The organism is Ruegeria sp. CDSC051, from assembly GCF_059610665.1.
In genome coordinates, this window is sequence record NZ_JBXWOC010000006.1 from 109555 (window position 1) to 165326 (window position 55772).

Below are 55772 nucleotides of genomic sequence, written 5' to 3' on the forward strand. Positions count from 1 at the left end.
GGTACCCCCCGGAGACCCGCAATGGCCAACGCAACACCCACACAGAATGCCGATACGCCAAAAGGCCTTGTTCTGGCGGTTACGGCCTATGTTTTGTGGGGGTTTTTGCCTTTATACATGAAGGCGATGGCCCATATCGCGCCGGTTGAGGTTGTGGCGCATCGTATCATCTGGTCGGTGCCTTTGGCCGGGCTATTGCTGATCACACTGGGCCGGACGCGGGATCTGAAGTCAGCTTTGCGCGATCCCAAGATGCTGGGCATGGCCTGTCTGACGGCTGCGTTGATATCGGTGAACTGGGCGATCTATGTCTGGGCCATAGCCAGTGGGCATGCGCTGGACGCAGCGCTGGGCTATTACATAAATCCGCTGTTCAGTATCGCGCTGGGCGCGGTGCTGCTGCGCGAACCTTTGAACCGGACGCAGCTGATTGCTGTTGGGTTGGCCGCAGCCGGGGTGGTGGTTCTTGTTGTAGAGGCCGGAAGCCTGCCTTGGGCGGCGCTGGGGCTTATGTTCAGCTGGGGGTTCTACGCCTTCTTCAAACGCTCGCTCCCCATCGGGCCAAATCAGGGGTTCTTGCTGGAAGTGCTGATCCTGCTGATCCCCGCATTGGTTTATGTGACTTGGCTGGGGATCAACGGGACGGGGCATTTCGGGCTGGTCGCAACCGACACCATGCTGCTGGCCGGGGCAGGGGTGGTGACCGCGGTGCCGTTGCTGATCTATGCCAATGGTGCCAAACTGGTGCGCCTGTCGACGATGGGCATCCTGCAATACATCGCGCCGACCATGATTTTTGTGACTGCCATCGCGGTTTTTGGAGAGCAGATTGACCGCGGCCGCATGATTGCGTTTCCGCTGATCTGGGCCGCACTTGTGGTCTACTCGATCCCGATGATCCGGCAGATACGGGCTCAGGCCTGACGCAACAATTCGGCGGCCTTCTGCGCCCAGATCGCATAGGCTTTGGGGCTGGGATGATAGCCGTCCGGTGCGGCCAGCGCCGGGTCATCGGGTAAATCGATGGACAGATGGCGGATTTGCGGGAAGCCGGTCGCAATCTGTTGCAGCCCTTGGTCCAGGCGGGCTGCCTGACGCCCCAGCACCCAGGCAAGCGGTTGCGGCAAGGCGGGAAACCGACCCATCTGGGGAACGGCCGTTACAATGACACGCCGGGCTCCAAGCTGGTCGGTGATCAGGTGCATCAGACGGGATTGGTGTTCGACAAACCGCTTTTTAGTGACGCCACGGGTGACGTCATTGACGCCAAGCGCCGTAATGGCGGCATCAAATTGATCTGTCAGACCCTCAAGGCGTTTCAGTGTATCCAGCGTTGTATGCCCTGTCGTAGCCTCGAGCCGCCATTCGACACTGTGGCTTTTTGCTAGTTGTGCGACCAACTGCCCGGACAAAGCCTGCGCCTGGGTGCCAGCGCCAACACCTGCTGCCGAGCTGTCGCCTGCGATTAGCAACCGCAAACGCGGGCCGCGCCCTTCACGGCCTTCGCGCGGCCCGGTCGGTTCGGGCAGGAACCGCGCCTTTCGTCGAACTGAAATCCCCTGTGCCGCCAATAGTGGCAACAGCGGTAGTCTCAGAAACTGATCAGCTCCGATCCGGGCAGGCTTGGTCAACCCAAAGCGTCCTTGAAATTGATAAAGCGAGGGTCTTTTGCCACGCGTGCCATCATCTCGGTGCGCAGGGCTGCAATGGTTTTAAGTGGGCGCATGACCACTTCGAACTTTTCGATCAAGCCTTCATCATTCAGTCGGATCAAGTCCACACCAACCGCATCCAGATCACCAACCTTGCACTGAAATTCCAGCGCCCAGTCTTTGCCTTCACCCATGATCCGACGATAGCTGAAGTCCGAGAATACCTGCCCAACATGCCCCAGCAGAGCCGCCACGGGTTCGCGCCCGGCCCAGGTGCTGTAGTAGGTCGGCGGCAGAAAACGCACGTCTTCGGCCAGAAACTCGTGAATCAGACTTTCATCGCCTTTTGTGATGACATCTTTTAGTTGTTCGATTGTCGGGTGCATGGTTTCTCCTCCGAGTTGTCGCATGATTTGCTGAACTATTCAGTTCAGGCAAGCACGACGTTGCGGGAGGTTGTCGCTTGCGATAGGCAGACCCGCATGAGCGAGACCTACGATCCCCCGAAAACACCGCTGGATGTGCTGCACGAAGATGCGCATCTGATTGTGGTGAACAAGCCCTCGGGGCTTTTGTCCGTACCGGGTCGAGGAGAGCATCTGGCCGATTGTCTGTTGACCCGTGTGCAGGCGGCGTTCCCGCAAGCCCTGCTTGTGCACAGGTTGGACCGCGACACTTCGGGCGTGATGGTTTTTGCCCAAACCCCTCATGCTCAGCGCAATCTGAGCATGCAGTTCGAACAGCGTCAAACTCGTAAGACCTATATTGCCCGCGTCTGGGGCATGGTAGAGTCAAAGACCGGAACTGTTGATCTGCCGTTGATTGTAGACTGGCCCAACAGGCCGCTGCAGATGGTGTGCCATGACACTGGCAAGCCTGCGGTGACGGATTGGCGCGTGGTCAAATATGAAGGCAACACTACCCGCATACGCCTGTTCCCGAAAACCGGGCGCTCGCACCAGCTGCGGGTTCACATGCTGGCGCTAGGGCATCCGATTTTGGGTGATCCGTTCTATGCAAAAGGTGAGGCACGGGCCTTCCCGCGCCTCATGCTGCATTCCGAGGAATTGCGGCTGAAAAGCCCCGATAGCGGGACGTCGATGAAGTTTCGCGCCAAGGCCGGGTTCTAGGCTCAGGCGGGGTTGGTCCAAAGCAGTTTGAGATTGCCCAGCGAAAACCGTCTGGTGCGTTTCTTTGGGGCGCAAGGCTGGCGGTTGGCCATGATCTCGCGTTCGATTTCAAAGGCGCGCAGGGTATGGTCCTGGGACCAGTGTCCCAGTTGCAGTGTCATCATTACGTGATTGTCGAGGCTGGGCATCAGTAATCTCCTGTGAATTGTTGAACCAGCATCCCACATCACTCCTGACAGCGCGTTGTCAGGGGGGTGTGCTAAGGTGTCAGCAGAGAAACCGGAGTTTGCCATGCGCCGTTCGTCCCGCCTGTTTGAAATCATCCAGATTCTGCGTGCCGCCGACGCTCCGGTTACTGCTGAGATGCTGGCGCAAAAGCTCGAAGTCTCGGTGCGCACGGTGTATCGCGACATCGCGGCACTGCAGGCCCAACGCACACCGATCGAGGGCGAAGCCGGCGTCGGGTATCTGATGCGGCGGGGCTATGACTTGCCACCACTGAACTTCGACGCTGAAGAGGTCGAGGCGCTTTGGGTCGGTCTGTCAATGCTGGCACGGACCGGCGACAGTACCCTGCAGGAAGCCGCCAAACGCATTTGCCGGAAAATAGAAGGCCTGCGCGCAAGTCCCGACTGGTTGCAGGTCGCGCCTTGGGGGGCTCCGGTTGATGATCCGGCCAAGGGCTGTATCCCGGTTGTGAATTACCGCGAAGCCATCCGGGACGAGCGCAAGCTTCGCCTCACATATGTCAGCTCGCAAGACGTTCGCTCCGAACGGGTCGTCCGTCCGGTTGCCCTGATCTATCACATCGAGTGCACGATGCTGGTTGCGTGGTGCGAATTGCGCAACGGTTTTCGCCATTTTCGGACCGATCGCGTCTGGGCCTGCGAAATGGTTGACGATCATTTCTGCGGCCAAGGGCAGCCGCTGCGGGAGATCTGGCAGGAGCAGAACCAATGGGGTTCCCCTGCCGAGGCCCATTGAACGGCGGGTATTCGCCGATATCACCTGATTGTTGCTTGAGCCTGCGGGGGGGCAGCGCGATATACTGTGCCAAATAATGGGACCCGGCAAACGGGCCTCTGAGCAGAAGGTGATATCATGACGATTTCCAAGCTTGTTGTTTCTGCTGGGCTTTGCTCGGCCTTGTTCTTGGCGGGCTGCACCGACCCCGGAACGCTGAACTTGCCCTCGGACCCCAACCAAAATACCAAACAGGGTGCGCTTTTGGGTGGGTTGGTTGGTGCCGGTGTCGGGGCCATTGCGAACGACTCGGATCCGCTTTTGGGTGCGCTGGCTGGTGGTGCAATCGGTGCAGCAGGTGGCGGCCTTATCGGCAATCAACTGGACCGTCAGGCGGCTGAGTTGCGCCAGCAGCTGGCAAATGATGGCATCACAATCGTCAATGCGGGCGACCGCCTGATTGTTACCGTCCCCAACGACATCACCTTTGACACCGACAGCTCGACCGTGCGGCCTGCATTGCGTTCTGATTTGGTCCGGGTGGGTCAGAATTTGGTGAGATATCCCAACTCGGCCGTTCAGGTCATTGGCCATACGGACAGTGATGGCGAAGCCTCTTATAATCAGGCCCTATCTGAGCGTCGGGCTAGGTCCGTGGCGGATGTTCTGCAAGCCAATGGTGTGAACGGGGCCCGTATCAGCACCATCGGTTTGGGTGAGAACCGACCTGCGGCCTCGAATCTCACACCCGAAGGGAAGGCGCGGAATCGTCGGGTTGATATCGAAATCATCCCCAACGGCAACACCTGATGTGATCGGGCACCGTCAAGGTGCCCGTTTTTGCACATTGACTGCGCGTCAAGTGGGCTTTGGCTGGCGGTGATCAGGGGCTACCTTCTGGAAAACGCCTGAACGGAGACCTTTTATGTCCGAACCGATCCTTCTGAGCCTGTCAGGTTCGCTGCGCCAAAATGCCACCAACCGAAAACTGCTTCGCGAGGCGGCGCGGCTGTTTGAGCCGGGCACTCATATCGAGGCTGACTTGAACTTGCCATTATATGACGGTGATCTTGAAGAAGGCGAAGGGGTTCCCGAGACCGTCCAGATTTTGGCGGATCAGATTGCCCGTTCGGATGCGGTCATCATTTCGACGCCGGAATATAATAAAGCGCCGTCAGGTGTGTTGAAGAATGCGCTGGACTGGGTCAGCCGCACCAAGGACAAGCCTTGGGCAGGCAAGCCGGTTGCGGTGATGTCTGCCGCTGCGGGCCGTGCCGGCGGGGAACGTGCACAGATGATACTGCGCAGCTATATGGTTCCGTTCCAGACGCGCATCTTGCAAGGGCCGGAAATTCATCTGGCCGACAGTTCGAACGAATTCGACGCGCAGGGCAAGCTGGTTAACGAACGCTATGAAAACGCCCTTCGGACCTTGATGAAGAACTTGCGGTCAGAGGCCGGTTTCTGAAACTGCCGGTTTGCTTGCCCGTATGGGGCAGGCCGCCTAATCTTGCGCTATGTCGATGGAAATTCAGACAGATGTGATGGACGCAGCCCGTGCTGGCGCGCTGCAGGTGGCGCTTGGGAAACAGGCAACTGCGAGGGGCGGCACTGAGTTGCCGCCGTTCTTTCATCACCTGTATTTCTGGACTCCGCAGCCACCCGGCCAACTTGGGCGCGACGGACATCCCAAAGTCGGGGGCCTGATCCCCGATATGGGCCTACCCCGCAGAATGTGGGCAGGCGGACGCTTGGAGTTTTTCGCGCCTCTAATAGCAGGTCAGTTAGCCGAACGGCGATCGCTATGTGAAAGTTCGAGTTCGAAATCGGGACGCACCGGCCCCTTGGGCTTTGTCACGTTGCGCCACGAGGTTTGGCAGGGCGGTGCGCTGCGCCTGACCGAATGGCAGGATCTGGTTTACCGCCAAGACCCCTCGGCGGATACGGTCACCCCTCCCGCACCACTGGCCAGGCAAGATGAAACCGAACATCGCGAGCTGTCCTTCGACAGCACGATGCTGTTTCGCTACTCGGCCCTGACATTTAACGGACACCGCATTCACTATGACATCGACTATGCTCGTGATGTCGAAGGATATCCCGGGCTGGTCGTGCATGGCCCGCTTTTGGCGCAGCACCTGATGTTGTTTGCGGAAGATGTGATGGGCCCATTGGCGCAGTTTTCTTTCCGCGCAACCTCGGCATTGATGCATTTCGAAACTGCGAGCCTGTGCCGGAGGAGCAATACCCTGTGGGTGCGTGCGGCAGACGGGCGCCAATGTATGATTGCCGAAGCCTCAGCCTAAATGTTTCTGCATGGTAATCGAGGTCGCCCGGGTGAACCCGGGATGCGCCGTTTCCGCCGTTTTGACAAAGCCCATCCGGGCAAAGGAGGCATGGTTTTCGACCAATTCGACCCGTGTCTTCAGTTCCAGCGTAGCAAAACCTATTTCAACCGCCCGCGCGGATGCCAGATCGACCAGACGCTGTGCCAGCCCCTGACCACGTCGGGTTTCGTCCACAGCCAGTTTGCTCAGATACAGGCTGTCCTGTTTGGGTGTCAGAAAGACGACCGCATCCGGGCGATTGCCTATGATCCAAACCTCGTGGTCGCGGGCCTGTTGCCGAAGCGTTTCCTCGGTCAGGCGATGCATTGACGAGGGCGGGTCTATACGCCCCTCCATGAATGCAAAGCTGTGGCGGATCAGGCGTAACACCTGTGGCAATATAGGATCGTCTGGTTGCAGGCGAACTGGGGTGTTGTCGAGGGAGGTCACAAAGAAGCCTCGGGTTGAAAATCTGCGGGGATTTCATCGCGCCCTTCAAGCACCAGTTCGGCCATGACTTCTGCCACTTTGGGCGCCATGCCAAAGCCGATCTTGAACCCTCCATTGGCGATGAATTCTCCGGCGTGCAGCGGATGTGCACCCAACATCGGCGCTCGGCTTTTGCTGCGGGGTCGGATCCCGGCCCAGCGTTCGATCACTTCGGCACCGTGCAGGACCGGAACCGCCCGCGTGGCCCGATCCAGGACATCATCCAGCGCCGCATCGGTGCTGGTTGGGTCGTCATAGTCCCGTTCCGAGGTCGATCCGATGGCCAATGTGCCATCCGCATGCGGGATAATGTGAACGGCATCTGCAAACAGCTGGGAGACGTCCCCGGCATCGAACCGCAGCAAAGCCGCCTGTCCCTTGACGCCATTGCCGACCGTTTTGCCAAAGGCGTCGTTCAGTTCTAGCAGGCCAGAAAGCCCGGTGGCGTGAATGATATGCCCTTGATTGGCCGCATCGGTTTTGACCTCAACCCCCATCACCGCCAGCGCCGAAACCAGTGCAGAACATGCCCGCCTTGGGTGCATCCGGGCGCTAAGCGTGTCGTGGATTACAAAGCCGGTGGGGCTGGGAGGGCACCACGACCCGACCTCATCCATTGCAACAACGCGCCATTCGGCCCGCCCCTGCCAAAGCTCTGCGGCGGTGACCGTACGTGCATGGGCCAGATCCAGCGTGCGGCTATCTGCGATGGGCTGTAGCCTTCCCAACCGGGCATATCCGGCTGAGACGCCTCCGGTCGCCTCAACCTGTTTCCAGAAGGGTTCGGCCATGATCAGGCTTTCGAATTGAAAAGCTTTCTTGGCATTCCAATTCTCGGGCACATGTGGTGCCAAAGCCCCGACCAAACCGCCACTGGATCCTGCACCGGGCCCAAAAGGGTCAATGATCTGAACTTTTGCGCCGCGTTTTGCACAGGCCCAGGCGATCGAAAGGCCAAAAATGCCCGCGCCTCGCACCGTCACATCGACCATTGCCATTCCCCTTGTCCTTGTTCAGTGTCGCGCCGCTTAGCTACAGGATTCCCCGATGGCAGACCAGCGCGCCGAACTGACTTGGAAAGACGGGCAGATACCCGTCTCGGACCGTTTCGACGACCCCTATTTCTCGTTGCAGAACGGGCTGGAGGAGACGCGGCATGTGTTTTTGGCGGGCAATGACCTGCCCGCGCGGTTTGCGCCGGGGTTTCACATTACCGAGCTCGGGTTTGGCACCGGCCTGAATATGCTGACCGTCTGGGCCGAATGGGAAAAGGCTGGCCAAACGACCCCGCTGACATTCACCAGTTTCGAAGCCTATCCAATGGCGCCAGACGACATGTCGCGCGCTCTGGCCGTCTTTCCTGAGTTGTCCCCTTGGGCCGACCGGTTCCTGTCCCAATGGCAGGGCGGTACCTGCGATCTGGGCACCCTGCGGCTTGAGGTTATCGAGGGCGACGCGCGGTCCACCCTGTCCGCATGGTCGGGGCAGGCGGATGCGTGGTTTCTGGATGGGTTTTCGCCTGCCAAAAACCCCGAGCTTTGGGGCGCAGAGCTGATGCAGCAGGTATCCGACCACACGGCGCCCAATGGAACCGCCGCCACCTATACCGCCGCTGGGTTCGTCCGGCGCGGGCTCCAAGACGCGGGGTTCAACGTCACCCGCGCGCCGGGCTATGGGCGCAAGCGTCACATGACGCGGGCGGTCAAGCCATGACCCAACAGAACAACACTCGCGCCGGTATCGCGCTGATGATCGCGGCGACTGTGGTTTTTGCGCTGCAGGACGGTATCTCGCGCCATCTGGCCGGGACTTATAACACCTATATGGTCGTGATGATCCGCTATTGGTTCTTCGCAGCATTTGTCGTCGCTCTGGCGCTACGTGCGCCCGGCGGTATCGCGGCCACGGCCCGCACCAGCCAGCTTGGGCTGCAGATCCTGCGCGGGGTGCTCTTGGCGGGGGAAATCTGCGTCGCAGTCTATGCCTTCACCATCCTGGGGCTGATCGAAAGCCAAGCCGTATTTATCTGTTACCCCCTGCTGGTGGCGGCGCTCAGCGGACCCGTTCTGGGTGAGAAGGTCGGCTGGCGTCGGTGGTCGGCTATCGGCGTGGGATGTATTGGTGTTCTGATCATTTTGCAGCCCGGGGTGGGAGTGTTCAATCCGTGGGCGGTGATCCCGTTGATCTCGGCCCTGATGTTTGCCGTCTATGGCCTGCTGACCCGCTATGCGGCGCGGCGCGACACTACCGCCACCAGTTTTTTCTGGACCGGCATCGCCGGGGCGGTTGCCATGACGGCCGTGGGCGTGTGGTTTTGGGAGCCTATGCAGGGCGGTGACTGGCTTTGGATGGGCCTGCTCTGCCTGACCGGAGTTCTGGGACATTGGTTGTTGATTAAGTGCTACGAAATGGCCGAGGCCAGCGCCGTTCAGCCCTTTGCCTATTTTCACCTGATGTGGAGCGCCATTCTGGGAATCTCGGTCTTTGGTGAAAGCTTGAGACCCGCGGTTGTTGCAGGGGCCACATTGGTTATTGCCGCCGGATTGTTCACCTTATGGCGCGAACGACGCCAGAGTTGACCCGATCAGTTCCTCGGAAAATGGCACCGGCAACGCCTGCTGCCCCAACCGTGCGCGATACACAGGCAGGCTTTCGGCGACGCGCATGACATAGTTGCGGGTCTCGCTGAAGGGTATGAATTCGATCCAGTCGACGATATCGGCCTCACCCCGGCGCGGGTCGCCATTGCGTTTCATCCACGAGATCGGCCTGCCCGGTCCGGCATTATACCCCGCCGCCATCATCACCACATTGCCGTTGAATTCTGCTGCCAGCTCGGACAGGTAATTCGCCCCCAATTTGGCGTTATATCGCCAGTCCGAAGTCAGTTTTCCGGTTTGGTGGCTGCTTAGAATGCCCATGTTCCGGGCCACAACTTTCGCCGTCGCGGGCATCACCTGCATAAGCCCGCGCGCGCCCGCGCCGCTGATGACAACCGGGTCAAACTCGCTTTCGCGCCGGGCGATTGCTAGCGTCATTTCTTTGGCCATGGGCAGGCCCAGATCTGCCACGGGATGAACCGGGTAATACGCGGCGGGCAGGACAACGCCGGTGGTCGCGGCGCGCTTGGCGATCATCACCGCCAGATGTGGTTCGTTCAGTTCGATGACCAGATCGCCCAGTTGGCTTGCCTGAACGGGGTCGAGCCCCTCAACCAGATGGGTCAGGAACCGCTCGGATAGGTTTGCCTCACCTGCGCGCAACAGCAATAGCCCCGCTTCCAGAACGCTGGAATCGGCAAACTCCGCTTGTTTCCAGTGCGGTGCCCTTCGCGGGTTTGCCAGATCGCTGTCGAAGGGGCGCCCTATCCGTTCGGCGGCAAGAAGCCCGTAGAACGAGGTCTGGTGATCAGCACCCATGGCATAGGCCTCATAAGCCTTTTCCGCATCCCCCTGCGCGGCATAGGCCCGACCTAGCCAATACCCGCCGCGTCCCTTGGAAATCGGTGACTGCACCGCGCCCGAGAAGTTTTGGAAATGCCGCACAGCCGTTGCCGGATCATTCAACCGACGCAGGGCAAGGAATCCGGAAAGCCATTCAAGATCGGCATAAGCATAGCCCATGTCCGGCGTCATATGGTGTCTAGAGGCAATCTTGTATGCGCGGCTCACATCACCGTTGCGCATCTCAAGCCGTGCCAGTCGGCGACGGCCCTCGGCCCATTTGCCTGGCTCGCCCAGAGCATCCGGGCTGGATGACCGCGCCAGCATCAGATCAATCGCGCTGTCATCCAGTTCCTTTTTATCTCGCCAGACAAAGCGGTCAAAGGCAAGCCCTGCCGATCCGGCCACGGATTCGGGAACCGCCCCTACTTTGGCATCAACACCCGGCGCACGTTTTTGCAATGCAATCCGCGCCTCGGCCAGCTTGCGCTGATCGTCATTCACCAATGGCAGCATTTGTCCTGCGCTGATCAGATGACCGTCCCACAGCATCCGGTCTAGCCGCGCCGCGTGGTGGGGTTTCAGCAATGTTTCAAAGTTCTCGATATAGTCTTTCTGCAGGCCCGATCCCATCGGCATCGTACGCCAGGCGGTTACGATATCCGCCTGCGCATCACCCTGCCGTCCCTTAGCCTTCAGCGCTACGGCGAAATTCAGCGCCCCTTCCGCCGTTTGTGGGGCAGTGCCGGCGTAGAATTTCAACACCCGGTCCGGGTCAGCCCCGGTAAAGGCGGGTTCGCTTTCGCGTCGTAACCATGCCAGCCCCGGCCAATCCGGCCTGCGGTTCAGAAATACCAGCACATCGCCCGAGCTTCCGAACCCCTCGCGCAGCCAATGCCATACGATGATGTCACGTGACACAGATCCGCGCGGGCCTGCCTCTTGCAGCGCGGCGTTCCAATCGCCCTTGCGCATTTCATACATGCCAGCGCGCAGATCGCCCACCGAGTCGGCTTGGGCCGGCCCGAAGGATGCCAGAATCACCGCTGTCAAAAGCGCCAGAACGCGTGTCATGCCTTGCATTTCCCAACCAACCAAGGATAGAGCCATTTAGGATAAACCTTGCGCCAGCGGGATCAACACACATTGCTAGGAATGTGATTGCCCAAGGCGCAAAAATTGCTAACCGCACAGCAAGGAGCGTGTCATGTTCAAAGGCTCGATGCCAGCCCTCGTTACCCCGTTTTCGAATGGCGAGTTGGATCTGGGCACGCTCAAACGTTTGGTGGAATGGCAAATTCAGGAAGGCTCGACCGGTTTGGTTCCGGTGGGGACCACCGGTGAAAGCCCAACCCTCAGCCATGAAGAACACGAAACGGTGGTGGCAGAAGTTGTCAGTGCCGCAGCCGGTCGTGTCCCGGTGATCGCTGGTGCGGGCTCGAACAACACGGTCGAGGCAATCCGATTCGTTCAATTTGCGCAGCAAGTCGGCGCGAATGCCGCTCTGGTGGTGACCCCGTATTACAACAAGCCGACCCAGAAGGGCCTAATTCAGCATTTCCGTACCCTACATGATTGTTCTGATATTCCGATCATCATCTACAACATTCCAGGCCGTTCCGTCATCGACATGACGCCCCAGACGATGGGTGAGCTGGCCGAGTTGCCAAGGATCGTTGGGGTTAAAGACGCAACCGGAGATTTGGGGCGTGTCAGCCAACAGCGCGCCTCTTGCGGGCCCGAGTTCTGCCAACTGTCGGGCGAAGACGCCACGGCGCTGGGTTTCAATGCGCATGGTGGTGTGGGCTGTATCTCGGTCACGGCGAATGTTGCGCCCAAGCTATGTGCCGAATTCCAGCAGGCTACCCTGCAGGGGGATTATGCCAAAGCGCTGACTTATCAGGACCGCCTGATGCCTCTGCATGAGGCGATCTTTATCGAACCCGGTCTGGTCGGGGCCAAATACGCCCTCAGCAAGCTGGGCCTGTGCAGCGAAGAAGTTCGCTCGCCCCTGACCACGTTGGACGACAGCACCAAAACAGCCATCGACGCAGCCATGAACCACGCAGGTCTGCTGGAACCAGGGGTGTTCTTGGCCTGATCCGATCTTCATCTGGCCAAAAATACCTCGGGGGATGAATTGGCCTGTTAGGGCCAAGAAGGGGGCTGGCCCCCTTCTTTACCGTTTGCCGTAATACAGACCCACGACATGCTCGGCCTGCGCAAAGAACAGCCAGCGCGAAACTGCAACGCCTGCCACATGCGACAGCGCAGCCAGAAGAGCGAAGAAGTGGTTGAACGGCAGGATCAGCAGGATGACCGGCAATAGGAAGGCCAGCACAAACGAGATGACCCGCAATTTGTCCGCATGTTTCCTGCCAACCACGTGGACAAATTCGCGCAGAAGATAGTTTGTACCTGTATGTGGAGGCTCAAACGCACGCACTGCCCCGCGCTGCCCCAAACCCGTAGCGGTGCCAAGGTTTGTTCCTGAGTTCGCAAATGCCTTATCCCCTTGCCACCAGTAAAATGTCTGCGCAACGGCAGCGACCACCAACAGAGGGACGGCAAGGCTGACCTGACCGGCCAGAAGCGAGCCACCGGCAAGGCTGAAGCTCAGAAACATAATTGGTGTCAGTTTCATGTTCCAACGTGGGATTGTCTTGAGCTGGGTGTAGATCATTGAGGTGGTGAAAACTGTTGCCAGCGCAAACAACGCGCCAAGGACGCCCAGAACACCCCAACGCTGACCAAAGATGACAGCGCCCAGCGCGTAGAAGCCCATAAGAATCAAGGCGATCACTGCGCACCAACCCTCACGGCTGAGCCAGCTTGACCGCCATTGGGTGAATGCTTTCCACGCACGTTCAGGATGGCCCAGGTGAAAGGTCGAGGCCATCAGCCCACCCACCGACAGGCCAAAGGCCATGGCATAGAATACGAAGGCCACCCACCCGGTGACATCCGGCATCCCAAGGCCCAGAAAAAACAGCAGCCCAAAGCCCAGACCGGACAAGGTGGTGAAGATAATGACGGATGGGGCCGGATGCATCAGAGCTTCTCCAGTGTCTTGTCGAGCCAACCCAGAAAGCCCTTGGGCTCTTCGGCTACCGGGGCCAGAAGGGGCGCGAGAATGTCGATCTGGTCCTCGATCTGATCTTTAGGGCGAGGTGGCAGGTATTTGTTGACGGGCTTGGTGCCCATTTCAGGCATCAGATCCATGCCACCACGTTCGGCGACCAATTTGCTGACATCGCTATCTGCGTCGCCCAGATCACCGAAATGGCGGGCTCCGGCGGGGCAGGTCCGCACACAGGATGGCACGCGGTCCACTTCGGGTATGTTCTCGTTATAGATGCGATCCACGCAGAGGGTGCATTTCTTCATCACGCCCTCGGCCATATCCATCTCACGCGCGCCGTAAGGGCAGGACCAGGCGCAAAGCCCGCAGCCGATACAGTCGCTTTCATTGACCAATACGATACCGTCCTCGACCCGCTTATAGCTGGCCCCAGTGGGGCAGACGGTGACGCAGGGCGCGTCCTCGCAATGGAGGCAGGATTTGGGGAAGTGGATCAGCTGGGCGTGACCCTGTTCGGGTTGGACCTCGTAGGAATGTACGCGATTCAGGAAGGTGCCGGACGGGTTGCCGCCATAAGCGTCCTGATCCGACAGGGGCGCCCCGTAGTTTTCGGTGTTCCAGCCTTTGCAGGATATCACACAGGCATGGCAGCCGACACAGGTGTCCAGGTCGATGACCAGACCCATTTTCTTGTCTGTGGATTGGGGGAGCTGGGTCATTTTCCTACCTTCCACGCCAGATCTTTTGGTCCGGTGCCGACCGGTGATTTGATCGGTTTGAATTCGGGCTGGCTTTCTGCATCCGAAGGTGGCGCCGCCTTTTCGATCCTGACCTTCAGGTCGAACCAAGCAGCCTGACCTGTAATCGGATCAGAATTGGCCCAACGCATTCCATCGCCTTTTGACGGCAGCAGTTCGTGGATCAGGTGGTTCAGTAAAAAGCCTTTGGTGGCCTCTGGTGCGTCTTCCTGCAGGGCCCAAGCACCTTTGCGTTTGCCGATGGCATTCCAAGTCCAGACAGTATTTTCATTCAGCGCGGCCATCTCCATGACCGGAACAGTAATTTCCCCGTGCGGAGACGTGACTTTGGCCCAGTCGCCGTCCTGCATCCCGTGTTCGCGCATCAGTTTGGTTGGCACATAAAGCGGGTTGCGCCCGTGTAACTGGCGCAGCCAGGCGTTTTGGGTGCCCCATGAGTGGTACATCGCCATCGGGCGCTGGGTCAGGGCGTTGATGGTGAAGCCTTCGTTGCCCTGTTGGTCGGTTTCGTACCAGATCGGCAGCGGGTCCATGGTGTCCTTGAGGCGCTGGCGCAGATTTTCCGGCGGTTGTCGGTCCCCGTGGCCTTCGGCGGCCAGCTGGAACTTGCGCATCGGTTCTGAATAGAGCTGGAACAGATAGGGTTGCGGGCTGTCGTAGATTCCCATGCCCACGGCCCAATCCTGATAGGCAGCGTTCCAGGGTTTGTAGTAATCCGCCCCTTCGGGGATATGCGCGACGTAGAAGCCGCCATTTTCGATGTAGCGATTCAGCTGGTCGGGGTTGACCTCGCCACGACCTTCTTTGTCGCCATTTTCGCCTCGAAACCCGGCCAGCGGGCCGATACCGGGCTTTCGCTGATGGTTAACGATATAGTCAGCGTAGTCTTTCCACTTCGGCGTACCGTCTTCGTTGGTAAAGCCTGGCAAGCTCATGCGGTTGGCCAGTTCCACCAGCACCGACTGAAAGCCCCGCACGTCGCGGTCGGGCTCGATCACCGGCCAGCGGATTGCGTCGGCGGCGGCGTCTGCCTCGCAGATCGGGCGGTCGAGCAGCGAGATACAGTCGTGCCGTTCAAGATAGGTGGTGTCGGGCAGGATCAAGTCGGCATAGGCCACCATTTCCGAGGAATAGGCATCGGAATAAATGATATTGGGGATGACGTATTTGCCGTCTTCGGTCTTTGCGGTCAGCATCTCCATCACACCTTTGGTGTTCATGGAGGAGTTCCACGACATATTCGCCATATACATGAACAGCGTGTCGATCTTGTAGGGATCACCGGCGGCGGCGTTTGAGATTACCATATGCATCAGCCCATGGGCTGACATCGGGTTTTCCCATGTGAATGCTTTGTCGATCCGTTGGGGAGTGCCGCAGTCGTCCAGCAACAGGTCTTCGGGCCCGCGGGGGAAGCCTAGATGCGGGCCTTCCAGGGGTCTGCCGGGGCGGCGGTCGCCATGCGGGGTTGGGTGCGCCTCGACTGGTTTGGGATAGGGCGGTTTGAAGCGGAAACCGCCCGGAACTTCGACCGTGCCGAGGATGATCTGCAGCACGTGCAGCGCGCGGCAGGTCTGGAACCCGTTAGCATGGGCCGAGATGCCACGCATGGCGTGGAAGCTGACCGGGCGACCGATCATCTTAGCATGGGTTTCGCCGCGGAAATCGGTCCATTCCTGATCCAGCTCGATCGCCTCATCAAAGGCGACGCGGGCGATTTCCGCCGCGATGGCGCGAATGCGACTGGCCGGGATGCCACAGCGGTCAGCTACGGCCTCAGGGGCGTGCTCGTCGCTTAGGTATTTCTCGGCCATCAGGTGGAAAACCGGGCGATGGGTGACGCCGTCCTTTTCGTAAGTAGCCGACAAGTCCGGGCGCACGCCCGGCTTGTCGAACGCAGTGAGTTCGCCTGTGGCCCGGTCGATCACCAGCGGTTTGCCGTCACTATCGCGCAAGAACAGACCTTTGTCGGGGCCTTCGGATGCGTTCACCAGAACAGGCGCGTTGGTATAACGGCTGAGGTAATCCAGGTCGATCTTGCCCGCCTTCATCAACACATGGATCAGCGATAGGATGAATAACCCATCGGTGCCGGGGGTGATCCCGACCCAGTCATCGGCTACAGCGTTATAGCCTGATCGGATCGGGTTCACACCGATCACCCGTGCGCCGCGAGCCTTGATCTTGCCGATGCCCATCTTGATCGGGTTGCTGTCGTGGTCTTCGGCCACGCCGAACAGCATGAACAACTTGGTGTGGTCCCAGTCGGGCTGGCCAAACTCCCAAAACGCACCGCCCATCGTATAGATGCCGCCTGCTGCCATGTTGACGGAACAGAACCCGCCATGGGCGGCATAGTTTGGGGTTCCAAAATTCTGTGCCCAGAAGCTGGTGAAGCTTTGGCTTTGGTCGCGTCCGGTAAAGAAGGCCAGCTTGTGCGGTGCGGTTTCGTGCAGCTCGTTCATCCAGCCGACGGCGGTGCTGATTGCCTCGTCCCATTCGATCTCGCGGAACTCGCCCGATCCGCGCGGGCCGACACGGCGCAGCGGTTTGCGTAGGCGCGACGGCGCGTTGACCTGCATAATGCCTGCGCTGCCCTTGGCGCACAGAACGCCTTTGTTCACCGGGTGGTCTCGGTTGCCCTCGATATAGGCGACCTTGCCGTCTTTCATGTGAACGTTGATGCCACAGCGACAGGCGCACATGTAACAGGTGGTCTGCCGGATCTCGTCCGAGACTTTGGGCGAGGTGTCAATCACTGGCTGGTTCATAGGCGCCCCTGTAGTTTGCAGACTGGTATTCCCCCGAGCATTGCCGGGAACCGGAATAAAATTTGTTTTTCACGGACTTGTCGAGACTTATATTCCGTTTTCGCCATGTTGCGCTTGAACAGCAGTCACGGCGATCATGTGAAGGATGTCCTCTGCCGTACAGCCGCGCGATAGATCATTTGCCGGCTTGGCCAGGCCTTGTAGGACTGGCCCGATTGCCTCAACCCCTCCGATGCGCTGTGCGATCTTATAGCCCAGATTGCCCGCATTCAGGCTGGGGAAGACAAAGACATTCGCTTCGCCCTTCAGTGGCGAATTCGTCGCCTTTTGCGCCGCAACCTCGGGGACAAAGGCGGCATCGAACTGCAGCTCTCCGTCGATTAGAAGGTTCGGATCTTTTTCGCGTGCGATCCGGGTTGCCTCGACGACCTTAGATACTTTTGGATGTTCGGCGCTTCCCGAGGTGGAAAAAGACAGCATCGCCACACGCGCCGTGTTTCCAGTCAAAGCTGAATAGGATGCGGCCGATGCGCGGGCAATTTCCGCCATTTCTTCGGCGTTTGGATCCACCACCAGGCCACAATCGGCAAAGATGCGCGCGCCTTTGACCTCGTGATGATCCTGGCAGAACAGCATGAGAAAAAAACTGGATACCATTGTTGTACCCGGCGCTGTTCCGATGATCTGCAACGCCGCGCGAACTGTCTCAGAGGTGGTTTCAACCGCTCCGCCCACGGTGCCATCAGCGATACCGTGATGCACCAGCATGGCGGCAAAGGTCAGCCGGTTGGTGATCTGTTGCCCTGCCTCTTCAAGGGTCATGCCCTTGTGCTTGCGGCGATTAAACAGCGCTTCAGCCAGTTCCGTGGTGATTGAGGAATGCGCCGGGTCAAGAATGTCTATCCGAGTGGGATCAAATCCTTCATGCGCATCCAGAAGGGCCGAAATTTTGGCCCCGTCGCCGATCAGGATGATCCGTGCAACGTCCTCTTTTACGGCCCTGACCGCACCTTCCACGACGCGGGGATCATCGCCCTCTGACAGGGCGATGATCTTGTCCGACGCGCTGGCCGTCCCGAGAATGGCGCGCAGCGGTTTCACGCGGATTATACCCCGGCCTGCGGTTCCATGTCGCCATTGCTGATGCCTGCCACCGCGACCGGTTTCTTCATTGCGTCCCGACGGAACGGCTCGCCCAGTTCCTGGTTGATCATGGCTTCGATCAGCGTGGTGATCCCATTCTTCTGATCCTCAATGGCCTGATTCAGGGCTGCAGTCAGCTCGTCCTGTGTGCGGGCCACGACACCTTTCAGGCCACAGGCCTGAGCGATACCGGCATAGGACACTTTGGTGTCCAGTTCGGTTCCGACAAAGTTGTCGTCGAACCACAGGGTCGAGTTGCGCTTTTCAGCACCCCACTGATAGTTGCGGAAAACGATCTGGGTGACTGCGGGCCATTCATCGCGGCCGATTGCGGTCAGTTCGGTTACAGCAATACCAAAGGCGCCGTCACCCGAGAATCCAACGACAGGCACATCCGGGCAACCGATTTTGGCACCCATGACAGATGGCAATCCGTATCCACAGGGGCCGAACAGCCCGGGGGCCAGATATTTGCGGCCCGCTTCAAAGGATGGGTAGGCGTTGCCGATGGCACAGTTATTGCCGATGTCGGACGAGATGATCGCCTCTTTCGGCAGGGCTGCCTGAATGGCGCGCCACGCCATGCGCGGGCTCATCCAGTCGGGCTTGGCTGCACGGGCGCGTTCGTTCCAGGTTGTGCCCGGATCGTCCTGCTCGTGGTCCATCGAAGTCAATTCCTGCGCCCAGCGTGACTTGGTTTCCGCAATCTTCGCTTTGCGTGCATCGCGTCCTTCGTCACCTGCGGTGTCCGACAGCTGTGCCAGGATATTGGTTGCAACGGTGGCTGCGTCGCCAACAATACCGACAGATACCTTCTTGGTCAGGCCAATGCGGTCGGGGTTAATGTCAACCTGAATGATCTTTGCATTCGCCGGCCAGTATTCCATACCATAGCCAGGAAGAGTCGAGAACGGGTTCAGGCGAGTGCCGAGACACAGAACCACGTCTGCTTCTTTTATCAGCTCCATACCGGCTTTCGAGCCATTGTAACCCAACGGGCCAGCAAACAGCGGGTGCGAGCCCGGGAAGGCGTCATTGTGCTGGTAGCCAACACAAACCGGGGCGTCCAGACGCTCGGCCAGTGCTTTCGAGGCTTCGATGCCGCCAGCGGACAGAACCGTGCCCGCGCCGTTCAGGATGACAGGGTTCTTGGCATCCGACAGCAGCGCGGCGGCTTCGGTAACGGCTGATGCGCCGCCAGAAGGCAGTTCAAATTCAACTACGGCAGGCAGTTCGATATCGACAACCTGAGTGAAGAAATCACGTGGAACATTGATCTGTGCCGGTGCCGAGGCGCGCTTGGCTTTGGTGATAACGCGACTCAGAACTTCGGCCATCCGCGAAGGGTCGCGTACTTCTTCCTGGTAGCAGACGCAGTCTGCAAACATGCGCATCTGTTCCATCTCCTGGAAACCGCCCTGACCCATGGTCTTGTTTGCGGCCTGCGGGGTTACCAGCAGCAGCGGGGTGTGGTTCCAGTAGGCGGTTTTGACGGCAGTAACAAAGTTGGTGATCCCGGGTCCGTTCTGCGCGATCATCATCGACATTTTGCCGGTGGCGCGTGTGTACCCGTCAGCCATCATCCCACCCGAGCCTTCGTGTGCGCAATCCCAGAAGGTAATGCCAGCTTTTCCAAAAATATCCGAGATCGGCATCATCGCCGAACCGATGATCCCAAACGCATGCTCGATCCCGTGCATCTGCAGAACTTTAACAAAGGCCTCTTCGGTGGTCATTTTCATCTGATTTGTCTCCGCGGATTTGTGGATGAAGCCGGACGATCAGCCCAGCCTTTGGGTACGGTTGTGGCCCAAGGGACGGAATGGCGTTAGGTCCAAAACGAAATGCGGATTAGGTCCAGACGCGGGCTACTGCGTTTGGATGGCATCCGCGATCAGCTTCACGCCCGGAGCGATGCGGTCGGGCGCGATGGATGAGTATCCGAGCCGGTAGAAGTTCTGTGGCCTATCCGGCCCTGCGAAAAACGGTGCACCAGGCTCGATGTGAACGCTTTGGTTTTGCAGGCTGCGCGCCAGCTGGGACATGTCGACATGTTCGGGAGCGGACATCCACATCGAAGATCCGCCCATCACACCGCGCCCCGCCACCGACAGCCCGTATTCGTCGATAGCCTTGTCCATTGCATCCCGCCGCTTGGACAGCTCTTTGGACATGCGCCTGATCTGAGCATCGTAATGTCCCAGAGACAGAAAATACGCTGCAGTGCGCTGAATGTGGCCCGGCGGGTGGCGCAGCACCAAAGAGCGCAGCGCGCGCGCCTCGCGGATAAATGGCTCGGATCCAACCATGTAACCAAGGCGCAATCCAGGGAACAGCGATTTTGAGAAGCTGCCCACATAGATGACACGTCCATCCCGGTCCATGGACTTCAGCGCGGGTGAGGGCGCCCCGAGAAACGCCATTTCGAATTCATAGTCATCCTCGACCACCATTGCGTCCAGATCCCGGGCACGATCCAAAAGTTGGCGGCGGCGGGTGATCGGCATTGTTGCGGTTGTCGGGCTCTGATGGCTGGGCGTGGTGAAGATGACATCCGTTTCATCGGGCAGCGCCTCGGGTGGCAGGCCATCCTTGTCCACGCCAATGGGTACGACTGCGCAGTCCCAATGGTTCAACAGGCTGCGCAGCGCATAGTAACAGGGGTCTTCGATGACGGCGGTGTGATTGTGAGTCAGCAGAATGCGCGACGCCAGCCAAAGTGCGTTCTGCGCCCCCAGTGTGATCAATATTTCTTCGGGGCGTGCCGAGATTCCACGGCGGGGCAGAGTGTGGCGGGCGATGAACTCGATCAGCAACGGATCGTCCTGATCGACATAGTCGCGGGTCAGCGATTCGAAATCCTTGTGCCCCAATGCCCGCACTGCACATAGCCGCCAGTTGGCATGATCGAACAGGGTTCGGTCCGCCTGACCATAGATAAAAGGATAGGTATAGTCCCGCCAATTCCAGGGCTTGGGCAACACATCCGAATCTACAAACCGGCGGGCCAGCGCCTTGTCCCAATCCACGGTCTCAGTGCCCCGTTGGATGGGCGTGTATTTAGGCGGTACTGGCGCATTTTCCGACACATAATACCCAGATCGGCCCCGGGCCGTCAGGTAGTCATTGGCCAACAGCTCGGTATAAGCCAATGTCACGGTGATCCGGCTGACACCCAGATGCGAGGCCAGTTTACGCGACGAGGGCAGTTTTTCTCCGACATGGAAACGGCCTGACAGGATACCTTCTGCAATCATTTGCTGAATCTGGGCCTGCAAGGTGCCTTGCCCATTCAGCTCTAGAAAGAACGTATCTACTGAAATCCCCATAAGACCTTATAGAGTGGCCTTATTGATTGAGCAATCTGGACTTACGTCCTTTTCACGAATTCTGATCAGAATTTGTTGACGGCGCCTTTCCATATCTCTATATAACTAGAAATCTAGTTTATTGGAGTTGTGGATATGTGGGAAACCGCTGCAGCAGGATTTTCGGCGATGGGGTCAGAGGCGCGACTGAAAGTCCTCAAGACACTCGTTCGCGCCGGAGAGGCCGGGCTGACCGTAGGTGAGATCCAAGAGAGGACCGGCATCGCCCCGTCGACGCTGGCCCATCACCTCCGGTTTCTTGCGGCCGGTGACGTTGTCGAACAGGAAAAGATCGGGCGCACCACGATCAACCGTGCCCGGTATGACCATCTCAGAAACCTCGCGCAGTTCATTCTGTCGGAATGTTGTGCGGACGAAACTGGAAAGGCGGCAAACGATGGCTGACCTTACTCAGAGCCCTCGGGCTCCGTTCAAAACCGTCTTCGACCTGATCAAAACCCCATGGGCGGTGATTGTCGCCATTCTGATCGCGGTGGCGATACTCGACCCAGGCAATCTTACCGAGGTGATAACATTTGCCGGTAAGGCACTGGCCCATACCGGCCAATATATTCTGTTTGCTGTGCTGCTGTTGTCATACCTCAAGGCCACCGGTGCCGAAGTCATGGTGGCCCGAGCCTTTGAAGGCCGCGAAACGCGGATGATCCTTTTGGCTGCCCTGTTTGGCGGGTTGGCCCCATTCTGTTCCTGCGAGGTCATCCCGTTCATTGCTGGTTTACTGGCGCTTGGGGCGCCACTGTCTGCGGTTATGGCGTTCTGGCTCAGCTCTCCGCTGATCGACCCGCCGACGCTATTGATTACGGCTGGCGCATTGGGATGGCCCTTTGCTATCGGAAAAGCCATAGCCGCAGTGGCACTTGGCCTGTTTGGCGGATTCGTCGTGCGCACCATGACGCGCAGCGGTGTGTTGACTCAACCTTTGCGGAACTACCAACCAGCTGGATGCGGCAGTTGTGGACCTAAGCAAGAGGACAAACCGGTTTGGAAATTCTGGCATGACCCTGCGCGCCGGAATAGATTTCGTAGCGAGTTTTTTCGGAACGGCCTGTTCTTGTTGAAATGGCTGGCGCTTGCCTATGTTCTCGAGGCGTTGCTGATCAATTATGTACCCGCTGATCTGATCGCACGCGCGGTCGGAGGAGACGGCGTGTTGCCCATAATCATCGCGGCACTTGTTGGGATGCCGGCCTATCTGAACTCATACGTCGCGCCGCCGCTATTGGCAGGTCTGATGGAGCAGGGGATGAGCGCCGGGGCAGCAATGTCCTTTATGATCGCGGGTGCGGTCAGCTCGATCCCGGCCATGGCTGCGGTATGGTCGCTGGTCAGGCCGAAAGTGTTTGCGACCTATCTGGGCCTGGGGATAGTCGGCGCAGTGATCGCAGGAATCATCTTTCAGATGATCTGAAGGAAAAACCGCCCGGTGTGGACACCGGGCGGTTTTGCTTTGTCAGCTTGCTTCGCAATAACGCGGAAGTTTGAAGCGATACCTTGGTTCGCCACTTTCCACATAGACCCGCTTTTCGACACAGGCGCTTTGGCCGACGGTCTGGGAAATCGGGGCCTCGGTCGAAGTGATCGACGTCGCGGACCCGTCGGGTAAACGTACCGAGGCAATCACCCCGTTCTTGAGGTCGCCGTTGATAGCGGTGGCGGACAGAACCGGGACGGTCATGAAGGCTTCGTGTTCATGCGTGCCGTCGTCGTTCAGCAACAGCAGGGCTGCGGCAACTGCGATAACGCCTACGACACCGAACACGAGCAGGCCCCAGGTTCTTAGGAAGGCATAGATTGTCACGGCGCGGTGTGGGCCAAAAATGGCAGACAGTATGTTCAGCATCAGAGTCTCGTCAAAAAAGCCCCGGCCAGTTTGACCGGGGCTGTCTGCGTATCAGAAACGCGGATCGCTTTCGTCTTCATCCTCGGCCTCGCCTTTGGGCAAGTTGAAGAAACTGTCGGCGTCGATGATCGGCTCTTCTTTCTCCTCGGGGGAGTCATCAGACAACGAGAAGGTCTCGAGACCCTCGATCGCCGTTGGAATTTTGGGCGCTGCGTCCATTTCCAGTGACTGCTCGGTCGAAACCAGCTTGCGGCGTTCATCATCGCTCATGACGCCACCTTCAGCAGCTTTCTTGGCGGCGGCTTTCTGCACGATTGCGTCCAGCTCGGACTGTTTACACAAGCCCAGAGCGACGGGGTCAATCGGTTGCATGTTCGAGATGTTCCAGTGCGTCCGTTCGCGGATCGACTGGATGGTCGGCTTGGTGGTGCCAACCAGCTTGGCAATCTGACCGTCGCTGAGTTCGGGGTGGAACTTGACCAGCCACAGGATCGAGTTCGGACGGTCCTGACGCTTGGACAGCGGGGTATAGCGCGGGCCACGACGTTTTTCCTCGCCACTGGCAGCGGGGTTGAACTTGAGCTTCAGCTTGTGCAGCGGGTTGCCCTGCGCCACGTCAATCTCTTCCTGCGTAAGCTGGTTGTTGGCGATCGGGTCGAACCCTTTGACGCCAGCGGCCACATCGCCATCGGCGATGCCCTGCACTTCCAACTCGTGCATTCCTACGAAATCCGCGATCTGCTTGAAGCTGATCGTTGTGTTGTCTACTAGCCATACGGCTGTTGCCTTGGCCATAAGCGGTTTTGCCATCAGCCCGTCTCCTATGCATACATCTTTCCCGTCGCCGGAATTCGGCGGCCCCGTGATCTTGGGGCAGGTTTCCGTTGTCGGGGAACTTGGGCTGTATATAGTCGCGGCAGGGCAAGAAGGGAAGAGGCGAATGCGCTGGCTGGTTCTATGGGTTTTTAGTGCAATGACGGCGCTGGCCGAGGGTGAAAAACCGGGCGCGTTCGACTACTATGTCCTGGCGCTGAGCTGGTCGCCGAACTGGTGCGCGCGCGAAGGCGACGCGCGTGGGTCGGATCAGTGTGATGTACGGCATGATCACGGCTGGATTCTACACGGGCTTTGGCCGCAATTCCATCAGGGCTGGCCATCTTATTGCCGCACGGCCGAGGCCTCGCCGACGCGGACTATGACCCGTGAAATGGAAGATATTCAAGGCAGTTCCGGCCTTGCCTGGCATCAATGGAAGAAGCACGGCACCTGCTCGGGCCTAAGCGCTTCGGACTATTACACCTTGTCGCGGCAGGCCTATGGGTCGGTCGAGCGTCCAAAGGTGTTCCGCCAGTTGGACGCATCTGTGAAACTGCCCGCATCTGTCGTGGAAGAAGCGTTTCTAAAGGTCAATCCGGGGCTGGAGCGCGACATGATCACCGTCACCTGCAAACAAGGCTATATCGAAGAGGTGCGCCTGTGCCTGTCCCGCGATCTTGAACCGGTGCCTTGTGGCCGGGATGTGATCAAGGACTGCGCGGCCAAAGACGCGCTTTTTGATCCGATTCGTTAGAGGGTCCGGATGGCAGTCGCGGTACCAAAGCTGCACGTCTTGAAAACAGGGTCACGTCCAGCGTGTCATAACCGCTGAGCACCGCCGAAGGGCCCAGATGCACAGTCCGGGTCAGGTACATGTTGTCGAGCGTGGGGACCATTTTGAGGTTCCTGACGTTGAGATCGCCCTAGTCGTTACGTTCCTGCAAATTGCGGCGGTTGAAGGTCCAAATTCATGAAAATGTTGCTGACTATATTTCTGAGCTTAGTTGCCTACGCGACTACGGCAAAGCTGTTGTTTGGAAGCTCACTCCAGCCAATTGCCCTGATAACGCTCTGGAACGACAGGCTTGGCGCACCGTTTTGGCCGATATTGCTGTAGTTCGGTACCGCGACGAGCTATTTGGTTGCCGCCTTCTTAGCAAAGAAGGGCTTGAAGGAACTTCTCTCGGTTCCGATTTTTTTGGCCTTGTCGATGAGTTTTTCTACGGTGTTTGTTGCAACATATGCTGAGTTGTTGCGCGCAATAGCCACCAGAAGCTTTAATGCAGATGTGGAAATTCAGAACTCATTCTACCAATCACTTAAACATGCGCTCCAAGAGGGGCAGTTCTTTTTGCACGGCGCGGCTCTTAAAGATTGCGTTCCATTTGCGTGGAGCTATAGGCGGGTGTCGTATTTTCAATTGCCTAACAACGTTGCAGTGAATGTCCTTCCATCGGAATGGTTGGTAAGCTGCAATATCATCGGAGATTGAGTTTCGAACTCCTTTTGAAGCGCGTCATGGGCTACACTACAGCTCTTTCCGCGCCCTAAGCGCCGCTGTGATCGTCCCGTCATCCAAATAGTCCAGCTCGCCGCCAATCGGCACACCCTGCGCCAGCGAGGTCAGGCGCACCTGCCCGTCCAGTTGATCGGCGATATAGTGCGCGGTGGTCTGGCCATCGACGGTGGCGTTCAGGGCCAGAATGACCTCGGTGATCTCCTCTGCGGTGACCCGGTCCTTGAGGCGGGGGATGCGCAGCTCATCCGGGCCTATCCCGTCCAGAGCCGACAAGGTGCCGCCCAGTACGTGATAGCGGCCTTTGAAAACTGCGGCGCGTTCCATCGCCCAAAGGTCGGCGACGTCTTCGACGACGCACAGCTCTCCGGTCGCGCGAACTTCGCTATCGCAGATATCACAGATGTCCGAGGTGCCTACATTGCCGCAATTCAGGCACTCACGGGCAGTGATGGCAACCTGTTGCATTGCGTCCGCAAGCGGTGTCAGCAGAAGGGCGCGTTTGCGGATCAGATGCAGCACTGCGCGACGGGCCGAACGTGGGCCGAGGCCTGGCAGTTTGGCCATCAGGTCGATCAGATTGTCGATATCGCTGTTCGAACTCACCGCGCTTGCTCCTGCATAAGGGCCGGGCAGTTGGGCCCGGCCGGTATTTCGTCAGGAGTGCCTATCAGAACGGCAGCTTGATGTCTGCGGGCAGGCCCATGCCTTCGGTCAGCTTAGCCATCTCAGCCTGCGACCGTTCAGCGGCCTTGGCCTGAGCATCTTTGATGGCGGCCAGGATCAGGTCTTCGACCACTTCCTTGTCGTCGCCGTTAAAGATTGACGGGTCGATATCGAGACCTTTCAGCTCTCCCTTGGCCGTGGCTGTTGCCTTGACCAGCCCTGCACCGGATTCGCCGACAACCATGATGGTATTCAGCTCTTCCTGCATATCCGTCATCTTGGTCTGTAGATCCTGCGCGGATTTCATCATCTTGGCCATGTCACCCAGGCCGCCGAGTCCTTTGAGCATCGGTATTCTCCTAATATCCGGTTTGACGCCTAAATACGGGCGCGGTCGGCGCGGCACAAGGGCCGAGCTGGCTCCCGCCCGTCGTCAAGGCCTTTCCTCCCGTTGGGCCCGGGAGGCTTCCAGTTGGGTCAGATGGGACGGTTTCAGTCTTCCTCGAACGGGTCCCATTCGTCTTCGACCTCGGGCAGCGCCTCGGTTTCCACTTTGGCGGCACGTTCTTCCGGTGTTTCAATCCGCTTTATGCGTGCCTTCGGAAATTGCATGAGCACCGCCTGAACCAACGGGTGTTTCTCAGCCTCTGCTTTCAACGCCAGCTCGGCGGCGTCTCGAATCTCGGCGATGGTCGCAACCTCACCATCGGCCACAATCGACACAGCCCAGCGGTTGCCAGTCCATCGTTGCAGCGACGAACCCAGTCTCGCTGCCAGATCTGTGGGTGCGTTCTGTGTCGGGGTGAATTCGATCCGCCCCGGTTGGTAAGAAACCAGCCGCACCCCGTTTTCGACCTCGACCAGAAGTTTCACATCCCGATTGGTGCGGATCAATTCAACCACGTGGTCAAAACTCGGATACCGTGCCAGCGCCGATTGGATATCATGGGCCAGAGCGGCCGACGGCGCGCCGGCGGGGCTGCTAGTTGCGGACACGTAAGAAGATGATGTCGCTTGTACCGGAGCCTGAGAGGGCACGGCCATACCACCGCCAGGACCGCCATTCGGAGGCGGAGGCGGGTTGTCCTGCAGGCGCTTGATCAGCTCTTCGGGGCTGGGCAAGTCGGCAACATGGGTCAGGCGGATAACGGCCATTTCAGCAGCCATCATGGCATTTGGCGCGGCCGATACCTCTTCCAGCGCTTTCAGCAACATCTGCCACATCCGGGTCAAAACGCGCATTGGCAGGGCCTCGGCCATTTGCTGACCACGGGCACGTTCATCAGGGGAAACCGTCGGGTCCTCGGCTGCGTCTGGCGTGATCTTCACAACCGAAACCCAGTGCGTGATTTCGGCCAGGTCACGCAGCACTGATAGCGGATCGGCCCCTTCGGCATATTGCCCGCCCAATTCAGTCAGAGCGTTTGCTGCATCCCCTCGCAGGATCATTTCCATCAAGTCCAATACCCGGCCCCGGTCGGCCAGACCCAGCATCGCGCGCACTTGATCTGCGCTGGTTTCACCGGCCCCATGGCTGATTGCCTGATCCAGCAGCGATGTTGCGTCCCGCGCCGACCCCTCGGCCGCGCGGGTGATCAGCGCCAGGGCATCGTCCGCGATCTGCGCCTTCTCAGCCGCTGCAATCTTTTTGAGCAGGCCAATCATGTCCTCGGGTTCGATCCGGCGCAGGTCAAATCGTTGGCACCGCGACAGAACAGTAACCGGGACTTTGCGGATTTCGGTCGTGGCAAAGATGAACTTCACATGCGCAGGAGGTTCTTCCAACGTCTTGAGCAGCGCGTTGAACGCGCTGGTCGAAAGCATGTGAACCTCGTCGATAATGTAGATCTTATAGCGTGCACTGGCGGCACGATAGCGCACCGAGTCGATGATTTCGCGGATGTCATTTACGCCGGTGCGGCTGGCGGCGTCCATCTCCATCACATCGACATGACGGCCTTCCATGATGGCGACGCAATGTTCGCACTGGCCGCAGGGTTCGGTCGTGGGCTTGCCTTGCCCATCAGGACCGATGCAGTTCATGCCCTTGGCGATGATCCGGGCCGTGGTCGTCTTACCGGTGCCGCGGATGCCAGTCATGATGAAGGCTTGTGCAATCCGGTCGGCCTCGAACGCGTTTTTCAGCGTGCGCACCATTGCGTTCTGACCGACGAGGTCAGCAAAAGTTTCCGGGCGGTATTTCCGCGCGAGAACCTGATAGGCGGGGCTGGGCGTGTCGGTCATGTCTGCTCTGTTGGATTCGTGTCAGGTTTGCAGCGTAGAGACCCCCGCCGTCCGCGTCCACCGCGCGCGAAAAGGAATTTCGTTTTGGCAAGGTGCATCAGAGCCGGTAAATCATGAGAGGCTTCAGCCCCATGTGGCGATGCAGGAAAAGGAGCTGTGTTGGAGAGTTTTGCAATTCACCCTCTTGGATTGGGCAAAGGGCAGATCGCTCTGTGCCCACTGCCGGGTGTCACGGGCGATTATGCTGGGGATTTCGCAGTAATCCGGGATTGGGCGCCGGACCTAATCATCTCGATGACTACTCTGGATGAGTTCCAGCATTCCGGCGGGCTGTCATTCGAGGCGGACCTGCAGTGCGAACGGATTGCCTGGGTCCACCTTCCGGTCTCCGATTTCGGCGCCCCCACGCCTGAGGTTGAGGCGCTTTGGCCGCAAGCCAGCGCCGCCGCCCAACATGTCCTTGCCAGTGGCGGCAAGGTGCTGGTGCATTGCCGCGGTGGGTGCGGACGCTCGGGGATGGTTGTGATGCGGCTAATGGTGGAATGCGGCGAAGCGCCTGACCACGCGCTTCGGCGGTTGCGTGCGGTGCGGCCCTGCGCGGTGGAAACCGACGCGCAAAAGGACTGGGCCGGGTTGCCGGCCCGAACCCTTCCCTGAATCAGGCAGACACTTGATACGGAATACTGTCGCTGCGCGGCGGCAGGGTCGATACGTCGAGCATCGCACAGGGTGGTTCTGACAGAAAACCAGCGGATTTCTGGATGAACTCCGGCCCGAACATCATGTCGCCATAGGCGTCCAGCTTTTCTGTCGGCGTGTCCGTGCTGGTGCCGCAATAGACCCTGATCTGTTCTGATTGGGCCCGAAAACGGGCCGTGCAGCCTTCGGTGCAATGGGTCAGATCGCTGGTACCTTCGACCTCGAATGTTTTGGATGTCGCAGGCCTTGCCGTCGCCATCGCCTCGGCCATGGCGCGTGCCATTCGGGCAAGGGCGGGGCAGGGTTTCCCGGTCCTCTGACAGACGGTTGCGGTGAATTCGTGTGTTTTTGTCTTCCAGATCATAATGCGCCCTCCGCGCGCAGGACGAAGGGTGAGGATCAGGTGTGACAGCGCGCTGACGACCTGCCCGGACACCCCGCCCGAGTTTCGGTTTCGATACGATGGCAGGTCTCCTGACTTGCGGGTCGTCGCTTTGCCGACCTTCCCAGCCCTGGGGCCAGTGGTATTTCGGCATTGCTCACCGCTTACAGTTGCGGGGGCAGTCGCGGAGTTGGCCCTTTCCGGCATCGCCGGGGCAGACCGCACCGTGTTCCCTTTTCATCCCGCCCCAATTCCGGGGCAAGAACCATCACCACATCGCTAGCGGCTATGCAGACCCCGAGTCAAGCCACCTGTTGGGGTTCAAACCGGACGTTTGGTCATCTTGATGAAATCTTGACTCTGGTGGCCGAAATCGGGCCGATTGTTGAGTGAACCGAGTAGTTCAGAATTTGTTGGAAGCGCCATGCTTGATACCACGCCCTGCGTCCAGACTAAGGACTTTGACTTTGCCTCAGGCTCTGCCAGCCTGTCGGCACGGCTGTATCTGCCTGCAACCGAGCCGAAGACCGCCGTGGTGATTCACAGCGCAACTGCAGTGCCGCGCGAATATTACCAGCATTTTGCCCGTTGGCTGGCCGCCGAACAGGGTATTGCCTGTTTGACCTATGACTACAGCGATTTCGGGCATTCGCTGCGCGACAAACTCAAAACCTCCGAGGTGACCATGGCGGATTGGGCCTTGGTCGACATGCCCGCCGCACGGGCTGAGATGCGCAGGCGGTTCCCGGACGCTTTGCAGTGGAGCATCGGTCATTCCCTTGGCGGCTTGCTGGGGCCGGTGCAGCCAGACATTGATCAGATCGACCGGATGATCTGTGTATGTTCGGGGCTGGTTACTCTGTCCGACCATCCCTGGCCCTATCGCGGGCTGGCGTGGATGTTCTGGCATGTGCATGGGCGTCTGGCAGTGAATGCGCTGGGCTATCTGCCGGGCAAAGCGGTGGGGATCGGTGCCGATTTGCCTGGTCCGGTCTATTGGCAATGGCGTAGCTGGTGCACGGCGCCGCAGAATTATGTGCCGCAGATCGGTGACGCTCTGCCCGAAGCGAGATGGGCGCAATCGAATACGCCGGTGGACCTGTTCACCTTCGAGGACGACCAGATGGTGCCGCCAGACGCTGTCTGGCGGCTTGCCGATCTGTATGGACCAAAGGCGCGGCGGCATCTGCTGTCTCCGAAAGAGATCGGAGTGCCCGAGATCGGTCATATCGGTGCCTTTGCCCGCAGAAATCAGGCGCTTTGGCCCCGGTTGATTGCCTGAAGACGCGCTTTTCCGTCCCCGTTAGGGTCTGTTGCGAGACTTTTTGTCATGCATGACAGACCGCACCAATTTACCAAAGGCTTTGTCGCGCGCCCGGGATTGCGCAAGGGTTTCAGAGTTCCTCTGATCCTCGCGCCGCAGCTTGTTCCAGCGTACCAGCCGGTCCGGCGAGAGCAGGCCATCGGCAATCGCCTCTTGCACGGCGCAACCGGGTTCGGCCTGATGCTGGCAATCTGAAAACCGGCAGGTCGCAGCCAATTCCAGAAGGTCTGAGAAAACCTCATCCACGCCGTCTTGGGCATCCATCAAACGCAGGGCGCGCATTCCTGGCGTATCAATCAGCCACCCCCCGTTTCGCATCGGGTGAAGCGCACGATGGGTCGTGGTGTGGCGACCCCGTGCGTCATCCTCGCGGATCCCCGCCGTTGCCCCGGCCTGACCAGTCATGGCGTTCGCCAATGTGGTTTTGCCGACACCGGATGAGCCGACCAAAGCAGCAGTTTGCCCGGCAGGGCACCAGGACAGGATCGGATCAATTTCTGACGCCTCCAGCGCGTTGACGGTTAGAACGGTCAGAAACCGAGCCAGCGAACTGGCCTGACTGGCATAGCTCTCTGGGTCAGGGCAGCTGTCGGCCTTGGTCAGGACAACAACCGGATAGCACCCGGCCTGATGCGCCAGCGCCAGATAACGCTCAAGCCGTGCCAGATTGAAATCGGCATTGCAGGAACTGACGATATACAGCACATCCACATTCGCCGCGATCAGCTGAACCTGCGCACCGGTGCCTGCGGCCCGGCGTTGCAAGAGGCTTTTGCGCTCCAAAAGATGCCGAATGCGGTTTTGATCATCCGCAAGGACCCAATCGCCAACCGCAAATTCGCCGGTTGATCGGTCAGGGGTCAGATCAGATGTGCCGCCAAGCGCATTCAGGCCGATCAGGCGATCACGATGGACGGCGTTGATGCGATGCGGTGTGCAGGTAGGGTTCACAGCATGTTGGGCTGCAAAATGAGAGGACCATCCCAGGTCCGAAAGTGTTTTGGACATTGTTCTGCCTGTGTTCAGATACAGGAAACCATCAGGGTGGCAGGCGCGCACCCATCGGTAACGTGTTCAGGCAAAAGCGGGGGTTAGTCCCGGAAACGCTCTGCCCGAAGGGTCATTGCTACAATCATAAAGTCCCTCCTGCGGCAGTCGTTGCGCGTAAGTGAGAGGTTGGACATCGACCCAAGCGGGGCTCGTTGTGGCTGCTTCCTTCCGGATCTGACCAGGTTGGCGAGGCGCTCGCCCGCGCCAACCTCTCGAGGGTGGATATAGGCAGTTGGCCGGAAAAACACAACCCGTCAGAAGGTCAGAAGAATCCGTAAAAAGCCATTTTCGTCGGTTCCAAGGACTTGTGGATCAAATTCCTGAATGTCCTGCAGATGTCGTTGGGCATTTGGACCGGTGCGTAAGATCGCTTGCGTACCAGTACTACTGGTGATTCTGAAGGGTTCCTGGGCCTCTTCCAGCGGATCGCTGACCAAGGTGCCTGACAGATAATCCAGCAGGGCTTGCTGGACCGGCAGGATGGGCATGTCGATACGTTGCGCATTACCCGCAAATGGGAAATGCCCGCCCCCGCAGGCGCGATAATTGTTAAGCGCGACGGCAAATTGCTGATCCGGTGCAATGGGGGTGGCACCGACCAGAACCTCTGAAACACGCCGGTTTTCGGCATTGATCAAGGTGCCCATATCGTCGAAACGCGGAGGTTGTGTCAGATCAATTCTGCAGGACAGCCCGTATAGCACATCAAAGTTGTGACCCACCCGATTTTCGCAAATAAGTTCGGATGCAGATCCGGTCGAAATCTGGTTGAAAACAGCTGCGGACATCTCAAGCCAGTCCACGATTTGGTCACCGGATACAATGACACCCTGCAATTCGTTTGGAAAAACATGCAGGTCAACCACGTTACGCAGGAATATCTCGCCAGGCTTAACATCCGTATAGAATCGCGGCCCGGCCCGACCGCCGAATTTCGAAGGTGAAACCGCCGATAAAATCGGAATATCTGCCAGGTCGGTTTCGGACATACACAGACGTAACGCGGCAGCCTGGGCGGCGGCGACCAGCCTCAGCCCACGGTCCTCGGTGCAAAAGCTGAAATAGCTGTGCAGATGGTGCGGGGTGCGGCCGACCGGCTGGCCCGCTCGCCTGCGGGTTTCGGCATGACCAGAGGAAAAGAGATGCAACAATTCCGGATCTTCGGGCGCCAGTGATACGATTTCGTCGGGACGCCCCGCAGATATCGGTCGCAGCGCCGCCCGGGCTTCGCCAACGGTCCAGCCGCCGCGCTCTGCCGAGTGAAGTTTCAGGTCGACCACCCCCAGATGCGATCCGGCCGTTCCGGGTAAGACAACTGGTTTGCCATGCACCAGAGTGTTTTCAGAGCCGGCCTTGGCGGGATAGGTCAAATGGGAATGGCCAGCAATTATTGCGTCGATACCTTCGATTTCGGCCAGCGGAATAATCGCGTTTTCCATATTCTGTTGTGACGTGTCCGGTCCGAAACCGGTATGGGCCAACGCGATGATCAGGTCGCAATTTTCGTCTTGGAGCTTTCTGACTTTGTTTGCCGCACAAGTCAGGATGTCCTGAGTGGTAAGGGTGTCGTGCAGCTTGTGCGCCTCCCATTGTGCTGTCTGAGGGGGGAGGACCGAAAATACACCAATCTTCAGGGCCATAGGTGTCGGCGCGCCAGGGATCTCTTTGTGCAAAATGACATGATCTTGCCAGATCTGTGGTCCATTCGTGCGCAAGGCATTGCTGCTGAGCACAGGGCAGGGGGCGTCAGAGATAACGTGCTGTAAGAATTGAAGCCCGAATCCGAAGTCGTGGTTTCCCAGGCCAATCGCGTCATATCCCAGGCTGCCGAAGGCCTGCATCAGGATGTGCGGCGCATTGGCGGGATCGGCAGCCCAATCCCCCAACGGTGTACCCTGCAGAGCGTCTCCGTTGTCGAAGAGCAAGACGATATCTCCGTCTGCCTCAGCCTCGTTCCGCGCCTGCCGGATCAGGCTGGCCGTTCGGGTCAATCCGATCGTAGGTTCGTCTTGATCCGCGTAATAATCAAAACTGCACAGGTTCATGTGCAGATCGGTGGTCGCCAAAATCCGGATACCTACAGACTGATCAGACAAATGCGAAATTGTTTTCAATACTCTACTTTTGGCAGTTTTATGAATAACAACTTCAACAAAAAGCATAGTAAGTGCAAATTTTTTTATGCACTTGCGGTAATTTGACGGGATCGCCTCGGTTTTTGGTCGTGGAATTGTCGTTGCAACACCGACGCTGTCATGGCAGCCCTGTACAGGCGAACCAGAGGAATTTAAATGAAGAACGCGGAACAGGTAACGTTTGGTGGATCAGGGCTGGATCGTGCCGCACATCTTCGTGGAGACGTCGACACGATGGCAGCAGCGCGAGCACATCCGAAAGCGAAATGCCTGTTGCTGTGGCGCGGAAAGCTGCTGGTTCAAGGAGAGGCCCTTGATCAACTCTGCTTGTTACCTGTCTTGCATGAGCTGATCGCAAATGGTCCCGGTGGGATCGTCCCAGCGCCAGTATTGCTTGGTCTCTCGGATGAAGTTCCGGTTTTTGCCTTTGATATATCCGATTGGATGCCCGAGGGCGTTGACCTGTCCGAGCTTGGAGCATTCTTCGACCGATCAGAGCAACAGCACCCGGATTTGCCTGAAGGTCAGGTTTTTGTCGAATTGCGCCGCATCATGGCGCGCCTTTCCCCACGTGATGCCGAACTTTCGGCTTCCGCCAAGGCGGTCATCGCCTGGCATGAAACCCATAGGTTTTGCGCCCGTTGCGGCGCCGCCAGCGAGATGTCGCAAGCAGGATGGCAACGCAGTTGCCCGTCGTGTGGGGGGCAGCATTTCCCACGCACCGACCCGGTCGTCATCATGTTGATCACATATGGGAATTCGGTGCTGATGGGGCGATCCCCGGGATGGCCTGAAGGGATGTATTCGCTACTGGCCGGATTTGTCGAACCCGGAGAAACGCTGGAAGCGGCGGTGCGCAGGGAGGTGATGGAAGAGGCCGGTGTCCCCGTCGGGCAGGTAACCTATCTTTCCAGCCAGCCCTGGCCCTTTCCGGCGTCACTGATGTTTGGCTGTGCAGGCGAGGCATTGTCGCAAGAAATCACTATAGATCCGGTTGAAATCGAAGATGCGATATGGGTGAATAAGGCTGAAATGATGCAGGTCTTTGCTGGGGAACATCCCAGCCTTCTGCCAGCGCGCAAAGGCGCGATTGCGCATTTTCTGCTGCAAAACTGGCTTGCAGATACGCTCGACTGACAAAATACTGGGCGAATAGGCAAGAGAACGATAACCCACCATGCAATTCTCCGCACGTGAAGATATTCAGGCCCCCGTCAACGCAGTGTTCGAAATGTTTGCGGATTTCGAACGGTTCGAGCGGATGGCAATGCGCCGCGGGATCGAGGTCCGGCGTTTGTCAGGGCATATGGGCGTTGTGCCCGGTACATCCTGGGAGACCGAGTTCCGTATGCGCGGAAAGCCTCGGCGCGTGGAAATCAATATGGCCGAATGTGATCCGCCGACCCATATGCGGTTCGAGGCGGCAAGCAAGGGAATGAATGGCTCAACCAGGGTCGAGTTTCTGGCCCTGTCGCAACGTAGAACCCGGCTGACCGTGGATATGTCGCTATCGGCCAAATCCCTGCCTGCACGGCTGTTGCTGCAATCGCTCAGATTGGGTCAGTCGCGGTTCCGGCGACAGTTTCAGGCCCGCCTCAGCGAATTCGCGCGGGAAATGGAAGAACGTCATCTGCACGGTTCTTGAGAATTCCGAGACAAGAGGCCCTGAATGTCTGATGTGATATTGCGCAGCGCTGTTGTGGATGACGCCAAAGGTATTTCCGATGTCCTGCAAGAGATCGTGACCGCCGGTAAGCGCACCAAACCCAGCGATGAGAGTTTTGCCAAAGAGCATTACATCAGCCACCGCGGCAGCATCCAATGCACCGTGGCGGTGCGGGGTTCACAGGTATTGGGCTTTCAGGCGCTGAAACTGGCCGTCGACGGAAACCCTTATGGCGTAACAGCCGGTTGGGGCATCATCGGAACACATATCCGCCCGTCAGCCGCGCGCATGGGGATCGGACGGGCCCTGTTTCAGGAAACGCTGCTGGCGGCCCGCGCCGCAGGTCTGCCTGCAATAGACGCGACCATTGGCGCGCAAAATGCCGAAGGCCTCGCCTATTACGCGGCCATGGGATTTGTCGATTACCGCTCACATGAAGGAGCGGTGTGCAAGAAATACCTGCTGGGTTGAGCTAGCCGCGCGGCTGGACCGCCGGATAGACGCCCAGAATCTCGACATTGGTGGTGAAATGTTCCAGCTCTTCCAGGGCCAGTTGTACATTGCGGTCATCCGGGTGCCCGACAATATCCGCATAGAACTGAGTGGCCGTGAACGACCCGTCGACCATATAGCTTTCCAGCTTGGTCATGTTGACACCATTGGTGGCGAACCCGCCCATCGCCTTATACAGCGCGGCCGGGATGTTGCGGACCTGAAACACAAAGCTGGTGATCATCCCATGCGCCCCGCGCCGTGACAGATCCGCGTCGCGCGACATGATCAAAAAGCGCGTGGTGTTGTCGTCGCTGTCCTCGATATGGCGGGCAAGGACGTTCAGGTTATAGATCTCTCCGGCCAACTCGCTGGCCAGCGCGGCAGAGTGCGGTTCAGCAGCCTCGGAAACCTCGCGCGCGGCGCGGGCGTTGTCCGGGCTGACGCGCCCCTGAATGCCGTGCTGTTTCAGGAACCCGGCGCATTGTGGCAGCAACACCAGATGTGAATGCGCTTCGGTGATGTCGCTCAGCTTGGCGCCGGGGACGGCCAACAAATTGATGTGTACGCGAACAAAAGCTTCGTCGATGATATGCAACCCGCTATGGGGCAGCAGGCGGTGAATATCGGCCACCCGCCCATAGGTCGTATTTTCGACCGGAAGCATCGCCAGATCTGCTTTGCCGGACCGAACTGATTCGATCACATCCTCAAATGTGCGGCAGGGCAGGGCCTCCATATCGGGACGAGCGTTTCGGCATGCCTCGTGGCTATAGGCACCGGGTTCTCCCTGAAATGCGATACGTTTTGTCATTTGGTCGATTCCGTGCAACAAGTTCCAGAATTGGGCGTTTAGTCGCGGTGTCTATACCTTGCCTCTTGTAAGGGGAAGCCTTAGACACCCCGCAGACAGCTGAAATGGACTCGCGATCAATGTTCGACACGATGACAGTTACCAAGGCCGCAGCAGGCCTGTTTGGCACCTTCCTGGTGCTGCTTCTGGCCAAATGGGCCGCAGAAGAGCTTTACCACGCCGATGCCCATGGCGAGACGGCTTCGTACATCATCGAAACCGAAAGCGCAGGCGAAAGCGCCAACGGTGAAGAGGTAGTATTTGAAGAGCTGCTGGCCGCCGCCGACGTTGAGAAAGGCGCCAAAGTTTTCCGCAAGTGTACCGCGTGTCACAAGCTGGAAGACGGTGCAAACGGCACAGGCCCTTATCTGTATGGTGTCGTTGACCGCCCTGTTGCAACGGCCAACGGTTTTACCGGCTATTCGCCACCGATGCAGGCCCATGGCGGCAACTGGACACCCGAAGCACTGGATGCCTTCCTGACCAAGCCAAGCAGCTATATCTCGGGCACATCCATGAGTTTTGCTGGCCTGAAAAAACCGCAGGACCGTGCCGATCTGATTGCCTATCTGCAGACAATCGGCAACTGATGCCAGACCGGCACATCTGAAATTCAAAGCCGCTGCCCCGTGCAGCGGCTTTTTTTGTATGAAGAAACCTTCACAATGCGCTCACGCATTCTAAACTTGAATCAGTCAACGCTGGACCTTTAGCTTCGTTCAGGCGCAAGACTACAAGAAGTGACGCAACAGGGGATGAGCCAAATGGAATCCAACCGACAGATTGTTCAAGCACGTGCATTGGATTTCAGAGGTTGGTTGACCATACCGATTACCGGCTTTTTGCTGCTTGCGCTCATGACCTCTCAACTGTTTGCCGAAGAGACCATCATCAAAAGCCACGGATTCTCGGAATTTGGCGATTTGAAATACCCTGAAGGGTTTGCCCATTTCGACTATGTAAATCCTGATGCGCCGCGCGGCGGAGAGTTGTCTTATGCAGCACAAGGGACATTTGACAGTTTCAACCCTTACACGCGGCAGGGCCGCGCGGGTGCGCGTTCTGCGGATCAGTATGAATCCCTGATGGTCGCGTCCTATGATGAAACGGCCACTTACTACGGTCTGCTGGCAGAAAGCCTTGAATACCCGGAAAGCCAGGATTGGGTCATCTTCAACATGCGACCTGAGGCGCGGTTTTCCGATGGAAGCCCGGTGACTGCCGAAGATGTTGTGTTTTCGCATAATCTGCTGCTGGAACAGGGGTTAAAATCCTATGCGGACGCCGTCCGCGAGATGATTCCGCGTGCCGAAGCGCTGGATGATCATCGGGTTAAATTCTACTTCGCACCGGATATCCCGCGCCGTGGCCTAATAAGTCAGGTTGCCGGGACATCTGTGTTTTCCAAGGCCTGGTTTGAGGCAGACCCCGAAAACCGGCGGCTCGACAAATCCCGGCTTGAGCCGGGTATCGGATCCGGACCTTATGTTTTGGACAGCTATGACATCAACCGGCGCATCGTCTACAAGCGCAACCCGGACTATTGGGGCGACCACGTTAATGTGAATGTTGGCCGCAACAACTATGACTCCATCCGGATCGAATATTTCGCGGACTCGATTGCTGCGATGGAAGGGTTCAAGGCGGGCACGTTCACACTGCGCCAGGAAAACAACTCGAAAAGCTGGGCAACGGCCTATGGTTTTCCTGCCATAGCAAACGGAACAGTGGTTCGGGTAGAGCTGGAAGACGGGGATGTCCCCAACGCTTCGGGCTTTGTCATGAACCTGGACCGACCGCAATTTCAGGATCCCAAGGTGCGCGAAGCCGTCCAGTTAGGATTCAACTTCGAATGGACGAATGAAAGCTTGCAATATGGCCTGTTTCAGCAGCGCGACTCATTCTGGCAGGGAACTCACCTAGAGGCGACGGGGCTGCCCGAGGGGCGAGAACTGGAGGTTCTGCAAAGCCTCGGCGATGCGCTGGACCCTGCGGTACTGACCGACCTACCGGTCGTTGCCCATGAATCCCGCGCCGAGCGTCAGAATGATCGTCGCAATCTGCGCGCCGCGATGAAGCTGCTGGATGAGGCCGGTTGGCAGGTGGGCGAAGACGGTATCCGCCGCAATCAAAACGGTGAAGTACTGGCCATAGAATTTCTGTCAGACCAGCCGACTCTTGATCGTATCATCCAGCCATTTGTCGCTAACCTGAGGACGATGGGCATAGATGCGACCTACAATCGTGTGGACAATGCGCAATTCACCCTGCGCCGCCGTGACCGGGATTTCGACATGATTTTCGGCGGGTACCCAAGTTCGCTGCAACCTTCGACGGGACTGTACCAGCAATTCGGAACCGAGGCGGCCTCGTATTCCGTATTCAACCCGTCTGGTGCGTATGGCCCGGATATTGAACCGTTGATCGACAACATCGTGGCAGCGACCAACAGCGAAGAGTTGTTTGCCAATGTTCGCGCCCTGGACCGTGTTCTGCGGGCCAAGCGGATCATGGTGCCCACTTGGTATTTGGGCAAATACTGGGTTGCCTATTGGGACATGTATGAATACCCGGAAAACCTGCCGCCTTATTCATTGGGAGTCGAAGACCTGTGGTGGATCAACGCCGAGCAGGAAGCCCAGTTGAAATCCTCCGGCGCCTTGAGGTAATCCGCCCAAATGGGAGCATATATTCTAAGACGCCTGCTGCTGGTCATTCCCACACTGCTGGGAATCATGATCGTCAACTTCACCCTTGTGCAGTTTGTGCCAGGCGGCCCGATTGAACAGATCATCGCCCAGATGGAGGGTGGTGGAGATGTATTTGAAGGTATCGCTGGCGGTGGCGGCGATATCGAACAGCAGACCGGCGGCACAAATGACCGTTATATCGGCGGGCGTGGCTTGCCGCCTGAATTCATCGAAGAACTGGAAAAAGAATTCGGGTTCGACAAACCGCCCTTGGAACGGTTTCTGAATATGATGGGTAATTACCTGACTCTGGATTTTGGCGAGAGCTATTTCCGGTCGATCAGTGTGACCGATCTGGTGCTGGAAAAGATGCCGGTGTCTATTTCGCTGGGGCTTTGGTCGACGCTGATTGCCTATCTGGTGTCGATCCCTCTGGGTATTCGCAAGGCGATCAGGGACGGATCAAGCTTTGACACCTGGACCAGTGGTGCCATCATCGTGGCCTACGCCATCCCGGGATTTCTGTTCGCCATTTTGCTGCTGGTGCTATTTGCCGGTGGGTCCTATTGGCAGATCTTTCCGCTGCGGGGGCTTACCTCGGACAACTGGGACAGCCTGAGTGTATTTGGCAAGATTGCCGATTACTTCTGGCATATCGCGTTGCCGATCCTGGCGCTGACCATCTCTGCCTTCGCAACGCTCACCTTGCTGACCAAGAACTCGTTTCTGGACGAGATTAAAAAGCAATATGTCATGACCGCCCGCGCCAAGGGCCTGAGCGAAAGCCGGGTGCTGTACGGCCACGTATTCCGCAATGCGATGCTGATCGTAATCGCGGGTTTTCCGGCCGTCTTCATCGGTGTGTTTTTCGGAGGGTCAATCATCATCGAAACCATCTTTTCGCTGGATGGATTGGGCCGGTTGGGCTTCGAGGCCGCCGTGGCGCGGGATTACCCGGTTATTTTCGGGACCCTGTTTATCTTTGGCCTAATGGGTCTGGTGGTCGGCATCATCAGTGATCTGATGTATGTGTTGGTTGATCCGCGCATCGACTTTGAAAAGCGGGAGGGGTAAATGGCGCTTTCCCCCCTGAATCAGCGCCGGTGGCGCAACTTCCGTCGCAATGGCCGGGCGTTCTGGTCGCTGATCATCTTCTCGATCCTGTTCGGCCTATCGCTATTTGCTGAATTTATCGCAAATGACAAACCGATCCTCGTGAAATACCGCGGTGAGCTTTATACGCCGATCTTCAATTTCTACCCAGAGACCGAGTTTGGCGGTGATTTCCAAACCGAAGCAATCTATCGCGACCCCGAAGTGCGTTGTCTGATAGACAGTGGCGGTTTGGATCAGTGCTTTGACGATCCTGACGGCATTATCGAGCAGATCGAGGCCGGATCCTTTGCCGCCGACGGGTTCGAGCGCGGCTGGGCCATCTGGCCGCTGATCCCATACTCTTTCAAAACCAGCGTTGATCGGCCGGGCGCCGCCCCGCTGCCGCCCAACGGTCAGAACCTGTTGGGCACCGATGACACCAAGCGCGATGTGCTTGCACGGGTGATCTATGGGTTCCGTCTGTCCATTCTGTTCACGCTGATGGTCACAGGTGTTGCCAGCCTGATCGGTATCTTCGCAGGCGCCATTCAGGGCTTTTTTGGCGGCTGGCTGGATTTGATCTTTCAACGGATCATCGAGATTTGGTCGGCCACCCCATCGCTTTATGTGATCATCATCATGTTCGCTATTCTAGGGCGCAGTTTCTGGTTGCTGGTGTTGCTCATGATCCTGTTCAGCTGGACCGGATTGGTTGGCGTTGTCCGAGCTGAGTTCCTGCGGGCGCGAAACCTTGAATATGTCCGGGCGGCGCGGGCGTTGGGCGTCAGCAACAGGACGATCATGTACCGCCACATGCTGCCCAATGCAATGGTCGCCACGCTGACCTTTATGCCCTTCATCGTCACCGGAACGATTGGCGGGCTGGCCTCGCTGGATTTTCTGGGCTTCGGACTGCCGTCCTCGTCCCCGTCACTTGGCGAGCTGACCTTGCAGGCAAAACAGAACTTGCAGGCCCCTTGGCTGGCCTTTACCGCCTTTTTCACCTTTGCCATCATGCTGTCGCTTCTGGTTTTCATTTTCGAAGGCGTCCGCGATGCGTTTGATCCCAGAAAGACCTTCTCATGAGCCTGCTGGATGTAAACAACCTCAAGGTTTCGTTCCGGCAGGACGGGCAGGTCAGTGCGGCGGTCAAGGGCGTGTCCTTCACGGTGGATCGTGGGGAAACCGTGGCTTTGGTAGGGGAATCCGGGTCCGGAAAATCTGTGACCGCCTTGTCGACCGTCTCGCTGTTGGGAGACAGCGCGATTGTCGAAGGTTCGGTGAAATATGACGGGCAAGAGATGATCGGGACGTCCGAGCAACATCTGATGGATGTGCGCGGCAACGACATCAGTTTCATCTTTCAAGAACCGATGACATCGTTGAACCCGTTGCACACGATCCAGAAGCAGATGGCAGAGTCGCTGGCGCTGCATCAGGGGGTGGTGGGCGACGCGGCCCGTGATCGGATTGTCGAGTTGCTGACGAAGGTTGGTATCCGGGACCCGAAGGATCGGTTGGACAGCTATCCGCACCAACTTTCGGGCGGACAACGGCAGCGCGTCATGATCGCCATGGCGCTTGCCAATAAGCCGGACATTCTGATCGCAGATGAACCGACCACGGCGCTGGACGTGACCATTCAGGCACAGATACTCGAGTTGCTGGCAGACCTGCAGAAAGCCGAAAACATGGGGATGCTGTTCATCACCCATGACCTTGGCATCGTGCGCCGGATCGCCGATCGAGTTTGCGTCATGAAGGACGGAGAGATTGTCGAAGCCGGTGCAACCGCGGACATCTTCGAGAACCCTCAGCATCCCTATACCCGGAAATTGCTGGCGGCCGAACCGTCGGGCCAACCCGATCCGGTCGCCGCGGATGCAGAAGAGGTCGCCCGCACTGATCATCTGAAAGTCTGGTTCCCGATCCAGCGCGGCTTTCTCAAGCGAACTGTCGGCCATGTTAAGGCGGTGAATGACGCCAGCCTCAGCGTGCGCGCCGGCGAAACCGTGGGGATCGTGGGCGAAAGCGGGTCGGGCAAGACCACGTTGGCGCTGGCCATCATGCGGCTGATCGCGTCCGAGGGTGGTATCACCTTTCGCGACCAGGATGTGCGCCGTTGGTCGACACGCGAATTGCGCCGTTTGCGCAAGGATATGCAGATTGTGTTTCAGGACCCGTTTGGCAGCCTGAGCCCGCGCATGACCTGTATGCAAATCATCGCCGAGGGTCTGGCAATCCACAAGGTTGATCCACACCGCTCCCCGCGTGATCTGGTGGCGGATGTGATGACCGAAGTGGGGTTGGACCCGGCGTCGATGGACCGGTATCCGCACGAGTTCTCGGGCGGGCAGCGGCAGCGTATCGCCATCGCACGGGCGATGGTGCTCCGTCCCAAACTTCTGGTGCTGGATGAGCCGACAAGCGCGCTGGACATGACGGTTCAGGTGCAGATCGTAGACTTGCTGCGAGATCTGCAGCGGAAATACGGGTTGGCATATCTGTTCATCAGCCATGACCTAAAAGTGGTCCGGGCGATGTCACATAATGTCATCGTTATGCGGAACGGTGACGTGATTGAAATGGGCGCTGCCGAAGACCTGTTCGAAAACGCGCAGACAGATTACACCCGCGAATTGATTGCGGCAGCGGGCTGAAGCCCGCTCGCCGTGTTTTTCACGCGTTTGCGGTTTCCCGCGTTGCCGTTTTCGGTATAGGGCCGCGCAGTTCTTCATAGTGATCAAAGCTTAACTTTACCCAACCGGTGCCGCGCGTGGCGCTGGCCAGGGTGCGATGCAACTCATCCTCGGCCACGGCAGGAAGTTGGGCATTGAAAATCTCCCAGCCCGAAGCGTTGGGGTTGCCTTCGAATCCCAGCACTTGACCCTGTAAGGAACTGATCGTGGGGACAAGGTCGCCGACGAAATCGGATGGCAGGTGAATCTCTGCGTTCAGAATGGGCTGCAGGACCACCGGTTTGGCCTGAGGCAGCGCCTCGCGTACGGCGTTCTTGCCTGCGGTGCGGAAAGCATAATCGGAACTGTCCACATTGTGGTGTTTGCCGTCACTCAGCGTGATTTTGACATCAACAACAGGGAAGCCCTCGGGCCCCTGCTCCAGCGCGTCCTTGGCTCCGTGTTCAACTGAGGGAATATAGTTGCGCGGCACCGAACCGCCTTTCACGATCTCTTCGAACTGAAACCCTGATCCGCGCGGCATGGGCGTGACCGAGATCACGACATCTGCAAACTGACCCGCACCACCGGATTGCTTGCGGTGACGGTGGCGGTGTTCGATGGGCGCACGGATGGTTTCGCGATAGGCGGTCTCGATCGGGTCGGCCACGATTTCAATCCCGAAATCTTCGGCCAGTTTGGCGGTGATCCGGCGCATGTGCTGCGGGCCTTGAGAGCCCAGCACCGCATGGCCGGTCAGCTCATCCTGTTCCAGATGGAGACCGGGGTCGATCTCGACCAGACGGGTCAGAGCGTTCGACAGGCGCACGTCATCTCGCTCATGCGCGGGTGATACGATCTGACGTTGGGCGACTGGATGTGATGATGCCCATTCCGGCAACGGAGATTCGGATTTGCTGTCGTAAATATTGCCTGGGATCAGGTGATCGGATTTCACGGCCAGCCCGATCTGACCTGCCTCCAGCCCGGAAATCTGGGTCTTGGCGTCAAGTGTCGTCAGATTGCCGACTGTCTCACCTCCCAAAGCTTCATGCGCACGCACGCCATCTCCCAGGCCACGAAGGACGATGATCTTGCCGATATGTTTCTTCACGTCCGCGAATCCCGCAATGGCGCGGGCAGTCTCGGTGGCCTCATCGCGGTTGGCGGCAATGTTGAACTCAGGGGCTTCGTGCCGCAGGGCTTTCATCAGGCGGGTCAGGCCATTGCCATGGCTGGCCGCGCCCAGACAGGCGGGGATCAACTGGTGGTTCTGCAAAACCTGCGCGGCCAGATCGTAGATCTCGGCACTTGCGGGCTGTTTGTCTTCGATCAGCTGCTCCAACAGGTGATCGTCAAAATCCGACAGCGTCTCTAGCAGCTCGGTGCGGGCTTCTTGTTCGCGGTCCTCGACCGAGTGCGGCAGTTCGATCAGGGCCGAGGGCTGGCCTTCCTGATATTTCCAAGCCCGCTCCGAGATCAGATCGACCGCGCCGACTATTGTCTCGCCGTCGCGAATAGGGACCTGACGTAGGGCGATGTGGTGGGTGCAGTAGGTCTGTAACGCGGCGATGATATCCCGGATACGGCCATTTGGGGCATCCATCCGATTGATGAACAGGAAACAGGGAATGCCCGCCTCTTCAACCAGCCGCAGATAGGGCGCGCACAAGACAGCTGCGTCTGGGTCCGGCGGGACAACCACAACCGCCGCATCCGAAATCGCCATGGCTGGTCCGACATAACCCAGATTGTCGCTGCCCCCGTCCACATCGATCGCGCACCAGGGCTCGTCCAAGTAAGAAAAACCGTGCAAGTGCACGGTTCCGGAGACATCGAATGTGGTGGGTCGGTTGTCGAGGCGGCTTATGGCCTCGACCAGGGTTGTCTTGCCAGATTGGCTGGGGCCGAGGACGGTGAATACGCGCATGAGTGATGTCCCTCTTTTCAGGTTGCAGTAATACCTGCACGAAAAGGGCCGACCCACACGGCTGCGTGGGCGAGGACTGACTGCGAATTCACCTGCCTCAGGGTTCGGATCGTTCCGCCCAAGTGTGAAGACAACCAGAGGCTCGCGTCAAGCCCCTGTACTGGTATCTAAGCGGCGGGCCGCAACCGGGCCCACCTGTAAGCGATCAGATCGCCGAGCTGTGGCCTGCCTTGCTCAGGTCATAGGCGTCAAAGCTGCGGGCAATCATTCGGGTCAGCGGCCGGGCCTCGGGTGGAATGAACAGGCCATCCTTGGTGACGTGTAGCAGATTGTTGAAGTCGGCATTGGCCCTCTGGTACATCTCGTTCAGCTCTTGGGCGGATATGTTGTGGTCACGCAGAATCTCAGCCGAATTGATCTGAAAATCACACATCAGCGCTTCGATCAGACGTGCGCGCAAAATGTCCTGCCCTTTGAACAAATGTCCGCGCGAGGTTGCAAAGCGCCCCTCGCGGATGGCTTTCGTATAGGCCGATGTTGCCGGTGCGTTCTGGGCGTAGCCCTGAGGAAATCGCGAGATCGAGCTTGCGCCCACACCGATCAGCACCTCGGCCTGATCATCCGTATAACCCTGAAAGTTCCGTTTCAGTCGCCCAGCCCTGAGCGCATGTGCCAGACCATCATCCTGCGTGGCAAAGTGGTCAATTCCGATCTCGGCGTAATCATCCCAGAGGAACAGTCGACGGGCTGTCTCGAACAGCTCCAGACGTTGCTCGGGCGTGGGCAATGCGTCCGAAGGAATCAACTGTTGCCGTTTGGCCATCCACGGCACGTGGGCGTATCCATACAGCGCAACGCGGTCGGGGTTCAGTGACAGCAGTTTCTGTACGCTTTCTGTCATCCTTGATTTGGTCTGATGCGGCAGACCGTACAGGATATCAGCGTTCAGGCTGGTAATGCCGCGGGCACGGATCATGTCCACAGCTGTGCGCGTGGTGTCATAGCTTTGGACGCGACCGATAGTTTTCTGAATCTCATCGTCGAAATCTTGCACGCCGATCGAGGCACGGTTCATGCCCGCTTCGGCCAACGCGTCCAGTCGGGCCTGGTCAATCTCGTTCGGGTCGATTTCGACCGAGAATTCAGCACCCGGGCCCAGCGGTACAACATCCAGAATGCGTGTGGCCAGATCCCGCATCAGATCGGGATTCAACAGCGTTGGTGTGCCACCGCCCCAGTGCAGACGCGACAGGGTGACGCCTTGAGGCAGGCGCGCGGCCAGCAGATCAAGCTCGGCCTTGAGGACGTCGACATAGGCGATGACCGGGTTGTCAGTTTGCGTCCCCTGTGTTCTGCAGGCACAAAACCAACACAGCCTGCGGCAGAAGGGCACGTGTATGTACAACGAGACGGAGCTGCCGGGTTTGATGCCGGTAATCCAGTCTTCGTAAAGGTTTACCCCCACATCATTGTTGAAGTGAGGGGCTGTTGGATAGCTTGTGTAGCGCGGTACTTTCGCGTCAAATAGTCCAAGCTTTGCAAGTTGTGGTTTAACTATCATGGCGATACCGTTAGAGGACGGCACGCCTAGCAACCTTGATAGAGATCAAGTGGGAACGCGCATGACACAGATTTTCAAAATCGATCATACAAACTGTGAAGATTGTCCAATCCGCCACAGAGCAGTCTGCGCGCATTGCGATGTTCATGAGCTGGAGCTTCTTGAAGGTATTAAATATTATCGCAGCTTCGAGGCTGGGCAGACAATCATCTGGTCCGGTGATCAGATGAATTTCGTGGGCTCGGTCGTGTCGGGGATCGCTTCTTTGACTCAGACCATGGAAGATGGGCGCACGCAGATGGTTGGCCTTTTGCTGCCCAGCGATTTCGTCGGTCGTCCCGGTCGAGATTCAGCGCCTTACGACGTCGTGGCAACGACTGACATTGTCATGTGCTGTTTCCGTAAGAAGCCGTTCGAAGAACTGATGGGTGCTACTCCGCATATCGCGCATCGTTTGCTTCAGATGACATTGGATGAGCTGGACGCTGCCCGTGAATGGATGCTGGTGCTGGGGCGCAAGACTGCGCGCGAAAAAATCGCAAGCCTGTTGTCCATCATCGCGCGCCGGGATGCGTCGATTGGACAGAACGGGAGTTCCAGCCCAATCGTTTTTGATCTTCCGCTGACGCGCGAGGCGATGGCAGACTACCTTGGCCTTACACTGGAAACTGTCAGCCGTCAGATTTCCGCCTTGAAGAAAGACGAGATCATCTTGCTAGAAGGAAAGCGCCGTGTATCTGTTCCGGATATGGGCCGGTTGATGGAAGAGGCAGGCGACGATTCCGATGGCGGATATCTGGTGTGATTCACATACGGCGTGACCCGTTGTCTTAACCGTGGTTTAGTGGGACCAGTGAAACTGCGTCAGGAGTAAGTCATGGGATTCAGCAGCCTTTTGGCCATGCTGCTTATTGGTGCCATCGCGGGATGGTTGTCCGGAAAGATCATGGAAGGCCGGGGATTCGGCTTGATTGGTAACATCATCGTTGGCGTTGTCGGGGCATTTCTGGCCGGGCTAATTTTCCCAGCCCTTGGTTTTGCCGTTGGCGGCGGTCTGGTCTCGTCAATTATTTTCGCCACCATTGGGGCAATCATTCTGCTTTTCCTGATCGGCCTTGTGAAACGCGGATAAGAGCCGCCCGCTGGGCGGCTCTGCCGTTTCAATGTGCCATGAACACCGGAACAGTCGATTGTTCCAGCATATTGCGTGTCGCGCCGCCCAGGATGGCTTCTCGGAATCGGGAATGCCCATAGGCGCCCATGACGATCATATCTGTTTCGGTATCCGTCGCATGGCGGTTCAGGATGTCCGATACACGCGACATTGTTTTGCTGAGCACGTCGATTTCGCACTTAACTCCGTGGCGCGACAGCATCTGGGATAACAACCCACCGGGGTCCGAACGATCCGGCCCATGCGTTGGTGGGTCGATCACCACGATCCGCACCTGATCGGCCCCGATCAGGAAGGGTAGAGCGCAGCGAATGGCGCGCATGGCTTCGACGCTTTCGTTCCAGCCGACCAAGACAGTACCGGGCTTGTCAAAAGGCGTCGTGTTTTCGGGTATGACCAGAACCGGAGCGTGACCTTCGAACATGGCTGCCTCGACGATAGGCTCTGCTTCGACGCTGCGGTCTTTTCCGTAAGGTTGCGGCAAAATAACAAGGTCCGAGAACCGCGCCCGATGGGCAACGTGGCGACCAATATCGGCAATCTGGGCCACGCCGCTTTCCGCAGACCAGCGTACGCCGGAACTGTTCAGATAGGTCTCTGCATAGTGCAGGGTGTCCTCGGCCTCTGCTTTGGCGCGGGACAGGGTCTCCTGCAGAATCAGCGCGTTGGCGCCAGCATAGTAATAACCGGTCTGACTGCGATCGACCCCCAGGCACAGGGCTTCGGCATGCGCATCCTGGGCTGTGGCCAGGGCTGCCATCTGTGCCAGTGCCGGGGCCGATTGTTCCGTTTCCGTTAGAACTGTGAGAAGGGACTTATACGCCATCTTGACCTCTTGCCTCCAGGGCCGTTCCGTCCGCGACATTCCGGCCAAATCATTTCTGTAGCCTTGTCATAATATTCGCTATTCTGTCTTGATACAGATCAAAGCAGTTTGGGCTGTCCTCGGACAAAACAACGACCAGTCAAATGGGTTCCGCGACAAAAAAGAATCGCGCGGAGCATGGCAAAGGGACGCAATATGTCAAATTACATCAAGCTGATCGTGCTTGGTCTGATCGTGCTGTTTGCAGCGATCGGGACCAATTATGCACGCGATTTGGCGTATCAGGTGCATGCAATTCTGGTGATGTTGATCGCCGCGGGATTGTTCATCTGGACGCTTAGAAACACGGATGAGCCAGATATCCTCATAGATCGTTCAGGCGAGTACATGGACGATGTGGTCCGTTACGGCGTAATCGCGACGGCCTTTTGGGGCGTGGTTGGTTTTCTTGCCGGGACATTCATCGCCTTTCAGCTGGCCTATCCGGTGCTGAACTTTGAATGGGCACAAGGATATCTGAATTTTGGCCGATTGCGTCCGCTGCATACATCGGCGGTTATCTTTGCCTTTGGCGGCAACGCACTAATCGCAACGTCCTTCTACGTCGTCCAGCGGACCAGCGCCGCGCGCCTGTGGGGCGGCAATCTGGCATGGTTCGTTTTCTGGGGCTATCAGCTGTTCATTGTACTGGCTGCGACCGGGTATGTGCTGGGCGGAACCCAGTCCAAGGAATACGCCGAGCCGGAGTGGTATGTCGATCTGTGGCTGACCATCGTCTGGGTGGCCTATCTTGCCGTGTTCCTGGGAACAATCGTCAGGCGGAAAGAGCCTCATATCTATGTGGCGAACTGGTTCTACCTGGCCTTTATCGTTACCGTCGCCATGCTGCATCTGGTCAACAACATGACTATCCCTGTCAGCATCTGGGGTTCGAAATCTGTCATCGTCTGGTCAGGCGTTCAGGACGCAATGATCCAGTGGTGGTACGGCCACAATGCTGTGGGCTTTTTCCTGACTGCCGGTTTCCTGGGCATGATGTACTATTTCATCCCGAAACAGGCCGAACGTCCGGTGTTCAGTTACAAGCTGTCGATCATCCACTTCTGGGCGCTGATCTTCCTGTATATCTGGGCTGGTCCGCACCATTTGCACTATACAGCGCTGCCCGACTGGGCCTCGACACTGGGCATGGTGTTCTCGATCGTGCTGTGGATGCCGTCCTGGGGTGGCATGATCAACGGCCTGATGACCCTATCGGGTGCGTGGGACAAGCTGCGTACGGACCCGGTGATCCGGATGATGGTGATTTCGGTCGGCTTCTATGGCATGTCCACTTTTGAGGGCCCGATGATGTCGATCCGAGCGGTTAACTCTTTGAGCCACTATACCGACTGGACCATTGGTCACGTGCATTCGGGTGCGCTGGGTTGGAACGGCATGATCACCTTTGGTGCGCTGTACTTCCTGGTTCCTGTCTTGTGGAAGCGTGAGCGTCTGTATTCGTTGCAAATGGTCAGCTGGCACTTCTGGCTCGCCACTATCGGCATCGTGCTCTACGCCGCGTCGATGTGGGTGACAGGTATCATGGAAGGCCTGATGTGGCGCGAAGTGGATGCCAACGGTTTCCTTGTGAACTCGTTCGCCGACACCGTGGCTGCCAAGTTCCCGATGTATGTGGTGCGAGCTCTGGGTGGGGTCATGTTCCTCGCTGGGGCGCTGATCATGTGCTACAACCTGTGGATGACTGTGCGGAAAGCGCCGGCCAAAGAGGCCAGCCTGACCGTCGCGGTCCCGGCTGAATAAGGAGGGCCGGAGCAATGGCAATTCTCGACAAACATAAGATCCTCGAGACCAACGCGACCCTCCTGCTGATCTTCAGCTTTCTGGTCGTGACCATCGGTGGCATCGTGCAGATCACCCCGCTGTTCTATCTTGAGAACACCATCGAAAAGGTGGAGGGCATGCGCCCTTACACCCCCTTGGAAATGGCGGGCCGTGACATCTATATCCGCGAAGGCTGCTATGTCTGCCACAGTCAGATGATCCGCCCGATGCGGGATGAGGTCGAGCGCTATGGCCACTACTCGCTGGCGGCTGAATCAATGTATGATCATCCGTTCCAGTGGGGGTCCAAACGCACCGGCCCTGATCTGGCCCGTGTCGGTGGTCGTTATTCTGACCAGTGGCATGTGGATCACCTGCGCAACCCGCAGTCGGTGGTGCCTGAATCTGTAATGCCGAAATACGGCTTCCTCGAGCATCGCAAGATTGACGGTAAGTACATCGGTGATGTCATGAAGGCGAATGCGCTGGTAGGCACGCCCTATACCGAAGAGATGCTGGAGAACGCCGTGGCGGATTTCCGGGCGCAGGCCGATCCCGACAGTGACTATGACGGCCTGCTGGAACGCTATGGTGACAAGGTCAGCGTGCGGAACTTCGATGGTCAGCCCGAGCTGACTGAAGCGGATGCGATGGTCGCTTATCTGCAGATGCTGGGAACGCTGGTCGATTTCTCGACCTTCACCCCAGACGCGAACCGGTAAAGGAGGGTGTGATGGAAGAATATACACTCTTACGGCAATTCGCGGATAGCTGGATGTTGCTGCTGCTCTTTGTTTTCTTTGTTGGGATCATAATCTGGGTTTTTCGCCCGGGTTCCAGCAAGGAATACAAGGACACCGCGAATATCCCGTTTCGGCATGATGATGCACCAGCGCCCCTGCGGGGCGACGACAATCCCGCCACATCCAAGGAGGCGCGGCAATGAGCAAGACACCTGAAAAACAGCCGGGTGATCCGAGTACAACCGGCCACAGCTGGGATGGTATCGAAGAATTCGAAAACCCGATGCCGCGCTGGTGGTTGTGGACATTCTACGCCACCATCTTCTGGGCGGTAATCTATACGATCATGTATCCCGCATGGCCCTTGGTTCAATCCGCCACTGCTGGCGTTTTGGGCTGGTCCTCTCGCGCTCTGGTACAAGAAGAGATGATTGCGTTTGAGGAGGCGAATGCCCCTTGGAACGCCAAGCTTGTGGAAACATCGCTTGAAGATATCTCGGCAGATCCCGAACTGCAGCAATACGCGGCGAATGCCGGGGGCGCGGTGTTCCGTACCTGGTGTGCGCAATGCCACGGCTCAGGCGCGCAGGGTGCACCAGGATTCCCGAACCTGCTGGATGACGCCTGGCTGTGGGGTGGTTCGCTTGAGGATATCGAGACCACAATCGCCTATGGCATTCGCAACGAGGAAAGCGACGATGCGCGCTATTCCGAAATGCCTGCATTTGGCGAAATCCTGGAACATGACGAGATCACCCAAGTGGTTCAATACGTGATGTCCCTGACCAATGCGCAGACTGATGACGTAGCTGCGCAGGCAGGCAAGGTTGTCTTCGAAGATAACTGTTCGTCCTGTCATGGCGAGGATGGCACTGGTGACGTCTTTCAGGGCGCACCCAACCTGACCGATGCGATCTGGCTCTATGGTGGCGACGCAGAGGCATTGACTGAGACCGTGACCAATAGCCGTTTCGGTGTAATGCCTGCTTGGGAAAACCGCCTTACCGACGCGCAGATCCGCGCTGTGACGGCCTATGTCCACCAGTTGGGTGGCGGTCAGTAAGGCCAAAAGAATACCTTCGGACGGTTCGCCGCCCGAAGGTTAAGGCACCGGCTGTTCTCTCTGTTCGCGCGTTTCCTGAACAGCCGGTGCTACTATTATCAGACTACAGGCCCCCATTGGTGCAGTCCAGATGCGCCTTTTCGCGCGGGCCAGACTTTTCAATCCACCAGTGATGGTCCGGCAGCCAGCTGCTGCGCGCAAGGTCGCGGCTATCTGTGCCAGTGCCTTTGCCGTTAGCCTCTGTTTTGGTGGCTACCATGAAACTTCGTGCCAGTATCGCAAGCATCTGATCCCTCCTGGATTGTGTTGCCGCTGTTATCAGGATTGATCTTTAGCCTGATAAATGCGACTCAATTACCATTCCAACATGTAAGTAGGGCTTACAGATGAACTGGATGGATATGCCGCCGCTTGCGGCTTTGCGCGCCTTTTCTGCCTTTGCTGAGACTGGAAATGTTGTTCAGGCAGGGGCGTCGCTGAATGTCAGTCACGCAGCGATCAGCCAGCAACTGCGTGCGCTTGAAAAACACCTGGATCTGGCCCTTCTGGACCGATCCGGTAAATCCATGACCCTGACGGCCGAGGGCAAGGTTCTGGCGCGTGCCCTGCATTTGGGATTTGGGGCCATAGGTGCGGCGGTCACTGACCTGAAGCGTGCAACCGAGGATCGCCCGGTCCACGTATCGCTGACGGCCTCTTTCGCAGCTTCGTGGCTTATGCCACGCTTGCCCGCATTTCAGGCCGAGCATCCAGGCATTCACCTTGCGCTGGACCCCTCGCCCCGGTTGGTCGATCTGCGCCCGGGCGGCGTGGATCTGGCGATCAGATATGGGGCAGGGGATTGGCCCGATGTGACGGCCGAACTGCTGTTGCAAAGTCCGATCGTGATTGTCGCCGCGCCATCCCTGTTGACTGGGCGGGCACCTGTGACACCCAAAGCACTCAGCCATCTGCCCTGGCTTGAGGAGTTCGGCACAACGGAGGCAACGCAATGGCTGGCCCGTCACGGCGTGGACCACAGCCCCGGCGCTGGCCGCATCGCCTTGCCGGGAAACCTGCTGCTTGAGGGAGTGCGCGCCGGGCAGGGTGTGACGGCCACCGTGCGGCATTTTGTCGAAGCGGATATCATTGCGGGTCGATTGGTTGAACTGTTCCGCGAACCCGACGGGCGCGGATACCATATTGTCACTGGTAATATGCCGCTTCGTCCTGGGGTGAAGATATTTATCAGGTGGCTCAGGCGGCAAGCTGGTAAGATGTGACAAAAGGTGTCTTTACGATGCGCTTTTGACCCATGTCAAAGTGGCTGCCCGTATGATCTGGAAGAAGACGCCGTAGAACAGCTACATCTGGAGCCAGCCCGTGAGCGATTCCGACCCCGCCCCCAGCCTATACGCAGCGCGCGAACCGATCTTTCCCCGCCGCGTGTCCGGCCCGTTTCGCAACCTGAAATGGTTCATCATGGCGGTCACGCTGGGGATCTACTATGTCACACCCTGGATCAGATGGGATCGCGGTCCCAGCCTTCCGGACCAGGCGGTGCTGCTGGATCTGGCCAACCGGCGCTTTTACTTTTTCTGGATCGAGATCTGGCCGCACGAGTTCTATTTCGTGGCCGGGTTGCTGATCATGGCCGGTCTGGGCCTGTTTCTGTTTACATCGGCGCTGGGGCGCGTGTGGTGCGGCTATGCCTGCCCGCAGACCGTCTGGACTGATTTGTATATCTTGGTCGAGCGCTGGATCGAAGGTGATCGAAACGCCCGTCTGCGCCTGCATCGTCAGAAAAAGATGGATTTCCACAAAGCAAGGCTGCGCGTCACCAAATGGGTCGCCTGGCTGTTTATTGGTCTGGCAACGGGTGGTGCCTGGGTGTTCTATTTCGCGGATGCGCCAACGCTTGTCCGTGATCTAGTGACCGGAAATGCACATCCGGTCGCCTATACAACCATATTGATCCTGACGGGGACGACCTTTTTGTTCGGTGGGTTCGCACGTGAGCAGATCTGTATTTACGCCTGTCCCTGGCCGCGCATTCAGGCCGCGATGATGGACGAGGATACTCTGGTGGTTGGGTATCGCGAATGGCGCGGTGAACCGCGCGGCAAAGGCAAGCGGACCGCGGATTCCGATCTTGGGGACTGCATTGATTGCATGGCCTGTGTGAATGTCTGCCCTGTCGGTATCGACATCCGCGACGGTCAGCAGCTTGAATGTATCACTTGTGCGCTGTGCATCGACGCCTGCGATGACATGATGGCCAAAATTGGCAAGCCGCGTGGCCTGATCGACTACATGGCGTTGAGCGACGAATCGAGTGAACGCGCCGGTCATCCGCCCAAGAATGTCTGGAAACACATCCTGCGGCCTCGGACCATCATGTATACGGGTATGTGGTCTGCGGTTGGCTTCGCGCTTTTGTTCGCCCTGTTCATCCGGTCTGACATTGATCTGACCGTAGCGCCGGTGCGAAACCCGACATTTGTAACCCTTTCTGACGGCACTATTCGTAACACTTATGATGTACGACTGCGGAACAAACATGGCGAGGACCGCCCATTCCAACTGACCCTGTCCGGTGATCCGGCCCTGAAGATACAGATCGAGGGGGTTGAAGGTGAGACTGTCAATGTGACGGCGGATACGGCACAGTTGACCCGTGTTTACATCGTCGCATCGGGCGACACCGGGCCAGCAACTTTGGATACGACGCCGGTCCGCATCTGGGTCGAAGACCTGCAGAGCGGTGAGCGCGCCTATAAGGACACCACGTTTAACGGACGAGGGAACTGAACATGGCTGAACGTAAATTCACCGGCAAACATGCGCTGGTTGTATTCGTAGCATCCTTTGGCGTGATCATCACGGTGAACCTGGTTCTGGCCTATAGCGCGGTGAAGACCTTTCCGGGGCTCGAGGTCAAGAATTCCTACGTCGCCAGCCAGGAATTCAACGAACGCCTGAAGGAACACCAGGCGCTGGGCTGGTTTATCCGCGCCGAGATTTCGGGCGGCTTGCTGATCCTGCATATAACCGATCAGACGGGCGCACCGGTCAAGGTGGCTGACCTGCAGGCCGTTGTGGGCCGCGCGACCCATGTCAAAGATGATTTTGCTCCTGATTTCACATTCGACGGGACTGCATATGCGACTCCGGCATCGCTGGGTCCGGGCAACTGGAACATTCGGCTGGTTGCCAAAGATCACAGCGGGGCCGAGTTTGCACAGCGCGTGCCGCTTTATGTGAAAGGCTAGGGGATGTCTGCGCAGATGTCCTCTGGCACCGCAGCTTGCCCCGGCTGTATCGCCGCCCCGGCAGAGCCCGCAAGGCCGATCCCGCAGGATGTGCAGATCGCGCTGTC

58 protein-coding genes, 1 other RNA gene and 1 riboswitch (1 of these 60 running past the window's edge) are annotated in these 55772 nt (G+C 58.1%); of the genes, 33 read left to right on the plus strand and 26 right to left on the minus strand.

The window, feature by feature from the left end; translation table 11 throughout:
- Positions 1-21 precede the first annotated feature (21 nt).
- A complete protein-coding gene (gene rarD / locus AC2FH0_RS15250; protein WP_496789728.1) occupies positions 22-924 on the plus strand; it encodes an EamA family transporter RarD in 903 nt (300 codons plus the stop codon).
- Here the strand turns inward: rarD and AC2FH0_RS15255 are convergent.
- Both AC2FH0_RS15255 and AC2FH0_RS15260 read right to left on the minus strand, forming a co-directional pair.
- Positions 915-1631 carry an SGNH/GDSL hydrolase family protein gene (locus tag AC2FH0_RS15255; protein ID WP_496789729.1) on the minus strand — a complete coding sequence of 239 codons (717 nt, stop codon included), beginning with the start codon at positions 1629-1631 and terminating at the stop codon, positions 915-917. The genes rarD and AC2FH0_RS15255 overlap by 10 nt on opposite strands.
- Positions 1628-2038, minus strand: coding sequence for a nuclear transport factor 2 family protein (locus AC2FH0_RS15260; RefSeq protein WP_142637264.1), 411 nt, complete (start codon positions 2036-2038; stop codon positions 1628-1630). The genes AC2FH0_RS15255 and AC2FH0_RS15260 overlap by 4 nt, the downstream gene beginning before the upstream one ends.
- A 60-nt stretch (positions 2039-2098) precedes the next feature.
- Here AC2FH0_RS15260 and AC2FH0_RS15265 point away from each other — a divergent pair, with 60 nt between their 5' ends.
- Complete coding sequence (locus AC2FH0_RS15265) at positions 2099-2782, plus strand: RluA family pseudouridine synthase (RefSeq protein WP_496789731.1); 684 nt, start codon at positions 2099-2101, stop codon at positions 2780-2782.
- 2 nt (positions 2783-2784) lie between these two features.
- Here the strand turns inward: AC2FH0_RS15265 and AC2FH0_RS15270 are convergent, their stop codons facing one another.
- The gene (locus AC2FH0_RS15270; RefSeq protein WP_496789732.1) at positions 2785-2970 is read right to left on the minus strand and encodes a hypothetical protein; all 186 of its coding nucleotides are present in this window, start codon (positions 2968-2970) and stop codon (positions 2785-2787) included.
- A 103-nt stretch (positions 2971-3073) separates the two neighbouring features.
- On the opposite strand from AC2FH0_RS15270, the gene AC2FH0_RS15275 reads away from it, so the two are divergent.
- The 4 genes from AC2FH0_RS15275 (at position 3074) to AC2FH0_RS15290 (ending at position 6051) form a co-directional block, all read left to right on the plus strand.
- Entirely contained in the window at positions 3074-3766 is a 693-nt protein-coding gene (locus AC2FH0_RS15275) for a helix-turn-helix transcriptional regulator (protein WP_271949714.1), read from the plus strand.
- Between the two features lie 117 nt (positions 3767-3883).
- Entirely contained in the window at positions 3884-4555 is a 672-nt protein-coding gene (locus tag AC2FH0_RS15280; RefSeq protein ID WP_142637036.1) for a YiaD family glycine zipper/OmpA-like lipoprotein, read from the plus strand.
- 115 nt (positions 4556-4670) lie between these two features.
- Positions 4671-5213: an NADPH-dependent FMN reductase gene (locus AC2FH0_RS15285; protein WP_496786842.1), complete on the plus strand. Its 543-nt coding sequence runs from the start codon at positions 4671-4673 to the stop codon at positions 5211-5213.
- Positions 5214-5262: 49 nt separating this feature from the next.
- Complete coding sequence (locus tag AC2FH0_RS15290) at positions 5263-6051, plus strand: HTD2 family dehydratase (RefSeq protein ID WP_496789733.1); 789 nt, start codon at positions 5263-5265, stop codon at positions 6049-6051.
- On the opposite strand, the gene AC2FH0_RS15295 is transcribed toward AC2FH0_RS15290, so the two are convergent.
- Entirely contained in the window at positions 6043-6522 is a 480-nt protein-coding gene (locus AC2FH0_RS15295) for a GNAT family N-acetyltransferase (protein WP_496692494.1), read from the minus strand. The two genes, AC2FH0_RS15290 and AC2FH0_RS15295, sit on opposite strands and share 9 nt — an antisense overlap.
- Complete coding sequence (locus tag AC2FH0_RS15300) at positions 6519-7559, minus strand: NAD(P)/FAD-dependent oxidoreductase (RefSeq protein ID WP_496692493.1); 1041 nt, start codon at positions 7557-7559, stop codon at positions 6519-6521. Before AC2FH0_RS15300 ends, AC2FH0_RS15295 begins: the two co-directional genes overlap by 4 nt.
- 49 nt (positions 7560-7608) lie before the next feature.
- On the opposite strand from AC2FH0_RS15300, the gene mnmC2 reads away from it, so the two are divergent.
- Together mnmC2 and AC2FH0_RS15310 are read left to right on the plus strand one after the other, a co-directional pair.
- The gene (gene mnmC2, locus AC2FH0_RS15305; RefSeq protein WP_496692492.1) at positions 7609-8274 is read left to right on the plus strand and encodes a tRNA (5-methylaminomethyl-2-thiouridine)(34)-methyltransferase MnmC2; all 666 of its coding nucleotides are present in this window, start codon (positions 7609-7611) and stop codon (positions 8272-8274) included.
- Positions 8271-9140, plus strand: coding sequence for a DMT family transporter (locus AC2FH0_RS15310; RefSeq protein ID WP_281973084.1), 870 nt, complete (start codon positions 8271-8273; stop codon positions 9138-9140). Before mnmC2 ends, AC2FH0_RS15310 begins: the two co-directional genes overlap by 4 nt.
- On the opposite strand, the gene AC2FH0_RS15315 is transcribed toward AC2FH0_RS15310, so the two are convergent.
- A complete protein-coding gene (locus tag AC2FH0_RS15315) occupies positions 9114-11078 on the minus strand; it encodes a lytic transglycosylase domain-containing protein (RefSeq protein WP_496692575.1) in 1965 nt (654 codons plus the stop codon). The two genes, AC2FH0_RS15310 and AC2FH0_RS15315, sit on opposite strands and share 27 nt — an antisense overlap.
- A gap of 133 nt (positions 11079-11211) precedes the next feature.
- On the opposite strand from AC2FH0_RS15315, the gene dapA reads away from it, so the two are divergent.
- Entirely contained in the window at positions 11212-12105 is an 894-nt protein-coding gene (gene dapA / locus AC2FH0_RS15320) for a 4-hydroxy-tetrahydrodipicolinate synthase (protein ID WP_496709397.1), read from the plus strand.
- Positions 12106-12183: 78 nt separating this feature from the next.
- On the opposite strand, the gene AC2FH0_RS15325 is transcribed toward dapA, so the two are convergent.
- The 6 genes from AC2FH0_RS15325 to pdxR form a co-directional block, all read right to left on the minus strand.
- Entirely contained in the window at positions 12184-13056 is an 873-nt protein-coding gene (locus AC2FH0_RS15325; protein WP_496789734.1) for a dimethyl sulfoxide reductase anchor subunit family protein, read from the minus strand.
- Entirely contained in the window at positions 13056-13805 is a 750-nt protein-coding gene (locus AC2FH0_RS15330; RefSeq protein ID WP_271949727.1) for a 4Fe-4S dicluster domain-containing protein, read from the minus strand. The genes AC2FH0_RS15325 and AC2FH0_RS15330 overlap by 1 nt, the downstream gene beginning before the upstream one ends.
- Positions 13802-16615, minus strand: a complete 2814-nt coding sequence (locus AC2FH0_RS15335) for a molybdopterin oxidoreductase family protein (protein WP_282027821.1) — start codon at positions 16613-16615, stop codon at positions 13802-13804. Before AC2FH0_RS15335 ends, AC2FH0_RS15330 begins: the two co-directional genes overlap by 4 nt.
- 87 nt (positions 16616-16702) lie before the next feature.
- Entirely contained in the window at positions 16703-17716 is a 1014-nt protein-coding gene (gene pta / locus AC2FH0_RS15340; RefSeq protein WP_496789735.1) for a phosphate acetyltransferase, read from the minus strand.
- 5 nt (positions 17717-17721) lie between these two features.
- Complete coding sequence (gene xsc, locus AC2FH0_RS15345) at positions 17722-19500, minus strand: sulfoacetaldehyde acetyltransferase (RefSeq protein WP_496789736.1); 1779 nt, start codon at positions 19498-19500, stop codon at positions 17722-17724.
- 126 nt (positions 19501-19626) lie between these two features.
- A complete protein-coding gene (gene pdxR, locus AC2FH0_RS15350) occupies positions 19627-21087 on the minus strand; it encodes a MocR-like pyridoxine biosynthesis transcription factor PdxR (protein ID WP_282021956.1) in 1461 nt (486 codons plus the stop codon).
- Positions 21088-21222: 135 nt separating this feature from the next.
- Here pdxR and AC2FH0_RS15355 point away from each other — a divergent pair, with 135 nt between their 5' ends.
- Both AC2FH0_RS15355 and AC2FH0_RS15360 read left to right on the plus strand, forming a co-directional pair.
- Entirely contained in the window at positions 21223-21531 is a 309-nt protein-coding gene (locus AC2FH0_RS15355) for an ArsR/SmtB family transcription factor (RefSeq protein ID WP_142637001.1), read from the plus strand.
- Entirely contained in the window at positions 21524-22555 is a 1032-nt protein-coding gene (locus tag AC2FH0_RS15360) for a permease (protein WP_496692487.1), read from the plus strand. Before AC2FH0_RS15355 ends, AC2FH0_RS15360 begins: the two co-directional genes overlap by 8 nt.
- A 42-nt stretch (positions 22556-22597) precedes the next feature.
- Here the strand turns inward: AC2FH0_RS15360 and AC2FH0_RS15365 are convergent, their stop codons facing one another.
- A complete protein-coding gene (locus tag AC2FH0_RS15365) occupies positions 22598-22987 on the minus strand; it encodes a hypothetical protein (RefSeq protein ID WP_142636997.1) in 390 nt (129 codons plus the stop codon).
- Positions 22988-23038: 51 nt separating this feature from the next.
- Entirely contained in the window at positions 23039-23797 is a 759-nt protein-coding gene (locus AC2FH0_RS15370) for a DUF1013 domain-containing protein (RefSeq protein WP_142636995.1), read from the minus strand.
- Positions 23798-23927: 130 nt separating this feature from the next.
- Here AC2FH0_RS15370 and AC2FH0_RS15375 point away from each other — a divergent pair, with 130 nt between their 5' ends.
- Together AC2FH0_RS15375 and AC2FH0_RS15380 are read left to right on the plus strand one after the other, a co-directional pair.
- Positions 23928-24557, plus strand: coding sequence for a ribonuclease T2 family protein (locus AC2FH0_RS15375; RefSeq protein ID WP_496789760.1), 630 nt, complete (start codon positions 23928-23930; stop codon positions 24555-24557).
- Positions 24558-24941: 384 nt separating this feature from the next.
- Positions 24942-25295 (plus strand): hypothetical protein, encoded by a 354-nt coding sequence (locus AC2FH0_RS15380; RefSeq protein WP_271949739.1) that lies wholly within the window; start codon positions 24942-24944, stop codon positions 25293-25295.
- Between the two features lie 36 nt (positions 25296-25331).
- Here AC2FH0_RS15380 and recR read toward each other — a convergent pair whose 3' ends face one another.
- The 3 genes from recR to AC2FH0_RS15395 all read right to left on the minus strand — a co-directional run bounded on the left by recR (position 25332) and on the right by AC2FH0_RS15395 (position 28229).
- Positions 25332-25925 carry a recombination mediator RecR gene (recR, locus tag AC2FH0_RS15385; RefSeq protein ID WP_496789739.1) on the minus strand — a complete coding sequence of 198 codons (594 nt, stop codon included), beginning with the start codon at positions 25923-25925 and terminating at the stop codon, positions 25332-25334.
- A gap of 64 nt (positions 25926-25989) precedes the next feature.
- Positions 25990-26334, minus strand: a complete 345-nt coding sequence (locus AC2FH0_RS15390; protein ID WP_496692484.1) for a YbaB/EbfC family nucleoid-associated protein — start codon at positions 26332-26334, stop codon at positions 25990-25992.
- Between the two features lie 143 nt (positions 26335-26477).
- A complete protein-coding gene (locus AC2FH0_RS15395) occupies positions 26478-28229 on the minus strand; it encodes a DNA polymerase III subunit gamma/tau (protein WP_496789741.1) in 1752 nt (583 codons plus the stop codon).
- A 156-nt stretch (positions 28230-28385) separates the two neighbouring features.
- Here AC2FH0_RS15395 and AC2FH0_RS15400 point away from each other — a divergent pair, with 156 nt between their 5' ends.
- Positions 28386-28886, plus strand: a complete 501-nt coding sequence (locus AC2FH0_RS15400) for a protein-tyrosine phosphatase family protein (protein ID WP_496789742.1) — start codon at positions 28386-28388, stop codon at positions 28884-28886.
- Position 28887: 1 nt separating this feature from the next.
- Here AC2FH0_RS15400 and AC2FH0_RS15405 read toward each other — a convergent pair whose 3' ends face one another.
- A complete protein-coding gene (locus AC2FH0_RS15405; RefSeq protein WP_496694146.1) occupies positions 28888-29292 on the minus strand; it encodes a hypothetical protein in 405 nt (134 codons plus the stop codon).
- Positions 29293-29375: 83 nt separating this feature from the next.
- A riboswitch (cobalamin riboswitch) is annotated at positions 29376-29595 on the minus strand.
- A 139-nt stretch (positions 29596-29734) separates the two neighbouring features.
- Here AC2FH0_RS15405 and AC2FH0_RS15410 point away from each other — a divergent pair.
- The gene (locus AC2FH0_RS15410) at positions 29735-30592 is read left to right on the plus strand and encodes an alpha/beta hydrolase family protein (RefSeq protein WP_496789744.1); all 858 of its coding nucleotides are present in this window, start codon (positions 29735-29737) and stop codon (positions 30590-30592) included.
- Positions 30593-30613: 21 nt separating this feature from the next.
- Here the strand turns inward: AC2FH0_RS15410 and rsgA are convergent, their stop codons facing one another.
- The 3 genes from rsgA to AC2FH0_RS15425 form a co-directional block, all read right to left on the minus strand.
- Complete coding sequence (gene rsgA / locus AC2FH0_RS15415) at positions 30614-31642, minus strand: ribosome small subunit-dependent GTPase A (protein ID WP_496789746.1); 1029 nt, start codon at positions 31640-31642, stop codon at positions 30614-30616.
- Between the two features lie 158 nt (positions 31643-31800).
- Positions 31801-31899, minus strand: an RNA gene (gene ffs, locus AC2FH0_RS15420) — signal recognition particle sRNA small type.
- 39 nt (positions 31900-31938) lie between these two features.
- Positions 31939-33780 (minus strand): 5'-nucleotidase C-terminal domain-containing protein, encoded by a 1842-nt coding sequence (locus AC2FH0_RS15425; RefSeq protein WP_496789747.1) that lies wholly within the window; start codon positions 33778-33780, stop codon positions 31939-31941.
- A gap of 195 nt (positions 33781-33975) precedes the next feature.
- Here AC2FH0_RS15425 and nudC point away from each other — a divergent pair, with 195 nt between their 5' ends.
- Genes nudC through AC2FH0_RS15440 form a run of 3 tightly spaced genes read left to right on the plus strand, consistent with a single transcriptional unit; the run spans position 33976 to position 35956 of the window.
- The gene (gene nudC / locus AC2FH0_RS15430; protein ID WP_496692479.1) at positions 33976-34956 is read left to right on the plus strand and encodes an NAD(+) diphosphatase; all 981 of its coding nucleotides are present in this window, start codon (positions 33976-33978) and stop codon (positions 34954-34956) included.
- Between the two features lie 40 nt (positions 34957-34996).
- A complete protein-coding gene (locus tag AC2FH0_RS15435) occupies positions 34997-35464 on the plus strand; it encodes an SRPBCC family protein (RefSeq protein ID WP_142636970.1) in 468 nt (155 codons plus the stop codon).
- 24 nt (positions 35465-35488) lie between these two features.
- Positions 35489-35956 carry a GNAT family N-acetyltransferase gene (locus AC2FH0_RS15440; RefSeq protein WP_496692478.1) on the plus strand — a complete coding sequence of 156 codons (468 nt, stop codon included), beginning with the start codon at positions 35489-35491 and terminating at the stop codon, positions 35954-35956.
- A 1-nt stretch (position 35957) separates the two neighbouring features.
- On the opposite strand, the gene AC2FH0_RS15445 is transcribed toward AC2FH0_RS15440, so the two are convergent.
- Positions 35958-36791: a prephenate dehydratase gene (locus AC2FH0_RS15445; protein WP_496692477.1), complete on the minus strand. Its 834-nt coding sequence runs from the start codon at positions 36789-36791 to the stop codon at positions 35958-35960.
- A 119-nt stretch (positions 36792-36910) separates the two neighbouring features.
- On the opposite strand from AC2FH0_RS15445, the gene AC2FH0_RS15450 reads away from it, so the two are divergent.
- From AC2FH0_RS15450 to AC2FH0_RS15470, 5 genes are all read left to right on the plus strand, one after another.
- Positions 36911-37420, plus strand: a complete 510-nt coding sequence (locus AC2FH0_RS15450; protein WP_496789761.1) for a c-type cytochrome — start codon at positions 36911-36913, stop codon at positions 37418-37420.
- A gap of 267 nt (positions 37421-37687) precedes the next feature.
- A complete protein-coding gene (locus AC2FH0_RS15455; RefSeq protein ID WP_496789748.1) occupies positions 37688-39499 on the plus strand; it encodes an extracellular solute-binding protein in 1812 nt (603 codons plus the stop codon).
- Positions 39500-39508: 9 nt separating this feature from the next.
- Positions 39509-40594: a microcin C ABC transporter permease YejB gene (locus tag AC2FH0_RS15460; protein WP_142636962.1), complete on the plus strand. Its 1086-nt coding sequence runs from the start codon at positions 39509-39511 to the stop codon at positions 40592-40594.
- The gene (locus AC2FH0_RS15465) at positions 40595-41701 is read left to right on the plus strand and encodes an ABC transporter permease (protein ID WP_496789750.1); all 1107 of its coding nucleotides are present in this window, start codon (positions 40595-40597) and stop codon (positions 41699-41701) included. It begins immediately after the preceding gene.
- Positions 41698-43275: an ABC transporter ATP-binding protein gene (locus AC2FH0_RS15470; protein WP_142636958.1), complete on the plus strand. Its 1578-nt coding sequence runs from the start codon at positions 41698-41700 to the stop codon at positions 43273-43275. Before AC2FH0_RS15465 ends, AC2FH0_RS15470 begins: the two co-directional genes overlap by 4 nt.
- 19 nt (positions 43276-43294) lie before the next feature.
- On the opposite strand, the gene AC2FH0_RS15475 is transcribed toward AC2FH0_RS15470, so the two are convergent.
- Positions 43295-45223 (minus strand): elongation factor G, encoded by a 1929-nt coding sequence (locus tag AC2FH0_RS15475; protein WP_496692475.1) that lies wholly within the window; start codon positions 45221-45223, stop codon positions 43295-43297.
- Positions 45224-45428: 205 nt separating this feature from the next.
- Positions 45429-46784, minus strand: a complete 1356-nt coding sequence (gene hemN, locus AC2FH0_RS15480) for an oxygen-independent coproporphyrinogen III oxidase (RefSeq protein WP_496789751.1) — start codon at positions 46782-46784, stop codon at positions 45429-45431.
- A 61-nt stretch (positions 46785-46845) separates the two neighbouring features.
- Here hemN and fnrL point away from each other — a divergent pair, with 61 nt between their 5' ends.
- Together fnrL and AC2FH0_RS15490 are read left to right on the plus strand one after the other, a co-directional pair.
- Positions 46846-47589 (plus strand): transcriptional regulator FnrL, encoded by a 744-nt coding sequence (gene fnrL, locus AC2FH0_RS15485; protein ID WP_281973102.1) that lies wholly within the window; start codon positions 46846-46848, stop codon positions 47587-47589.
- Between the two features lie 72 nt (positions 47590-47661).
- Positions 47662-47916 (plus strand): GlsB/YeaQ/YmgE family stress response membrane protein, encoded by a 255-nt coding sequence (locus tag AC2FH0_RS15490; RefSeq protein WP_142636950.1) that lies wholly within the window; start codon positions 47662-47664, stop codon positions 47914-47916.
- Positions 47917-47944: 28 nt separating this feature from the next.
- Here the strand turns inward: AC2FH0_RS15490 and AC2FH0_RS15495 are convergent, their stop codons facing one another.
- Positions 47945-48784, minus strand: a complete 840-nt coding sequence (locus tag AC2FH0_RS15495; protein WP_142636947.1) for a universal stress protein — start codon at positions 48782-48784, stop codon at positions 47945-47947.
- A 195-nt stretch (positions 48785-48979) separates the two neighbouring features.
- Here AC2FH0_RS15495 and ccoN point away from each other — a divergent pair, with 195 nt between their 5' ends.
- The 4 genes from ccoN to ccoP are packed head-to-tail and all read left to right on the plus strand — an operon-like array spanning position 48980 to position 52414.
- A complete protein-coding gene (ccoN, locus tag AC2FH0_RS15500) occupies positions 48980-50587 on the plus strand; it encodes a cytochrome-c oxidase, cbb3-type subunit I (protein ID WP_142636945.1) in 1608 nt (535 codons plus the stop codon).
- A gap of 14 nt (positions 50588-50601) precedes the next feature.
- Positions 50602-51330, plus strand: a complete 729-nt coding sequence (gene ccoO, locus AC2FH0_RS15505) for a cytochrome-c oxidase, cbb3-type subunit II (RefSeq protein WP_142636943.1) — start codon at positions 50602-50604, stop codon at positions 51328-51330.
- Positions 51331-51341: 11 nt separating this feature from the next.
- The gene (locus tag AC2FH0_RS15510; RefSeq protein ID WP_142636941.1) at positions 51342-51554 is read left to right on the plus strand and encodes a cbb3-type cytochrome oxidase subunit 3; all 213 of its coding nucleotides are present in this window, start codon (positions 51342-51344) and stop codon (positions 51552-51554) included.
- Positions 51551-52414 carry a cytochrome-c oxidase, cbb3-type subunit III gene (gene ccoP / locus AC2FH0_RS15515; protein ID WP_142636939.1) on the plus strand — a complete coding sequence of 288 codons (864 nt, stop codon included), beginning with the start codon at positions 51551-51553 and terminating at the stop codon, positions 52412-52414. The genes AC2FH0_RS15510 and ccoP overlap by 4 nt, the downstream gene beginning before the upstream one ends.
- 103 nt (positions 52415-52517) lie before the next feature.
- On the opposite strand, the gene AC2FH0_RS15520 is transcribed toward ccoP, so the two are convergent.
- Positions 52518-52700 carry a hypothetical protein gene (locus AC2FH0_RS15520; RefSeq protein ID WP_281973103.1) on the minus strand — a complete coding sequence of 61 codons (183 nt, stop codon included), beginning with the start codon at positions 52698-52700 and terminating at the stop codon, positions 52518-52520.
- Positions 52701-52800: 100 nt separating this feature from the next.
- Here AC2FH0_RS15520 and AC2FH0_RS15525 point away from each other — a divergent pair, with 100 nt between their 5' ends.
- The 4 genes from AC2FH0_RS15525 to AC2FH0_RS15540 form a co-directional block, all read left to right on the plus strand.
- Positions 52801-53676: a LysR family transcriptional regulator gene (locus tag AC2FH0_RS15525; protein WP_496789753.1), complete on the plus strand. Its 876-nt coding sequence runs from the start codon at positions 52801-52803 to the stop codon at positions 53674-53676.
- A gap of 100 nt (positions 53677-53776) precedes the next feature.
- The gene (gene ccoG / locus AC2FH0_RS15530) at positions 53777-55204 is read left to right on the plus strand and encodes a cytochrome c oxidase accessory protein CcoG (protein ID WP_281973105.1); all 1428 of its coding nucleotides are present in this window, start codon (positions 53777-53779) and stop codon (positions 55202-55204) included.
- 2 nt (positions 55205-55206) lie between these two features.
- Positions 55207-55665, plus strand: a complete 459-nt coding sequence (locus AC2FH0_RS15535; RefSeq protein WP_496692473.1) for a FixH family protein — start codon at positions 55207-55209, stop codon at positions 55663-55665.
- A gap of 3 nt (positions 55666-55668) precedes the next feature.
- Positions 55669-55772, plus strand: the 5' portion of a protein-coding gene (locus tag AC2FH0_RS15540) for a heavy metal translocating P-type ATPase (protein ID WP_496789754.1). The gene runs 2074 nt beyond the window's last position; only the first 104 of its 2178 coding nucleotides appear in the window; it begins with the start codon at positions 55669-55671; its stop codon lies off the right edge, out of view.

Bases quoted from the DNA above. Each gene is read 5' to 3' on its own strand.
- rarD (WP_496789728.1), top strand. From the start codon at position 22: ATGGCCAACGCAACACCCACACAGAATGCCGATACGCCAAAAGGCCTT.
- AC2FH0_RS15260 (WP_142637264.1), bottom strand. From the start codon at position 2,038: ATGCACCCGACAATCGAACAACTAAAAGATGTCATCACAAAAGGCGAT.
- AC2FH0_RS15270 (WP_496789732.1), bottom strand. From the start codon at position 2,970: ATGCCCAGCCTCGACAATCACGTAATGATGACACTGCAACTGGGACAC.
- AC2FH0_RS15275 (WP_271949714.1), top strand. From the start codon at position 3,074: ATGCGCCGTTCGTCCCGCCTGTTTGAAATCATCCAGATTCTGCGTGCC.
- AC2FH0_RS15280 (WP_142637036.1), top strand. From the start codon at position 3,884: ATGACGATTTCCAAGCTTGTTGTTTCTGCTGGGCTTTGCTCGGCCTTG.
- AC2FH0_RS15285 (WP_496786842.1), top strand. From the start codon at position 4,671: ATGTCCGAACCGATCCTTCTGAGCCTGTCAGGTTCGCTGCGCCAAAAT.
- AC2FH0_RS15290 (WP_496789733.1), top strand. From the start codon at position 5,263: ATGTCGATGGAAATTCAGACAGATGTGATGGACGCAGCCCGTGCTGGC.
- AC2FH0_RS15300 (WP_496692493.1), bottom strand. From the start codon at position 7,559: ATGGCAATGGTCGATGTGACGGTGCGAGGCGCGGGCATTTTTGGCCTT.
- mnmC2 (WP_496692492.1), top strand. From the start codon at position 7,609: ATGGCAGACCAGCGCGCCGAACTGACTTGGAAAGACGGGCAGATACCC.
- AC2FH0_RS15310 (WP_281973084.1), top strand. From the start codon at position 8,271: ATGACCCAACAGAACAACACTCGCGCCGGTATCGCGCTGATGATCGCG.
- AC2FH0_RS15315 (WP_496692575.1), bottom strand. From the start codon at position 11,078: ATGACACGCGTTCTGGCGCTTTTGACAGCGGTGATTCTGGCATCCTTC.
- dapA (WP_496709397.1), top strand. From the start codon at position 11,212: ATGTTCAAAGGCTCGATGCCAGCCCTCGTTACCCCGTTTTCGAATGGC.
- AC2FH0_RS15325 (WP_496789734.1), bottom strand. From the start codon at position 13,056: ATGCATCCGGCCCCATCCGTCATTATCTTCACCACCTTGTCCGGTCTG.
- AC2FH0_RS15330 (WP_271949727.1), bottom strand. From the start codon at position 13,805: ATGACCCAGCTCCCCCAATCCACAGACAAGAAAATGGGTCTGGTCATC.
- AC2FH0_RS15335 (WP_282027821.1), bottom strand. From the start codon at position 16,615: ATGAACCAGCCAGTGATTGACACCTCGCCCAAAGTCTCGGACGAGATC.
- xsc (WP_496789736.1), bottom strand. From the start codon at position 19,500: ATGAAAATGACCACCGAAGAGGCCTTTGTTAAAGTTCTGCAGATGCAC.
- pdxR (WP_282021956.1), bottom strand. From the start codon at position 21,087: ATGGGGATTTCAGTAGATACGTTCTTTCTAGAGCTGAATGGGCAAGGC.
- AC2FH0_RS15355 (WP_142637001.1), top strand. From the start codon at position 21,223: ATGTGGGAAACCGCTGCAGCAGGATTTTCGGCGATGGGGTCAGAGGCG.
- AC2FH0_RS15360 (WP_496692487.1), top strand. From the start codon at position 21,524: ATGGCTGACCTTACTCAGAGCCCTCGGGCTCCGTTCAAAACCGTCTTC.
- AC2FH0_RS15365 (WP_142636997.1), bottom strand. From the start codon at position 22,987: ATGCTGAACATACTGTCTGCCATTTTTGGCCCACACCGCGCCGTGACA.
- AC2FH0_RS15370 (WP_142636995.1), bottom strand. From the start codon at position 23,797: ATGGCAAAACCGCTTATGGCCAAGGCAACAGCCGTATGGCTAGTAGAC.
- AC2FH0_RS15375 (WP_496789760.1), top strand. From the start codon at position 23,928: ATGCGCTGGCTGGTTCTATGGGTTTTTAGTGCAATGACGGCGCTGGCC.
- AC2FH0_RS15390 (WP_496692484.1), bottom strand. From the start codon at position 26,334: ATGCTCAAAGGACTCGGCGGCCTGGGTGACATGGCCAAGATGATGAAA.
- AC2FH0_RS15395 (WP_496789741.1), bottom strand. From the start codon at position 28,229: ATGACCGACACGCCCAGCCCCGCCTATCAGGTTCTCGCGCGGAAATAC.
- AC2FH0_RS15405 (WP_496694146.1), bottom strand. From the start codon at position 29,292: ATGATCTGGAAGACAAAAACACACGAATTCACCGCAACCGTCTGTCAG.
- AC2FH0_RS15410 (WP_496789744.1), top strand. From the start codon at position 29,735: ATGCTTGATACCACGCCCTGCGTCCAGACTAAGGACTTTGACTTTGCC.
- rsgA (WP_496789746.1), bottom strand. From the start codon at position 31,642: ATGTCCAAAACACTTTCGGACCTGGGATGGTCCTCTCATTTTGCAGCC.
- nudC (WP_496692479.1), top strand. From the start codon at position 33,976: ATGAAGAACGCGGAACAGGTAACGTTTGGTGGATCAGGGCTGGATCGT.
- AC2FH0_RS15435 (WP_142636970.1), top strand. From the start codon at position 34,997: ATGCAATTCTCCGCACGTGAAGATATTCAGGCCCCCGTCAACGCAGTG.
- AC2FH0_RS15440 (WP_496692478.1), top strand. From the start codon at position 35,489: ATGTCTGATGTGATATTGCGCAGCGCTGTTGTGGATGACGCCAAAGGT.
- AC2FH0_RS15445 (WP_496692477.1), bottom strand. From the start codon at position 36,791: ATGACAAAACGTATCGCATTTCAGGGAGAACCCGGTGCCTATAGCCAC.
- AC2FH0_RS15450 (WP_496789761.1), top strand. From the start codon at position 36,911: ATGTTCGACACGATGACAGTTACCAAGGCCGCAGCAGGCCTGTTTGGC.
- AC2FH0_RS15455 (WP_496789748.1), top strand. From the start codon at position 37,688: ATGACCTCTCAACTGTTTGCCGAAGAGACCATCATCAAAAGCCACGGA.
- AC2FH0_RS15460 (WP_142636962.1), top strand. From the start codon at position 39,509: ATGGGAGCATATATTCTAAGACGCCTGCTGCTGGTCATTCCCACACTG.
- AC2FH0_RS15465 (WP_496789750.1), top strand. From the start codon at position 40,595: ATGGCGCTTTCCCCCCTGAATCAGCGCCGGTGGCGCAACTTCCGTCGC.
- AC2FH0_RS15470 (WP_142636958.1), top strand. From the start codon at position 41,698: ATGAGCCTGCTGGATGTAAACAACCTCAAGGTTTCGTTCCGGCAGGAC.
- AC2FH0_RS15475 (WP_496692475.1), bottom strand. From the start codon at position 45,223: ATGCGCGTATTCACCGTCCTCGGCCCCAGCCAATCTGGCAAGACAACC.
- hemN (WP_496789751.1), bottom strand. From the start codon at position 46,784: ATGATAGTTAAACCACAACTTGCAAAGCTTGGACTATTTGACGCGAAA.
- fnrL (WP_281973102.1), top strand. From the start codon at position 46,846: ATGACACAGATTTTCAAAATCGATCATACAAACTGTGAAGATTGTCCA.
- AC2FH0_RS15490 (WP_142636950.1), top strand. From the start codon at position 47,662: ATGGGATTCAGCAGCCTTTTGGCCATGCTGCTTATTGGTGCCATCGCG.
- AC2FH0_RS15495 (WP_142636947.1), bottom strand. From the start codon at position 48,784: ATGGCGTATAAGTCCCTTCTCACAGTTCTAACGGAAACGGAACAATCG.
- ccoN (WP_142636945.1), top strand. From the start codon at position 48,980: ATGTCAAATTACATCAAGCTGATCGTGCTTGGTCTGATCGTGCTGTTT.
- ccoO (WP_142636943.1), top strand. From the start codon at position 50,602: ATGGCAATTCTCGACAAACATAAGATCCTCGAGACCAACGCGACCCTC.
- AC2FH0_RS15510 (WP_142636941.1), top strand. From the start codon at position 51,342: ATGGAAGAATATACACTCTTACGGCAATTCGCGGATAGCTGGATGTTG.
- ccoP (WP_142636939.1), top strand. From the start codon at position 51,551: ATGAGCAAGACACCTGAAAAACAGCCGGGTGATCCGAGTACAACCGGC.
- AC2FH0_RS15520 (WP_281973103.1), bottom strand. From the start codon at position 52,700: ATGCTTGCGATACTGGCACGAAGTTTCATGGTAGCCACCAAAACAGAG.
- AC2FH0_RS15525 (WP_496789753.1), top strand. From the start codon at position 52,801: ATGAACTGGATGGATATGCCGCCGCTTGCGGCTTTGCGCGCCTTTTCT.
- AC2FH0_RS15535 (WP_496692473.1), top strand. From the start codon at position 55,207: ATGGCTGAACGTAAATTCACCGGCAAACATGCGCTGGTTGTATTCGTA.